The sequence below is a fragment of the Paenibacillus sp. Soil750 genome (assembly GCF_001428045.1).
Lineage (GTDB): Bacteria > Bacillota > Bacilli > Paenibacillales > NBRC-103111 > Paenibacillus_E > Paenibacillus_E allorhizoplanae.
In genome coordinates this window covers 1-57671 of sequence record NZ_LMSD01000023.1, presented here as the reverse complement: position 1 = coordinate 57671, position 57671 = coordinate 1, and the positions used below count along the sequence as shown (strand labels likewise).

The 57671-nt window shown below is 44.9% G+C and carries 38 protein-coding genes and 8 pseudogenes (1 of these 46 running past the window's edge); 12 read left to right on the top strand and 34 right to left on the bottom strand.

What is annotated here, in order from left to right; genetic code table 11:
* The 12 genes and pseudogenes from ASL11_RS20740 to ASL11_RS37555 form a co-directional block, all read right to left on the bottom strand.
* On the bottom strand, positions 1–1560 hold the 5' portion of the coding sequence (locus ASL11_RS20740) for an extracellular solute-binding protein (protein ID WP_056619048.1). Its footprint begins 36 nt before the window's first position; the window shows 1560 of its 1596 coding nt (coding positions 1–1560); the start codon lies at positions 1558–1560; its stop codon lies off the left edge, out of view.
* A gap of 89 nt (positions 1561–1649) precedes the next feature.
* Entirely contained in the window at positions 1650–2576 is a 927-nt protein-coding gene (locus tag ASL11_RS20735; protein ID WP_235550525.1) for a carbohydrate ABC transporter permease, read from the bottom strand.
* Positions 2570–3535, bottom strand: coding sequence for an ABC transporter permease (locus ASL11_RS20730; RefSeq protein ID WP_082595633.1), 966 nt, complete (start codon positions 3533–3535; stop codon positions 2570–2572). The genes ASL11_RS20735 and ASL11_RS20730 overlap by 7 nt, the downstream gene beginning before the upstream one ends.
* Positions 3536–3944: 409 nt before the next feature.
* The gene (locus tag ASL11_RS20725) at positions 3945–5654 is read right to left on the bottom strand and encodes an adenine deaminase C-terminal domain-containing protein (RefSeq protein WP_056619045.1); all 1710 of its coding nucleotides are present in this window, start codon (positions 5652–5654) and stop codon (positions 3945–3947) included.
* Between the two features lie 21 nt (positions 5655–5675).
* Positions 5676–6737 carry an ABC transporter ATP-binding protein gene (locus ASL11_RS20720; protein ID WP_056619042.1) on the bottom strand — a complete coding sequence of 354 codons (1062 nt, stop codon included), beginning with the start codon at positions 6735–6737 and terminating at the stop codon, positions 5676–5678.
* 15 nt (positions 6738–6752) lie between these two features.
* Positions 6753–7541 (bottom strand): ABC transporter permease, encoded by a 789-nt coding sequence (locus ASL11_RS20715; protein ID WP_056619038.1) that lies wholly within the window; start codon positions 7539–7541, stop codon positions 6753–6755.
* 4 nt (positions 7542–7545) lie between these two features.
* Entirely contained in the window at positions 7546–8367 is an 822-nt protein-coding gene (locus ASL11_RS20710) for an ABC transporter permease (RefSeq protein WP_056619035.1), read from the bottom strand.
* 27 nt (positions 8368–8394) lie between these two features.
* Entirely contained in the window at positions 8395–9327 is a 933-nt protein-coding gene (locus tag ASL11_RS20705) for a nucleoside hydrolase (protein ID WP_056619032.1), read from the bottom strand.
* A 68-nt stretch (positions 9328–9395) separates the two neighbouring features.
* Positions 9396–10505, bottom strand: a complete 1110-nt coding sequence (locus tag ASL11_RS20700) for an ABC transporter substrate-binding protein (protein WP_056619029.1) — start codon at positions 10503–10505, stop codon at positions 9396–9398.
* A 243-nt stretch (positions 10506–10748) separates the two neighbouring features.
* On the bottom strand, positions 10749–11096 hold the full coding sequence (locus ASL11_RS20695) for a hypothetical protein (RefSeq protein ID WP_056619026.1): 348 nt from the start codon (positions 11094–11096) through the stop codon (positions 10749–10751).
* Positions 11097–11382: 286 nt separating this feature from the next.
* Positions 11383–12651 (bottom strand): glycoside hydrolase family 38 C-terminal domain-containing protein, encoded by a 1269-nt coding sequence (locus tag ASL11_RS37560; protein ID WP_442953085.1) that lies wholly within the window; start codon positions 12649–12651, stop codon positions 11383–11385.
* A 171-nt stretch (positions 12652–12822) separates the two neighbouring features.
* Positions 12823–13859 (bottom strand): annotated as a pseudogene (locus ASL11_RS37555) (hypothetical protein); the annotation flags it as partial.
* Positions 13860–14029: 170 nt separating this feature from the next.
* Between ASL11_RS37555 and ASL11_RS20685 the strand changes: the two are divergent.
* The gene (locus ASL11_RS20685; protein WP_056619022.1) at positions 14030–14956 is read left to right on the top strand and encodes an AraC family transcriptional regulator; all 927 of its coding nucleotides are present in this window, start codon (positions 14030–14032) and stop codon (positions 14954–14956) included.
* 307 nt (positions 14957–15263) lie between these two features.
* Here ASL11_RS20685 and araA read toward each other — a convergent pair whose 3' ends face one another.
* From araA to ASL11_RS20670, 3 genes are read right to left on the bottom strand one after another with little or no spacing between them, the layout of a single operon-like run.
* Positions 15264–16688: an L-arabinose isomerase gene (gene araA, locus ASL11_RS20680; protein WP_056619019.1), complete on the bottom strand. Its 1425-nt coding sequence runs from the start codon at positions 16686–16688 to the stop codon at positions 15264–15266.
* 42 nt (positions 16689–16730) lie between these two features.
* Complete coding sequence (locus ASL11_RS20675) at positions 16731–17426, bottom strand: L-ribulose-5-phosphate 4-epimerase (protein WP_056619013.1); 696 nt, start codon at positions 17424–17426, stop codon at positions 16731–16733.
* A gap of 2 nt (positions 17427–17428) precedes the next feature.
* On the bottom strand, positions 17429–19045 hold the full coding sequence (locus ASL11_RS20670) for a xylulokinase (protein WP_056619010.1): 1617 nt from the start codon (positions 19043–19045) through the stop codon (positions 17429–17431).
* Between the two features lie 360 nt (positions 19046–19405).
* Here ASL11_RS20670 and ASL11_RS20665 point away from each other — a divergent pair, with 360 nt between their 5' ends.
* Entirely contained in the window at positions 19406–20497 is a 1092-nt protein-coding gene (locus tag ASL11_RS20665; RefSeq protein WP_056619008.1) for a GntR family transcriptional regulator, read from the top strand.
* Between the two features lie 296 nt (positions 20498–20793).
* On the opposite strand, the pseudogene ASL11_RS37550 reads toward ASL11_RS20665, so the two are convergent.
* From ASL11_RS37550 to sigK, 3 genes and pseudogenes are all read right to left on the bottom strand, one after another.
* Positions 20794–20958 (bottom strand): annotated as a pseudogene (locus ASL11_RS37550) (macrolide ABC transporter ATP-binding protein); the annotation flags it as partial.
* Positions 20895–21074, bottom strand: coding sequence for a hypothetical protein (locus tag ASL11_RS20660; RefSeq protein WP_056619004.1), 180 nt, complete (start codon positions 21072–21074; stop codon positions 20895–20897). The gene ASL11_RS20660 and the pseudogene ASL11_RS37550, both read right to left, overlap by 64 nt.
* Before the next feature lie 78 nt (positions 21075–21152).
* Positions 21153–21619, bottom strand: a pseudogene (sigK, locus tag ASL11_RS20655) (RNA polymerase sporulation sigma factor SigK); the annotation flags it as partial.
* Positions 21620–21840: 221 nt separating this feature from the next.
* Between sigK and ASL11_RS38175 the strand changes: the two are divergent.
* Both ASL11_RS38175 and ASL11_RS38170 read left to right on the top strand, forming a co-directional pair.
* A complete protein-coding gene (locus tag ASL11_RS38175) occupies positions 21841–21969 on the top strand; it encodes a hypothetical protein (RefSeq protein ID WP_442953084.1) in 129 nt (42 codons plus the stop codon).
* Positions 21966–22250: an EamA family transporter gene (locus tag ASL11_RS38170; protein WP_056619000.1), complete on the top strand. Its 285-nt coding sequence runs from the start codon at positions 21966–21968 to the stop codon at positions 22248–22250. The genes ASL11_RS38175 and ASL11_RS38170 overlap by 4 nt, the downstream gene beginning before the upstream one ends.
* 172 nt (positions 22251–22422) lie before the next feature.
* Here the strand turns inward: ASL11_RS38170 and ASL11_RS20645 are convergent, their stop codons facing one another.
* From ASL11_RS20645 to ASL11_RS20625, 5 genes are all read right to left on the bottom strand, one after another.
* Complete coding sequence (locus ASL11_RS20645) at positions 22423–23775, bottom strand: glycoside hydrolase family 30 protein (protein WP_056618996.1); 1353 nt, start codon at positions 23773–23775, stop codon at positions 22423–22425.
* 110 nt (positions 23776–23885) lie between these two features.
* Positions 23886–25466: an extracellular solute-binding protein gene (locus ASL11_RS20640; protein WP_056618992.1), complete on the bottom strand. Its 1581-nt coding sequence runs from the start codon at positions 25464–25466 to the stop codon at positions 23886–23888.
* Between the two features lie 68 nt (positions 25467–25534).
* Entirely contained in the window at positions 25535–26398 is an 864-nt protein-coding gene (locus ASL11_RS20635; RefSeq protein ID WP_442953083.1) for a carbohydrate ABC transporter permease, read from the bottom strand.
* 81 nt (positions 26399–26479) lie between these two features.
* Positions 26480–27403: an ABC transporter permease gene (locus ASL11_RS20630; protein ID WP_056618985.1), complete on the bottom strand. Its 924-nt coding sequence runs from the start codon at positions 27401–27403 to the stop codon at positions 26480–26482.
* Between the two features lie 171 nt (positions 27404–27574).
* On the bottom strand, positions 27575–29854 hold the full coding sequence (locus ASL11_RS20625; protein ID WP_056618982.1) for a helix-turn-helix transcriptional regulator: 2280 nt from the start codon (positions 29852–29854) through the stop codon (positions 27575–27577).
* Positions 29855–30032: 178 nt separating this feature from the next.
* Between ASL11_RS20625 and ASL11_RS20620 the strand changes: the two genes are divergently transcribed.
* Positions 30033–31064, top strand: coding sequence for a LacI family DNA-binding transcriptional regulator (locus tag ASL11_RS20620; protein ID WP_056618978.1), 1032 nt, complete (start codon positions 30033–30035; stop codon positions 31062–31064).
* An 86-nt stretch (positions 31065–31150) separates the two neighbouring features.
* Here the strand turns inward: ASL11_RS20620 and ASL11_RS35455 are convergent, their stop codons facing one another.
* The 4 genes from ASL11_RS35455 to ASL11_RS20600 form a co-directional block, all read right to left on the bottom strand.
* A complete protein-coding gene (locus ASL11_RS35455; protein ID WP_157256991.1) occupies positions 31151–37810 on the bottom strand; it encodes a glycoside hydrolase family 3 N-terminal domain-containing protein in 6660 nt (2219 codons plus the stop codon).
* A gap of 33 nt (positions 37811–37843) precedes the next feature.
* Entirely contained in the window at positions 37844–38674 is an 831-nt protein-coding gene (locus tag ASL11_RS20610) for a carbohydrate ABC transporter permease (protein ID WP_056618975.1), read from the bottom strand.
* Between the two features lies 1 nt (position 38675).
* Positions 38676–39560: a carbohydrate ABC transporter permease gene (locus ASL11_RS20605; protein ID WP_056620186.1), complete on the bottom strand. Its 885-nt coding sequence runs from the start codon at positions 39558–39560 to the stop codon at positions 38676–38678.
* Between the two features lie 73 nt (positions 39561–39633).
* On the bottom strand, positions 39634–41022 hold the full coding sequence (locus tag ASL11_RS20600; protein WP_056618972.1) for an ABC transporter substrate-binding protein: 1389 nt from the start codon (positions 41020–41022) through the stop codon (positions 39634–39636).
* Between the two features lie 298 nt (positions 41023–41320).
* On the opposite strand from ASL11_RS20600, the gene ASL11_RS20595 reads away from it, so the two are divergent.
* Both ASL11_RS20595 and ASL11_RS20590 read left to right on the top strand, forming a co-directional pair.
* Entirely contained in the window at positions 41321–43126 is a 1806-nt protein-coding gene (locus ASL11_RS20595) for a sensor histidine kinase (protein ID WP_056618969.1), read from the top strand.
* The gene (locus ASL11_RS20590) at positions 43123–44766 is read left to right on the top strand and encodes a helix-turn-helix domain-containing protein (RefSeq protein WP_157256990.1); all 1644 of its coding nucleotides are present in this window, start codon (positions 43123–43125) and stop codon (positions 44764–44766) included. The genes ASL11_RS20595 and ASL11_RS20590 overlap by 4 nt, the downstream gene beginning before the upstream one ends.
* Positions 44767–44858: 92 nt before the next feature.
* Here ASL11_RS20590 and ASL11_RS35910 read toward each other — a convergent pair.
* From ASL11_RS35910 to ASL11_RS37540, 3 pseudogenes are all read right to left on the bottom strand, one after another.
* Positions 44859–44987 (bottom strand): annotated as a pseudogene (locus ASL11_RS35910) (IS6 family transposase); the annotation flags it as partial.
* Between the two features lie 74 nt (positions 44988–45061).
* Positions 45062–46102 (bottom strand): annotated as a pseudogene (locus tag ASL11_RS37545) (aldose epimerase family protein); the annotation flags it as partial.
* A gap of 75 nt (positions 46103–46177) precedes the next feature.
* A pseudogene (locus ASL11_RS37540) lies at positions 46178–46900 on the bottom strand (ThuA domain-containing protein); the annotation flags it as partial.
* A gap of 132 nt (positions 46901–47032) precedes the next feature.
* Here ASL11_RS37540 and ASL11_RS20575 point away from each other — a divergent pair.
* Complete coding sequence (locus tag ASL11_RS20575; protein WP_056618963.1) at positions 47033–48688, top strand: GMC oxidoreductase; 1656 nt, start codon at positions 47033–47035, stop codon at positions 48686–48688.
* A gap of 53 nt (positions 48689–48741) precedes the next feature.
* Here ASL11_RS20575 and ASL11_RS38165 read toward each other — a convergent pair.
* Positions 48742–48840: pseudogene (locus ASL11_RS38165) on the bottom strand (SDR family NAD(P)-dependent oxidoreductase); the annotation flags it as partial.
* A 187-nt stretch (positions 48841–49027) separates the two neighbouring features.
* Here ASL11_RS38165 and ASL11_RS20570 point away from each other — a divergent pair.
* The 4 genes from ASL11_RS20570 to ASL11_RS20555 are packed head-to-tail and all read left to right on the top strand — an operon-like array spanning position 49028 to position 53209.
* Positions 49028–50608, top strand: coding sequence for a spore germination protein (locus ASL11_RS20570; RefSeq protein WP_082595630.1), 1581 nt, complete (start codon positions 49028–49030; stop codon positions 50606–50608).
* 49 nt (positions 50609–50657) lie between these two features.
* Entirely contained in the window at positions 50658–51827 is a 1170-nt protein-coding gene (locus tag ASL11_RS20565) for a Ger(x)C family spore germination protein (RefSeq protein ID WP_056618960.1), read from the top strand.
* A gap of 14 nt (positions 51828–51841) precedes the next feature.
* The gene (locus ASL11_RS20560; RefSeq protein ID WP_056618956.1) at positions 51842–52084 is read left to right on the top strand and encodes a hypothetical protein; all 243 of its coding nucleotides are present in this window, start codon (positions 51842–51844) and stop codon (positions 52082–52084) included.
* Positions 52085–52114: 30 nt separating this feature from the next.
* Entirely contained in the window at positions 52115–53209 is a 1095-nt protein-coding gene (locus tag ASL11_RS20555) for a GerAB/ArcD/ProY family transporter (protein WP_056618953.1), read from the top strand.
* On the opposite strand, the gene ASL11_RS20550 is transcribed toward ASL11_RS20555, so the two are convergent.
* The 3 genes and pseudogenes from ASL11_RS20550 to ASL11_RS20535 form a co-directional block, all read right to left on the bottom strand.
* On the bottom strand, positions 53206–53592 hold the full coding sequence (locus ASL11_RS20550) for a hypothetical protein (protein ID WP_056618950.1): 387 nt from the start codon (positions 53590–53592) through the stop codon (positions 53206–53208). The genes ASL11_RS20555 and ASL11_RS20550 overlap by 4 nt on opposite strands.
* Positions 53593–54114: 522 nt before the next feature.
* Positions 54115–55803: a GMC oxidoreductase gene (locus ASL11_RS20545; RefSeq protein ID WP_056618947.1), complete on the bottom strand. Its 1689-nt coding sequence runs from the start codon at positions 55801–55803 to the stop codon at positions 54115–54117.
* Between the two features lie 464 nt (positions 55804–56267).
* Positions 56268–57671: pseudogene (locus tag ASL11_RS20535) on the bottom strand (glycoside hydrolase family 32 protein); the annotation flags it as partial.

The window sequence follows — 57671 nt, the reverse complement described above, 5'->3', positions numbered from 1 at the left end:
TTGCGCGCCTTGATCTGTCTTGTCTCCGCCAGCGCTCTTGTACTCTTTACGCATCATATCAAGCGCCTGCTCTGGCGTAATGTCACCTTTGATGATTGCTCTCGTGCGGATCTCATCCAGCTTAGGCCCAATGCTCGCAAACACATTATTGATTTCCGGCAGACTCGGCACATAAGGCATATCACGTCGGAACGGCACGCTAAGCGCTGTAGTAATTGCTTGAACATTCAATTTCGCCCAACGCTGCGAAAGCGGATCCTGAGCGGCTTTTATAATCAAATCCTCCGGCTTGAACGTCTTGGCATCGTCTTTTACAATCGCATACTCGCTTGCGTAGGCGACTTCTTTCTTAAATTTGTCCGCGTCTATCACCTGTGGGACGCCGCTTACCAATTTGTAATGCGTGTTCTCCACACCGTTTTTCAGTGCGTACCAGCCTTTATCGAGCAACCAGTCGAGATATTGAATCGCTGCTTTCGGATTTTTCATATCCTTATTGAAAGCTACGAAAATGTTAGCATCAGTTTCCTGGTATACGCCAAATTTCCCGTACTTTGTTGAAAAAGCAGCCAGCGGGACCGGATTCGCATCGGGAACGTTCTTCATCAAATCCTTCATGTAGCTGTCAATACCGTTGCCAACAGTGCCGATCAAGATGCCCGACTTTCCTTGCGCCCAGTCCGTCATCATCTTCTGACTGTTCTTATCCGTCAAGTACTCCTTATCGATATACCCATTCTCATACAGCTTTCTTTCGAATGAAATAGCTCCAACGTTGCGATCCACGAATCTGGCATTGGTCATTTTGCCCCCTTCGAGATACCATTGCGTGCTATGCGTCGCATACAGGCCGGAGATCACATTAGGCCAAACATACATGGAAACGACAGGTGCGTTCGTATTCCCGGATAAACCTTTCTCCTTGAAGGCTTTCGTCACTGCAAAAAACTCTTCCTCTGTCGTTGGAGCCTTCATGCCAACCTTGTCCAGCCAATCCTGCCTAATCCACATGCCAGCGTTAGCCAAGTTGTTCAGCGGCCGTTTTGTCGTTATCCCGTATATTTTGCCATCGAACGTCATCAACGGCTTCAAATCAGGATTCTCGTTAATATACTTCTTCAGTACCGTGCTGTATTTCTCTATGTAATCATCAATAGGCTGAATGACGCCTTGTGTGACGAGCGTACCGATATAATTACGGTCAAAATCCCAGATCAGATCCGGTGCTTCGCCGGAAGCAATCAGCGTATTCAGCTTATCCTGCGCCTGGTTGCGGGGAACCGGCACATATTTGACCTGGACGCCCGATTGTTCCTGAATCCACTTGGTCCAGCGATTCTGTTCGTAGGAGCCCTCTTCTGCTGCTACGGCACCGCGGTCATACATCGTAACACTAACGGCCTTCGGTAACTTATCGTATTTGTCTTCCACCTTACCTGATGCTGACGGAGCTGGACTGCCGCTCGCTCCTTCCTCGGTTTTCGCACAGCCGGTTAAAGCCGCTCCCAGCGTCATTGCCAAAATCGTTGAACCTAACACCCATCTTTTTGTTCTCTTCATACGATGACCTCCCACATGGAATAATTATATCACAAGGCGCTAGCGCCATTATGAACGGAACCAATAACTGACGTTTGACGTTAAACAAGCTAGCCTTTAACAGAGCCCATTAAAACGCCTTTCACAAAATATTTTTGCAGAAACGGATAAATGATCAGAATCGGCAGCGAAGCCAGCATAGCGGCTCCCGCACGCACACCTTCCGGCGGCAGCGCATTGTTCCCGTCTGTCGAGTCCCCGATCAATAGTGCTGGATCGAGGTTGTCAATCATCTGATAGAGCTTCACCATCAGAGACATTTCCGTTGAGCTTTTAATAAAGATAAGTACGTTGTAATAAGCATTCCACCATCCCACCGCGTAGAAAAGAGTCAATGCTGCGATAACAGGAAGTGCCAGCGGAAGAACGATACGCACAAGCACGACCCAGTCCTTCGCCCCATCGATGGATGCCGACTCTTCAAGCTCACTCGGCAAACCTTCGAAGAAGGTTTTGAGGACGAAGAAATTGTACGTACTGAGAAGGCCAGGCAGCCAAAGCGACCAATACGTATTCATTAGTCCCAAGCTTTTGATGAGTAGAAACTGAGGGATTAGCCCTCCACTGAAAAGCATTGTAAAGATTATCATGCCAAGGACTGCTCCTCGTCCGCGCAAATCCATTTTGGACAACGGATAAGCTGCCATGATCGTAACCAGCATGTTCAGCGTGGTGCCGACAACGGTCATCACTACCGTGTTTTTCATCGCTACGAATAGCTGCCCGTCATCGATCAAATTGCGATAGGCATCCCATGTAAACTGTCGTGGCCATATCGAAACATTACCGGCACGTATGGCTTCGCCCGAGCTAAGGGAAACAGCCAGTACATTCAGAAACGGAAATAACGTCGAGAACGTGCATATTGCTAAGAAGAGATAGAGTATTAAGCGGGGCACGCGCTCTTTCCAAACGGCCATCCGCAGCCCCTCCTTTCGATAATTGAATTTGCCACTAGCCGCATCCTTTGCTACCATAACGCACGCTCTCCCATCGACCGAATGATGCGGTTCACAGATAGCACGAGTACCAAGCCGACGAGGGATTGAACCAATCCAATCGCGGTTGTGTAGCTATATTGCAGGTTGATGAGGCCGAGTCTGTAAATGTAAGTACTCATCACGTCGGAAACGCTGGTCACCATTGGATTAGTCAGCACCCAGACGTGCTCGAAGCCAACGTCGAACATACGGCCCATTTGCAGAACAAGCATGAGTGCAATTGTGCTTCGGATACCAGGAAGCGTCACATGCCATATTTGTCGCAACTTGCCGCCGCCGTCTATACGTGCTGCTTCATACAGATGCGGATCAATACTCGACATGGCCGCCAAATAAAGAATGGTACTGAAACCTGCATCCCGCCATATGCCGGAAAACACATAGACAAGGGGCCACCAAAAGGTGTTTCCCATGAAATAGATCGGCTCAATCCCGAACGCCTTCAGGATATAATTGATAAAACCACTGCCAGGGGAAAGTAATCCGATGACGATCGTACCAAGAATAATCCACGATAAAAAATGAGGTAAATACAGGAGATTCTGCACAACTCGCTTATACCACTCCACTCGCACCTCGTTAAGCATGATGGCGAGCACGATCGGCACTGGGAAGCCAATGCACAGTCCGTATAGATTTAATAGGAGCGTGTTGCGAACAATCTTGAACAAATCACTGCTGTGCAGCAACCGATTGAACTGCTCCAATCCCACCCATTTGCTGCCCCAAATGCCGTCAGCTAGCCGAAACTCCTTAAATGCAATGATTTCCCCGTATAAGGGGAAGTACTTAAATACAATGAAGTAAACGATAACGGGGACAAGCAGCAAATACAGAAACGGCCTGCGCTTCAGATCCTTCCATAACGATCTTCGTGAAGCTTTCCCTTCAGCGCTTCCACTGATTCCGGCTTTGACGATTGGTTGTGAAATCATGTATGGTCACCTTCCTTTCTGTTGTTAGCCTGTTGTGATTCGGCTTGAACCCACCATACCAACCGTAGTTTTATATAGAAAGTCTCACTTTTTGAGGTTCCCCGCTTCTCATGCTTTGAGGGCTACACAATTTTTGCGCTCCTATTCTTTTCATGATAAAAGCCCGGGCGCTGGGCGCACGGGCTGGGAAAAACGGCTTTGCGGGCATCGATTTCTCATGGATTACTGTGTTGTCGAATTTTTTGCAACTTAATGAAGATAAGAAAAATCCGTTGCAATCATCGACTAGAAGACATTACCACACGATATAAATTCAATACTAATTAAATAACCCCGTAGAAATTAAAAAAGTGAATGTTCACAAAAGTAAACATCCACTAACGATTTTTATTTTCCTTGATCATTTGCGTTATTGAATAATAAGTGGGACTACCTTGCCCTGATTGACATCGATTAAACCGAAGTCCGTAATTTTCAAAGCCGGACTTACCGGTAGGGAGTGCGTACTGATGGACATGATGGGATTATAATGCTTGTAGCCCAGCGATTCCATAGCTTTGCGGAGCTGTTCAACTTCCATGGCTACCTGCTCCAGCGGCTCTTCCGTTAAGATGCCGCCCACTGGCAGCCTGAGGTTCGCGATCACTTTGCCGTCTTCCACGACGCTGAAACCGCCTTGATTGTTAATCACTTCGTTAGCGGCAAGCTGCATATCGCCGGGATTGTGCCCGACAACGAGCAAGTTATGATTGTCGTGGGAGTACGTCGTCGCGATGGCTCCCCGCTTGATCGTATCGCCGCCAATCAATCCGTAGGCGCGATTGCCATTCTTCCCGTAGCGTTCGAACGTAGCAATGAGTGCGCTGCCGCTTTCCTGCCATAGCAGCTTCCCTTGCCGAACTTCAACCTGAGCATGCTGTTCTTCTGTGAATGTAGAACCATCCTTCACCATCATCTTGCGGCACGTATAAACAGCGTCAGCTTCTTCTATACTGACAACAAAATCCGCTTCCTTTAAAGGCGCCATCTGCACGCTCTGATAATAATGCGCAGGAAAAGCCGGAGGCTTGATGATTGGTATATAAGCCTTGTCCACATCGTAAACTTTACGCCCCGCCTTGAAAACCTGCTCAATCGTTAGCTGTTCTAGATTGGAAAGCAGCAGGAAATCGCCTATCTTGCCAGGGGCGATTACCCCGCGGTCATACATCCGCATCCGCTTGGCTGGAGAGAGTGTGCTAGCATAAATGGCCTGCTCGGGCTTCATACCCATGCCGATTGCTTTGCGCACAATATGATTCAAGTGCCCGCGGCGCTGGAAAGAGTCAGCCATCACATCATCGGTAACGAAACAATAATGCTCGGATACATCATGATGGATTAAATAAGCCATAACTTCATCCGTCATTGATTTCTCTTGAATTTCGATGAACATGCCCGCAGCGATCCGGGCTTCCATGCCCTCAATCGACTGATGCGTATGATCCGAATCGACCCCGCTGTAAATCATCCTGTGCAGGTCCAAATCCAACAGCTTAGGCACATGCCCTTCAATAATGAGATGCGGATAGTTGGCACGGACATGGTTGATGATTTGATTTGTTTTGCAATCGGGGTCTGTAATAACATCAACGAAATTCATGATTTCACCCAGACAGATGATCCGTTCCGTACGTAACAGCTCGTCCAAATCGGCGATATGAATCTCGCCGCCTGTCGTTTCCATGGATGTCGCTGGAACCGAGCTCGGGATCGCATAGAACATGTCCGCGACAGTATCCTGACTTGCTTTCATAAACTGCTTGACTCCATCCAGTCCGAAGACGTTGGCAATCTCGTGAGGTTCGGGCACAATGGTTGTGACCCCATTACGGATGAGTCCGTAGGAGAACGTCTCCGGTGTCACCATCGTGCTTTCAATATGCAAATGGATATCGATAAGACCTGGAATCATGTAACGGCCGTTTCCGTCCAAACGTTCCGAGGCTTCGAAACTTTCCGATCCTCTTTTCCCAATATATAAAAATTTACCGTCCAGTATGGCTGCATTGCCATGGATAAATGTTTTAAAATAACTGTTATAAATATGAACATTTTCAATCAGTACATCAATGCGCATCTGTCTTCACCTCCAAGTCCACTACTCAACGATTACTAATTTCTCACCTGGAAAATGAAGCCGAACCTCTTGCCCATTCGCGTAAGGAAGCTCCATCTCTTTATTCACGGTGAAGGAACCAAGTTCCGTTTCAATCACATACTGATAGCTTCGCCCGAGGAACGTGCTAACCTTGACGCGGCCGCTCACGCGATTGGCCCCTGCCTCCAGCTCATCTAGGGTGCCCATCACGACATCGTCCGGACGAATAGCTCCTTGCTTGCCTAGCTGTTCGCCTTTACTCGCATGCTTGGTTACAGCGAACATATAATCTTTCACCTTGAGGGCAATCTCTTCACTGCTATCAAATCGTGACTCGAAGGTGATAAAATTCGTAAACCCGATAAACCGCGCCACGAACTCCGTCTTCGGATATTTGAATATCGTCGCCGGGGCGCCTAACTGCTCGATAATCCCTTTATTCATGATCGCTACTTTATCGGAGATCGAGAAGCACTCTTCCTGATCATGCGATACATATACCGTCGTAATACCTAGCTCTTGCTGGATACGGCGGATCTCCACCCGCATGTTGACGCGCAGATTCGCATCCAAATTGCTCAGCGGCTCGTCGAAGAGCAGTAGTTCCGGCTCGATGACGAGCGCCCTCGCAATCGCGACGCGCTGTCTTTGACCGCCCGACAGCTCTTTAGGGTAACGCTTCTCGAAGCCGGATAAGCTGACGACATCGAGAATGTGACGCACGCGGCGATCCAGCTCCGCCCCACTCACTTTGCGCAAGCGCAGGCCGAAAGCCACATTATCGTAAATCGACAAATGAGGGAATAACGCATAGCTCTGGAAAACGAAGCCAAAATTGCGTTTATTCACAGGAACACGCGTATAATCTTTTCCATTCAAAGAGAAAGTGCCTGATTTCGCCTCGATGAATCCTGCTATAAGCCGCAAGGTTGTCGTTTTCCCGCATCCGCTAGGACCAAGCAGCGAGATCAAGCTTCCTTTTTCAACACTTAGGTTAAAATCCTGCAGAATATAGTGCTGGTCATAGGCAACCGAAATTTTTTCCAGTGATAGCAATGCCATGATTACAAGCCTCCGTTATCGTTTGGTGAAATAGGATAAACCCATCAACCGTTCAATGATGAACATAAGTACAGCTGTGAACAGCATCAGCAGTACAGAAATAGCAGCAATTGTCGGATCAAAATGATTCTCCACATAAGTCAGCATCTGAATAGGCAGTGTACTGACCCCAGGCCCCGTCATAAAGACTGAAATGTCCACATTATTAAAAGATTCCAAGAATGCAATCAAAATTGCCGCAATAATCCCAGATTTGATATTTGGCAGTACGACTTTAAAGAAAGTCTTCAAGTGGCTGCTGCCCAAGCTTAACGCGGCTTCTTCAATCGCAAAATCGAAATTCGATAAGCTTGAAGCAATTACTCGAATGATAAAAGGCAGCATGATGACTGTATGTCCAACCAGCAGCGCCGCATATATCGGTAGGTGGTACACTACGATCAGGTACTTGAGCATCGTAAAACCAAGCACAATACCAGGAATTAGCACAGGGGAAATGAAGATCGCATTGAGCGCTTCCTTCCCTTTGAACGTAAATCGGCTTAATGCGTAAGCGGCAGGAATCCCCAGCAACAGCGCAAATAAATTACCCAGCAGCGATACGATGATGGAAGTGCTGAACGTCGACATGAACATCTTGACGTCCAGGATGTTACGGTACCATTTTAAAGAGAAGCCTGTCGGTGGGAATTTCAAGATACTCCCTGGCTCAAAAGATGCAAATGCAATGATGACGAGCGGCCCGAGCAAAAATAGATAGACAAGAAGCGTAAATACGGCCAGCCCTCGGTTCTTCTCCCGCATATTTCTACCCCTTCGGATTTAATTTAACAGCCAGTTTGTTCATCAGCGCGATGACCACAAAAGTAATCACAATCATAATTACCGCAATAACGGAGGCGAGATACCAATCATTCAGCGTAATCGCGTTCTGATATAGGAATGTGGAGATAACCCGCTGCTTGCCTCCGAGCAAAGCCGGTGTCGTATAGGCCGTCAGACTGCCCACGAAGACTAGAATACTTCCTATGATTAATCCGGGTACGCTAAGCGGCACGATGACTTTGACGAAAGCTTTGAAGCGACCCGCTCCCAAGCTTTCCGCCGCTTTCAGCAGATCCGGATCTATATTCTCAAGAACACCGACCAAGGTAATTATAATGAGCGGCAGGAATAAATGGACCAGACCGATCATCATCGCAGCAGGCGTGTACAAGATATCGAGCGGCTCCTTGATCAAGCCAATAGCGATCAACGCATTATTCAGTAGCCCCTTTTTGCCCAAAATAATCATCCAACTGAACGACCTGACAACAGAGCTGGTGAGCAGCGGAAAAATCGCTAAGGCAAGCAGAATCGCCTTCTGCCTTGGGCTTTGCTTGGAGATGAAATAGGCAACCGGGAAGCCCACCACGATGCATAGCAAGGTTGTGACCACACTAACACGCAGGGTCGTCCATAAAATTTTCAGAAAATAGGGATCCTTGAAGAAGCTCCAGTAACCAGCTAATGTGAAGCTGCCTTTATTGAAAAAGGTTGAACCTATCGTAAGAAGGATCGGAACCACCATGAAAACCATCAGGAACAGTAATCCCGGCAGCAATAGTAAATATAAATACGTTTTTTTCATGTAGCTTTACTCCTGTTCCTGGGTTCGCTAGGCGCGCAGTGCGCGGATAAATTGGTCGAGAAAGGCGTCGGCGGAAACTTCCATACACACATGGACATTAGCAGGCTTGGCTAATCGGTTCTGGAAATCACAGACCGTTTGCCCGTCGCACAGCTCACTTCGGGTTTCTACATCTACGTAATAATGGCGAGTGGTAACCAGCTCTTTATTCAGCGCCACCCCGACTGCGAGCGGGTCGTGAAGGGCGCAAGCCCGCACACCGTTGCGCTCTTGATAACGTTGCATGTAATCTGCTGTGCTTTCCTTGACATATCGGCCAATCGGCGTATCTCCGAGCGAGCGGATATGTTCTTCTGTCAGCAGCGCCTTCCGGGTCACATCCAAGCCTACGAGCGTTATGGCCGGGAATCCCGCATGCAGCACGATCTTCGCTGCTTCTGGATCGACGTACATGTTATACTCCGCTGTCGGCGTCACATTCCCGAAACCTTGGACAACGCCGCCCATTACAACTACTTCGCTGACATGATGAACCAAGTCCGGATATTTCATAACAGCCATGGCCAGATTCGTCAGCGGCGCGGTCATAATAAGCGTGACTTCACCTGTGTGCTGCTTCACTTGCTCAATGATGAAATCGACTGCATGTCCCTCAGCCGCGTACATGTGAACCTGCATATCGCTTAAAGCTCCGCCAAGTCCGTCCTTGCCGTGAACGCGATGTTCAAAATAAGTCGTGCGCAGCAGAGGCTTATTCGCTCCTTTAATGACTGGAATCTGCTGCTCCATTCCCAGCAGCTGTAAGACTTTGCAGGTATTCAGGGTCGCTTGGTCAAGTGACACATTGCCGTTCACCGTAGTGATACCTAGCACTTCCATTTCCCCGCTGCCAACAGCCAGCAAAATGCCCAGCGCATCGTCTACGCCTGTATCAACATCAAGGATGACCTTCTTTGTCATGATAAACCCCCTTCCATTTCATACAGACAAGGGTATATTCACAATCATATACCCTTGTTCAATTTCAACTATTGAGTGACCTCTTTATTCCAGCGGTCAATCCAACCTTTTAGGTTTTGATTCACGAATTTCATGTCCAATTTGCGAAGCTTGCTTACGACTTCTGTTCCATAAGTAATACCTTGCGCTTCATCAGCCGAGAGCTGAAGTGTCGTATTCACAGGTGAATCGATTTTGGACTTTGCTGATTTTTCTTGGACTTCTTTGCTCAAATGCCAGTTGATAAAATCTTCAGCCAACTGCTTATTTTTACTTCCTTTGATCACGTTAACCGTATTCATGACAGCGTATGCCCCTTCAGTCGGGGAAACAAACTTGGTTTCCGGTACAGCCGTTTTCAAATCCTTTACATACATTTCCATGATTGGCCCAGCGGCAATTTCCCCTTGCGCGAACATGTTCACGAATTCGGAAGTTTGGCCGTAGTATTTGACGACGCCTTTATTTAGTTCTTTCACCTTGGCGAATGCTTGATCCGCATTGAACGTTGTGTTGCCTGCAACGACCGATGCCGCATCAAGGATCATTGGACCTGTTGTCGACGTGATGCTTGGCAATGTCAGTTTCTTCGCAAGCTCAGGACTCCATAAGTCGCTCCACGACTTGATTTCTTTACTTGTCGCCTTCGGATTATAGGCGATTCCCAACCGACCAATCGTATAGGCAGGACCATAGTCTTCACCAAGCGGAGCCTTTGCCAAATCGTAGATGTCTTTCAAATTCGGAATACGGTTGCGATCAATCTTTTCAAAGAGTCCAGCTTCAATACCTTGCTGTGCATAGTAATCGGATAAATAGATAAGATCCACTTTGGAACTGCTGCCTTGCTTCACTTTGTTCAGACGCTCCGAGTTGTTGCCAATCTCCAGAACGATCTTGACGTTATGCTCTTTCTCAAACGGCGCATATACTTCTTTCTTGAAGAAGTCATCCGAGAAGCCCCATGTAGAAATGACTAATTCGGTAGGCGCTCCTTTGGCTGTTGCCGTCGGTGCCGTTGAAGCTGGACTTGCACTTGCAGTCCCCTGATCTTTGGACGGAGCTGCGCCGCATCCTGTGAGAGCTAGTCCCACCACGGACAGCGAAATAAGGCTATGAAGCATTCTTTTTTTCATCATGAATAACCTCCCAAGTTTGTATATCTATATTTTGAAGCGTCAAACCCTTGTCAATTTTTACTAGTATGCTACCCTTGACTTCATATCTATGCGCAAAAGCAATAATAAACAGAAAAGTGCCCTTGATAGAAGAAATCTTCTAATCAAGAGCACTTTTCATCGTAAACAATGTAAAGAGACATCTACGGATATACATGCGGTTTCCACTTAAGATAGATCAAAAGTGAAACACCGTGGTCTAAGCTATTCAGTTTGTTTAAGAATGATGTTCGTAATTGCCCATTGCGTTGGCGGATCATAATCTCTTAATACCGCATCCATCGATAATCCCATCTCTTGTTCCAACTTCTCGCGGATTCTTTTCTTATAAATCGAAGACATATAGAAATCCACTTCGTGTTTCAAAGTCGGCGCCTCGCCTTCAAGCGCGGTAGAACGGGGGGAACGACGATGTTTTGCATGAAAAGTAATGATGTTCTGATCCAACGATACCTTCAGTAAAGTGGTTCCAAAGCCGAACAATTCTTTAGAAATCTCGTTATATAGGTGACACAGCTTCTTCTTGTACTCATTAGAATCTGATTGGGACATTGAAATCACCTTCAAGAACGATTATTGGCTTTTATGCTTTCAAATCTATCTTAATAATACATAGGATTACTGAATTAATCAAGCAAATCGTTCGCCTTTTTATCTATTTTGACTAATAATAAAGAGTACATCACTTAGAAATATGCCAATTTCCCGAAATATCTCTCATGCTTTGTAAGAATTAACGATCTGATTTTGTGATTTTCTTTATGAATCGGCAATCTTGCGCTCCACAATGTTGTTTTCCCCATAGAATCAACGGCTCTATACTGCCGCTACTCTAGGTTTATTCTTCCATTAACTCATATTCAATTATTGTTCTCATTCGCTTATCAAGCTTACATGTCTTCACTTCAAAACCATTAAACTCAAGGCGTATTTCCAAGTCCATACTCGGAATCCTAACCACAGTTGATCTCGCTAGCCCAGTTGGCTCGAATAATCGCAAGATATATGTATCTTCTCCTTGTTCGGCTCGCTTGAAAGCCGTCATTTGGATCACATCATCATCAAGTTGGACCGCTGTAGCAGGTATCTGCCCTTCCCCATGGGGGAAGAACGAAAGTGCATACGGTTTTTCATTCCATTGAAGCGCCTCGCGGTCAATGCATCTGAGTCTTTCCGATTTGGGGCCGGCATTCAACCAGAATCTGAACATTCGTTCACCTTGATCGATTCGTGGAGAAAAACGATCATTTGGCATCAAAGGTCGGTCAAGAATTGGATGAGCGGTGTAAGCCGCCCCTCGTAATAAGGAGGGTCTTATTACGCCATTTGAACAATCCGATCCATAGATCCCATCATTGATCAGAGTAATAGCGACGTTGTCAGTTTCGGACATGAGAGCTGTCCATTTTTGTGCAACAACTTCCGTTCCATCCGTTTCAAGAGACTGCACTCCAAAGATCGTCTGTCCTGCATATATGCCCTCATCAAGTACGGTTGGAATGGCGAGTTTCAGCATCGTGTCCTTCTCTTGCCAAAATACACGCTCATGGATCTCTATCTCCGTCCCATTTTTGGGTAGCTTATACGTGATAACGACCGCGGAATGACCATACATCAACAGCGATTCAATTACGGTACGTACTTCACCGTCTTCAATTACCCTAACAGAAGGCAGAGTTCCTTCTGTGATACCCGAGAATGCCGTTCCCTCTTCGGGTGACATCAGACGAAATGCCCCCTTCACGTTCTCAAACCCATCGGTGTCCATCCGCCAAGGATCGCCGTTATCAGTAATGGCCAAAGGTTGGAAAGCTCCCTCTTTGAGATAAGGGATACCCTTAACGATGTACTGATCCATCAACCCTGTTTGCGTATTAATAACTATGTTTAGTGACGGTGTTCGGAAATGAATATCACCGCCTTCGAGCACCACCTGCGGTGTAGGCTTCGAAGGCAGTAATTCAATCCGACAATCGAATCGGTTCATGGTGGAAGGCAATAATTGAGCTTCGAACACAACCCTTTTTCGCCAGTCCAAATTTAGATTGCTATGTTCCTTCTCCGCTTGTGATGGAATACGCATGCCATCTTGATATACGACAGGCATCGAGAATTGATCCTGCCAGTTCTGATCCGCAAGCATAAATTCACATTCAAACACTCCCCGAACGGGATAAGGATGCGGGTTGTAGACGAGTATCGGATACTCCCCTTCTCCTGCTGCCCGTTGCCCGCTCGATAAGGCGAAGAATGCTCGAGCTTTCAGCCTTGATGCAATTTCCAAACCATGATCCATCAGACGAAGGGAAGCTTCTTCTGCAGGTTGAATTGAGGTTCCAGGCAAAATGTCATGGAATTCAGCCACCATCAGATCATGGAACGCCTCATTAAGCTCTTCTTTGGGATAGCGAAGATATCCTTGCAAAGCAGCAGATGATAACATTTTTTCCGTTTGGTACAGCTCATTCTCCAGATGACGATGCTTTTGTTTAATTCGGATCATAGAGGTGTAGCAACCAACAAAGCGTGGATTCAAATCTCGTTCATGGCGGGGCAGAGCATCCCCTTTCTTAGAGAGATCTGCAAAGTAAGCCTCTGGTGTTGAATGTAAGACCTCTACATTACCTTTCGTTGACTCAATTAAGGCGCCTATTCGGTTTAGATCTAGGCGTGAAGGTCCACCACCGTGATTGCCGACGCCCCAAAGCACAAGCTCAAATTCCTGAGTTGTTTGCTTATTAATTCTCTCTTCCACCTTAATATGTGCTTGACCAAGCAGCGTGTTATAACCGTCTTGAATTTGATGGGCAAGTACTTCAGAGCCATCGAACCCGACCCAGACGAACTCTTGTGCTGGGCCCGCAACACGATCCTCAGGGCGCATGAATAAATAGGAATCGAATCCTGCTTTTCGAATGAGCTGTACAAGACCTCTCGAGTGCCCGAAGGAATCAAAATTGATAGCTGTGGTTGAACTCGCACCAAATTTGTCTTTGAAAAAAGTCCGCCCAAGCAAAATCTGCCTCACTATCGACTCTCCGGAAGGCATGTTACAATCAGGTTGTAAATACCACCCATGATGTGCCACTTACCTGCTTGTACCAACCCCTGTATTTTACGGAATAAAGAAGGCTCGTACTCCTCAATCCATTTATATAGCAACGCTTCATTATGGTTGAATACGTACCCCTCATATTCTTCACAAAAAGCGGCAGCAGCCCGAAAAGTTGATACCGCAGCTGCAGCCCCTTCTTCCCACTCCCATTGCCATACGGGGTCCAAATGCGCATTGCTTAATAAATGAAGCTTTCGCATGTTTATCTCTCCTCTTTGATCATGAATCGATGTCATCTCCTACCATTTTCTCAAAATCTACCCCCAACGTATATTCACTGGAATCACACGTTTTTGAACAAAAATAACATGCAAAGAAGGCTGTGCTATACTAAGAACATGCATCCTAACTTTTCGTAAAGGTGATCTTAATGAGTCTATTGAACCCACGTCATCCGCATGAAATACTTTTTCTCGGCGTCCAACCTTATCAAACTATGCTTAGTGGAAACCTAAGGCTCAATGATGCTGCCGTTGAAATCATTGATCTTTTACTAGAAGTACCTGCGGGATTCGCTCAGTGCCCACCGCACCTCCACACGTGGTATGAGCTCAATTATGTGTTTGAGGGACATATGCAAACAAGCTTCGGCGCATCGATGTTGGATATTCACGCAGGTGAGTTTTTCCTCATTCCTCCGGGTATGGAACATGCTCATACCTATGAACCCAATGATCCACATAAGGGCGTATGTTTAAGGTGGAAGGTGGATAGTAGCACGGAGGATAAACTAGCGAATACGGTCTCAACATACGAACAACTCAACGTCCTATCAAGTTGGAAACCTGGCGTTTACACTGATGAGTTTGGACTAGGTCAGCTTCTTATGAAGTGCTTTGAAAATGCTAAGTTGAACGGCTCATCCATTGCTGTTTTGCTGCAAATTGTGCAAGTCATTTTTTCTATAACAGAGTTGTCGCCGGAAAGAAAGCGGTGGATTGAAACCGACACCAATTCTGATCACGCTTTGCTCCGTAAGGTTGAAATTTATTTAAACGATGATCAAACCTACGAAGTAGATGTTCATCGACTAGCTGCATCCCTTCATATGAGCTACGGTCATTTGGCCCGAAAATACAAAAAATTAAGCGGTCATACCATCATGGATCGTATGAGTCAGATTCGTTTGGAACGCTCGCTAGAATTGCTACGATGCACGGACCAGCCAATACAAGAAATTGCGTATATAACAGGGCTATCAAGTTTATCGTATTATAGTCGTTTATTTAAAAAGAATTACGGGATGAGCCCGAAAGAATATAGAGATATAGGAAAAGAAAAAGGCCAAACTCGTTAGGCTTTTTTTATGAATATGAATATGGTTATTTCACTGTCCGCTTATCCGCATTAAGGGCCCGGACTTTCAAGTCAGCAATTATAACCTTTAGGGAATATCGCGGCTATCTTATAAAATGTCTCAAATCAAATTTTTAGAGGTTGTGTACAAGAAGCAACGTAAATCCTGAACCCACTCACTTATCTCGAATGAAAATGAAGTATAGCCACCTATTAGACTAAGCCAAATTTACAACAAAACAGCAGCATTGGACGAAACATAAAGTCCAAGACTGCTGTTATATTGAACAAACATTCTGCTTAATTGTTTACTTAATAACGACGTATTCCAAGTTAACCAGCTTGGCGTAGGTTACGATTTGATCTGTCGTTAAGTTCAAGGAAGCAACGGTATGGTGGCCGCCGCCATTCTCTATCCAGGCTCTCACCCCATCCTGGAAGTTCGGCTTCACGCTCCAAAGCACACGAGCTACGGGAAGCTTAGGAGCCGGTTCCTTCGGCTCGAAAGCGGAAACTTCGTTGATTAGCAATTTATAATGAGTGCCGAAGTCCACCATGGATACGACGACGCCTTCTCCGGCTTTGCCATCGAACACCAGACGCGCCGGATCTTCTTTACCGCCGATTCCAAGTGGGGAAACAATGATTTTAGGCTTGTTGCTAGCAAAGGTAGGATCTACTTCGAGCATATGGGATTGCAGGATCGCTTCCTGACCAGCTGCCATCTCGTAAGTGTAGTCCTCCATGAAGCCTGTATTTTGATTGTGGCTCATCACTTTCAGCAAGCGAGCAAGCGCCGCCGTCTTCCAGTCGCCCTCGCCGGCAAAACCGTAGCCCTGCGCCATCAGACGTTGAACAGCAAGACCAGGAAGCTGTTTCATTCCATGCAAATCTTCGAAGTTCGTAGTGAAAGCATTATAATCTTTCTCATCCAAGAAACGCTTGATAGCAATTTCATAGCTCGCTTGAATTCTGACGCTCGCTTCCCACGCTTCTTTACTGTTCGTGCCGAAATCGAATTCGTAAAGTTCCGCATACTGGCCCAGAAGATCATCAATTTCTTGCTCTGTAACGGCATTCACATATTGTACCAGGTCTCCGATGCCGTAGTAGTCCACGGTCCATCCGAATTGAATTTGGGCTTCGACTTTGTCCCCTTCCGTTACACCAACATTACGCATGTTGTCGCCAAAACGAGCAACTTTGATATTGAAGCTTTCATTATAAGCAACCGCAACGTCCATCCAATCCGCAATCTGCTGCTTCACTTCCGGACGTCCCCAGTAGCCTACAACTATTTTATTTTGTTTCTTCAGGCGGGCATTAATGAAGCCGTATTCGCGATCACCGTGAGCGGCTTGATTCAGGTTCATGAAGTCCATGTCAATCGTAGCCCAAGGAATGCTTTCATTGAACTGTGTTGCCAAGTGAAGCAGAGGCTTTTGCAGCATTTTTGTACCGCGAATCCACATTTTTGCAGGCGAGAAGGTATGCATCCATGTGATGACACCAGCCACTTCATCGCGATAATTGACCTCTTTCATGAGGCTTGTAATTTTATCAGCGGTTACTGCCAGCTCCTGCAAGACAAGCGGGTATGGGAGCACACCGCTATTATTCAAGGCATCAGTCATTGTCTGTGCGTGAGCTTTTACTTCTGCCAACGCTTCTTCCCCATACAGATGCTGCGAACCTACCACGAACCAAAACTGTTTAGCTGCTGTTGTTGACATCTAAATCATCCTCTTTTCTATAATTAATCATGAGTCAGGCTATTACTTCTGCCCGTAGTAGGCATCTTTCCCGTGTTTCCGAAGATAGTGTTTATCCAGAATGCCTTGAGGTAGTTCTTTTGCAAAATGATTTAATTGCCGTGCGTATAAATTCATCTTGCAAACTTCCTCCAGCACGACGCTGTTCACGACTGCCGATTTCACGTCTTTCCCCCAAGTGAATGGCGCGTGTCCCTGAAGCAGGACGCCAGGTATTGCCATGACATCCAGTCCTCGCTCCTCGAACGTTTCGATGATGACACGGCCTGTCTCCGCTTCGTACCCTCGGTCAATCTCCGCTTGATTCAAGAAACGTGCGCATGGCACGGCGCCATAGAAGGTATCCGCATGCGTCGTTCCCATAACGGGTACATCCAGTCCCGCTTGCGCCCAAATGGTTGCCCAGGTTGAATGGGTATGTACGATACCGCCGATTTGCCGATAGTGTTTGTACAACACGGCGTGAGTCGCGGTATCGGAGGAGGGTCTCATCTCGCCCTCGACCACATTACCGTCGAGATCCACAACAACCATGTCGCTCGGTTTCATCTTTTCATAGCTGACTCCGCTCGGTTTGATTACGAATAGGCCGCTTGCTCGATCGATGGCGCTCGCATTGCCCCAAGTAAATTTTACGAGTCCATGCTTCGGCAAATCCAGATTCGCTTGATATACTTCTTCCTTCAGTTGATCTAACAATGTTACTCCCTCCCATTCTCTATCAGGTGGTCTACTGCGGCCTGTTCGATGGCCAACCCTGCTTGATATCGTTTGATGAATGCTTGGAACCCTTTTACATCCGTTGCATCCGGAGCAATCTCCTGTCCTTCGACGTCTTTAAAGACCTTCTGCTCGAGGAAACCATCCAAGCTCTCTTCTTGATCCTTGTTGATCATATATGAAGCAAGAAGCGCCATGCCCCATGCTCCGCCTTCGCCTGCCGTGGACATAACCGAGATCGGTACGTTCAGTGCACCCGCTAAAATTTTTTGCCCGACGATAGGAGTCTTAAATAGGCCGCCATGAGCCAAAATGCTATCAATAGCAACTTGTTCACTTTCGGTCAAAATGTCCATTCCAAGCTTCAATGCTCCGAAAGCAGTGAATAAGTGCGTTCGCATGAAATTAGCCAGATTAAAGTTGCTTTCAGGTGATCGAACGAACAACGGCCGACCTTTGTCGATTCCCGTAATATTCTCGCCCGAGAGATAACCGTAGCTAAGCAAACCTCCGCCGTCTGGGTCGGCTTGCAATGCCTTATTCAACAGCACGCTAAATAATTTGTCTGCATCTGCGCCGTATCCCATGGCTTCAGAGAATTCTCGGAACAATCCCATCCAGGCATTGAGATCGCTGGAACAGTTGTTGGCATGTACCATGCCGACCGGACTCCCGTTCGGCGTCGTGACCATATCGATCTCCGGATAAACCTTGGATAATTCTTTCTCCAGTACAATCATCGCAAAAACGGAAGTGCCGACGGAAATGTTACCCGTACGCTTCCTGATGCTATTCGTCGCAACCATACCCGTGCCGGCATCACCCTCTGGAGGACATAGTAGAATCCCTGGCTGTAGATCCCCGTCCGGGTCTAGAATGCCGGCTCCCAACTCCGTTAGTTCACCCGCTTGGTCACCGGAGAGATATACCTTAGGAAGAATATCCTCAAGCTTCCATGTATAGCCGTTGGTTGCGATAAGCTCATTGAATTGCTTAACCATCGATGGATGGTAATTACGGCTTGCTTCATCAATAGGAAAGATGCCAGAAGCATCTCCAATCCCTATCGCTTTATTGCCTGTCAGTAGCCAGTGTATGTATCCAGCAAGCGTCGTTACGTAATCAATGCTAGGCACATGTGCCTCTTGATTTAACATTGCTTGGTATAAATGAGCGATACTCCATCGCTCAGGTATATTAAATTGGAAAAAGTCCGTTAATTTTCTAGCTGCTGCGCTAGTTGTTGCGTTGCGCCAAGTCCGGAACGGCACTAGCAGCTCACCCTCGCTGTCAAATGCCATATAACCGTGCATCATTGCGGAAAACCCGATCGAAGCCACGGTCTTGAGGGTTGCCCCGTAATTCCTTTCCACTTCCTGTTTCATTTCACGATAAGCGACTTGGAGCCCTTTAAGAATATCTTCCTGGTTGTATGTCCAATATCCGTCTTTCAACTGATTTTCCCACTCATAGCTTCCCGATGCGATGGTCTCGAAACGTCGATCGATTAACACCGCTTTAATCCGCGTAGATCCGAATTCAATACCTAGCGAGGTTTCACCCTTGGTAATAGCTTCTTTCAAGTCTAACTGCTTCATTAGCACAAATGTCCCCTTTCTGTTAAACCCAAACGATATTGGTTCCTATAATTGCAAATTCCGATCGAACGGGATACTCGATGAAACAAACGGAAGATGTCGATTGTAAGAAGGCGCTTACTTAAATTGATAATCTCAGTATATTTTCTGTACGTACATTTGTCAATAAAATCTATTAGTTATACTGACATAATCTACAATTCCACTCCCTTCAACCTCTCCACTGCTTATTCCTAATTCTTAGTATAGAAGTTGTACCAATAAGGTTATAAATAATAATGACTTCATTTGCATTCCAAGCAATTTATGTTAGAATGTGTACGTACATCTTAATGAAAAATGATGAAAGAAGTGGATTTCATGAAGCCAAAGTACCAAATCATCTTAGATGATCTCAAAAGCTATATCCTGTCGGGAACGTACAAAGCAGGAGAGAAAATCCCTTCGGAATTCGCTTTGCAGGAGGAGTATAATGTTAGCCGACAGACGATTAGGAAGGCTATTCTGGATTTATCGAACGAGGGTTTCCTAAGAAGCGAGAAAGGATCCGGCACTTACGTCAGCACCCAATACCGGTCCAGAACGAGTGGCAAAACCATGAATAGAACAATTGGCGTTATCACGACCTATATCTCGGATTACATTTTCCCCTCCATTATTCGCGGTATTGAAAGCCGATTAAATGAAGATAACTATTCCTTGCTGTTAGCCAGTACAAATAACGATATCTCGCAGGAAAAAAAGGCGTTAGAAATGATGCTTTCCTATGGCGTGGATGGACTGATTATAGAACCTACCAGAAGCAATGTTTACAACCCCAATATCGCTTACTACCTGTCTTTTAAGGAGCAGGATGTTCCTTTCACGATGATTAATGCCTATTATGAAGAATTGGAAGTTCCCTTCTTCTGTCTGGATGACGTACAGTCCAGTTATCTAGCAACTCGAGAGCTGATTTCCAAAGGGCATACTCATATCGGCATCATCGCGAAAATGGATGATTTGCAAGGCAAGTTCAGACTGAAAGGATTTATTAAGGCCCTTGGGGAAGCTAAATTACGGTTCCAGCAAGAGCATGTGCTTTCTTTCGATACGGCGACGAAGTCTAACTTGTCCGCTAACTTAGAAATTTATTTGAACGATAACCGAGATGACTTGACTGCACTTGTCTGTTATAACGACGAGGTAGGGTTAGAAGTCGTAAATGTTTGCAGAATACTGGGTATCTCCATTCCAGATGAGCTATCCATCATTGGCCAGGACAATTCCTATATCGCCAAAAACGCGAATATCAAACTAACTACACTAACCCACCCTCAAGAACAAATGGGACGTGACGCAGCAGACTGGGTCATAAAGAATTTACAAGGCAAAAAAGACTTGCCTACCAACACCTACTACCAGCCCGTATTAATTGAGGGTGAAACTGTAAAAGTGATCGAAGTGGAATAGTCATGGATTGTGTAATTACTTGTGAAAAGGTTCTCCACACTGTCTATAACGGCAATTTATATAGGCCATCCTTTTCAGGATGGCTTATATAAATTTCCATTATCTCACCTGCTTTATTTATTATTTTTAATTATAGTAGTAGTCGTCACTAACTCCTTGATCACTTAGTATCCAGTCACTAATACCGTTTCTCTCTCAATCCGTTAGTGAACATCAACTTCATATTTCTAATTAACTACTAATGTAAACTCATAAAACCCTACGATTTCTCGTAGGGTAACTAACCTTTATTATTTTTAATGAACCAACCGCCCATCTCGAAACCTCACAACCCGCTTCGCCTGCTCTGCAACCTGCCGATCATGCTTAATTAATATTATCGTCCTACCCTGCTCATTCAACCGCCTGAATATATCCATGATCTCCGCACCCGTCTTCGAATCCAGCGCCCCTGTTGGCTCATAGCAACAAATTCGCCCTGTGAGATATCTAGCGAAATATCATCCAGCGCCCGAATCGTTTCGCCGCCCATATAGTAAAACTTACTAACATTCTCAATTTGAATTAAGGCTGTCATTGTTTTCGCCCCCCATCCCCCATTATTTGATGCCAAATAAATGAAGAATACGATTCAATTCAACTGAATTCAATTCTTTTACCGCTTCGCCTTATAAAATTCATGAACAGCTTCATCAGCGCCCGCTTCTCAATTCGCGACACATACGAACGCGAAATCCCCAGTTCCTTTGCAATCTCTCGCTGCGTCCGCTCTTCACCGCCAAGCTCCAAACCAAACCGACCGACAACAACTTCCTTCTCGCGGTCGTCCAAAATCTCTAAGTTCTTATATATCTTCGACTTCTCGATTTTCAGCTGTACCGCATCCACCACATCGTCCGCCTCGCTGCCGAGGATGTCGATGAGCGTAATCTCATTCCCCTCTTTATCCGTTCCGATCGGGTCATGCAAAGATACATCTTTGCGCGTCTTCTTCAGTGAACGCAGATGCATCAAGATTTCCTTCTCGATACAGCGCGCCGCGAACGTCGCAAGCTTCGTCACCTTATTCGGCGAGAAGGATTCGATCGCCTTGATCAGACCAATCGTTCCAATACTTTGCAGCGGTAGCTACCTCCAATGCGGCAACTGCAACATTTATTAGCTATACAAGTCCCACTTTTATTATACTACTTACCTTATTAATATCGAGAAAGCTGCCAGTTCTATCTGAAATTCTGTCGGTGATACTTGTATTCTCTGGAATCTTTATTGTGGCGACTCATGGCAATATCCATACGTTACACCTTTCAACAGTATCCTTATTTTGGGCATTATTATCTGCTATGGCCTTTGCTGTTTACAGCATCCTTTCACAACGACTAATGAAAAAGTTCAATTCCCTACTCATTACAGCATGGGGAATGCTTTTGGGTGGAGGGCTTTTATTGATCCTCTTTAACCTTGGGAATTGAAAAGTATAAGTAATTTCAGCGGATATGCTGCTTTAGGTGTTATTGTCCTATTTGGAACCATCCTATCTTATATCTTTTTCTTGGAGGGTATTAAACGAATCGGAGCTACGAAAGGTAGCCTCATGGCCTCAATAGAGCCCGTAGTGGCTACTGTACTAACTGTGTTATGGTTGAGCGATACGTTTCAGATTATTGACTTAATCGGCTTTGCTCTGATTCCTTCAACGGTTATTTTCATGACAAAAGATAGAAAAAATAAATCAGAAGGACACACGGATTAACCGCTGAGAGGGTAAAGTTCGAAAATATTAGCACTCTACAAAGCTCAGGTTTACCGAATTAATTAAGCTAGCCTGCGCCGTTCCAAAAACAACCTTCATCAGTCCAAACATCGCTATGATTGCAATTAGACTAATAAGGATGATCAAGGAAAAGCGTATATTCCCATCCTTATTACTCATCCTCTCGCCACAACAAAGTAACAGCCGCTCCCCCAGCAATCGTATATGTGAAACTATTTCCGCTGTCCACAACAGCCAACATTTTCGTATCCGTAGTCCGGTTCGACACGATCAACACCTTGGAGCCATCTTCGTTTCGAAAGGCTACCGTTTCCACGTCATCTTCATAGGTGGGTGAAGCAATTCGATAAGCTCCTGGCTGCACTAACTTACTAATATGACCAAGCGTGTAATAATCAAGATTATAAGTAAGCTCCCCCGTCTGTTGATCGATTTTCACAATTCCGCGGCACGTGCTTCGTGTGAGGACAGTTGGTCCATTCTTCTCATCTAAGGCGATATTCCACCAAATTACAGACTTTGACCAGTTCCTTGTTGTACGGATGACATGCTTCATCTGATCCATAAAAGCATCATGAAACGGAGGAATCCACTGCCCGCCGGATGCCTCCGTAAACCACACTTCCTTGTCAGGGTATTTCTCCTTAATTTGCGACATGGCTTCATGTCGACCACCATAAACATGCCACGCTGTCCCAGCAACATACTGGCTAGCTTCGGCGTCTTCGTAGATAGCTTCGGGATGCATCGGTACATCCCAGTTATGATCGTAGCACATAATTTTGGTAGGTTGCTGTCGATGCGCTAGACGAGGACCCAGATAACGCTTAATAAACAAAGCTTCTTCCTCAGGGGTCACGATCATCCCCGGATACTCTTTGGGCTCATAGCCTGGCTCATTTTGCATCGTAACCGCATAGATCGGAATCCCCTCAGTTAGATAGGCATCTAGAAATTTCACGAAATAGTCGGCATACACAACATAACAATCCGGTTTCAGCCTCCCGCCGATCATGTTGTCAGACGTCTTCATCCAGCCAGGCGGGCTCCAAGGCGAAGCCATCACTTTCAGCTTAGGGTTCAGCTTCAGAGCTTGATGTAGAAGGGGCAGAATATACGACCGATCATGATCGATGTTAAACCGTGTAAGTTCATAGTCGGTTTCGCCAGGCAACACATCGTTATAGCTGTAGATTTTCCATGCAAAATCACTAGCTCCCATCGGCTGACGCAGGAATGATATTCCAATTCCGTCCTCTCGGTCGAATAGTTTACGCATGAGTTCTTCCCTACGCTCATCTGTTAACAAGTTCGCAACTAGCCATGCCGATGCATCGGTGAACGAAGCGCCGAACCCGTCCATTTGCTGGTAAGTCACCGTTTCATCTACTGTGATTATATATTCTGTGTTGAACTCCATGCCCTCACGAAATCGAATCGATTCCATTTTAGTCAATTTCCTAGTCTCATCGATCGTTGATTCCCATACTTGTACATTGCGCATGCCCATGACACCTCCATTGGTTTCATAAAAACGAGAGGCCAACAGCCAGCTCCGACGTTCCCGTCGTGTGCCGCTTTTGGCCTTCAAGTGTTCCTAACATCAATTAGTACTTATTTTATGCCTTTTTCATCGTAATAAGCCGCAGCTTCTTTTTTCACATAGTCAAGTACTTTATCAATACCAGCTGATTTCAGCTTCTCTTGGTACGTCTTGATCGCTTGATCCACATTTGGAACTAATCCCATCATCAGTGGCTTACCATACTGCTCCATCACTTGATTAACAGCAGCGTATTCGGTTTTCACTGGGTCGTAGTCCATTGTTATTGGTGAGAAAATATCCGGCTTGCTCATTTTTGCAAATTCATCATTCAACTTATCTAAACCATCCCAACCACCAACTCCAGCCTTCATAAGTGGTTTGTTTCTCCAGCCCCAATCAGCAATACCATAAGCGGTTACCTTTGTTGCATCTTGACTCTTCGACGGTGTAACAATATTTTTACCATCGTTAATCAAATCATAGTTATATCCTTCAAGCCCGTATGTGATCAAGTTATAGTACTTCGCATCGGTTCTGATTTTTTCCAGCACCATAAGTGAACGTTCTGGATTGGCTGCGCTCTTCGGAATAGCCATACCGTTGGCAATCGCCATCGTAGGCATGGCAAATCCTTGCATACGAGTGAACGGGAAGTAGCCGATTTCCATCTTCGGATCTTTCTTCTGTACATCCGTAATGAAGCCCGCAGCGCCCGGCGGATTCCGCCAATACATAGCACCTGTGCCTGCTTTGATCAAATCTCCAGCTTCTTGTTTAGATGACAGTGTGTTCTTGGACCAGTAGCCTTTGTCTGCCCACTCCTTCATTTTCTTAACCCAGTCCGCATATTCAGGTGTAAAAGGATACGCAACAATATCTCTTGGCGTGTTATAGTTTTTGGCTACAATAACTTTACTCTCGCCGCCAATCGTCTGATACCCGTTCACGGCAGAGAACAATGTACTCACTTCGTTCCATGCGCTTCCGTTGATTGGAATCACACCAGGCTTATTCTTCTTAACGCCATCGAGGTACGCCTCAATGGACGCAAGATCTTTGATTTCTGGCAGGTTTAACTCTTTTCTCCAGTCTTCACGGTAAACAATCCCATTCGGCGTATATTCTGGGTTCGTGTTAGGAACCGCATAGATTTTGCCCCCAATGGTAACATCGCCCCAATCTTGCGCAGGTACTTGCTTCTGAACTTGTGGTGCATATTTCGGAAGCAACGCAGTCAGATCCAAGAAAGCACCTTGCTTCGCATATTTGAAGTACCCTGCCCATGAGGAAGAAAAGATCATATCGATCTTCTCGCCAGCTGTCAGCAACAGATTATATTTCGTCTGCCAATCATTCCACGTCGTAAAGTTTAATTTAACTGTCGCATTCAAGTCTTTTTTCAGCATTTTATTGAATTCTTCCATAACCTTCGGTGTATCTTGATGGACATCACCTACCAAATACCACACAAGTTCCACGGATTTAGATGTATCCGGTCCTGACGGTGTTGGCACTGTTGTCTGATTTCCTTCTGCTTTTACAGGTGCAGATGATGCACTAGGCGTTGTTCCGCTATTACTGCTGCATGCCGTCAAAGCCGTTGCTGCCAACATCACACCGGCTAAAAGGGTGCCGATCTTTCTTTTCATTTTGACTCCTCCTTATAATGGGACAAAAGATATCTATGTTAGCCGATTTACCGGTTCTAACCGTGGTTCTAACCTTTGACTGCACCGATGGTCAGTCCTTTAACGAAATACTTCTGAACGAATGGATACAGCAGGACGATAGGTCCTGTAACAACGACGGCGACGGCCATCTTCAATGTTTCCGCAGGTGCTTTGAAATTAACCGCCGCCAAATTAGCAGCTATGTCCGTACGCAATACGGCGGCATTTGCAAGTATTTTGTATAAGAAGAACTGCAACGGGAACTTGCTTGCTGTCGTAATGAAGATATTGGCGGTGAACCAATCATTCCAATAATGCAGAGCAAGAAACAAGCCTATAGTTGCGAGTCCTGGTGTAGATAAGGGGAGAATGAGACGACTGTAAATCGTGAAATCATTCGCGCCATCAATACGTGCGGACTCAACAATGGAGTCTGGAATCGATTTCATAAAATTCTTCATTAAAATAATGTTCCAAGCACTGATCATCGCCGGTATCAGCATAGCTAGGTAACTATCCTTCCATTCCAAGTATTTCACCATCAGAATGTACCAAGGGATTAGACCCCCGCTAAATAGTGTTGTGAAATACATGAAGAACGCGACCGAATTGCGGTACTTGAAATCTTTGCGAGCAATGACGTAACCAGCCATGGATGTTAGGAACAATCCGAAGATCGTGCCTATAAGTGTGATGTAAATGGTCACCCCATATGCACGGAATATTTGATCAGGATTCGAGAAGACCGCTTTGTAAGCATCGATGGATAAAGCGTTCGGCCACAGCTTAAACCCTTCTCCGATAATCTCATTTTCCGAAGTAAATGAACCGGATATAATTAACCAAAATGGCAGCAGACAAAGCACCGATAGAAGCGCTACCGTCCCGTACGCAATGGCTATAAAAATCATTGTCTGCGGATCTCTCTTGCGTCTCACTTAAGTCCCTCCTATAAGTTTTGCGATAGCAAAACTGGCTTCGTATGCAATTACTTAAAACAAGGCGTAATCCTCACGGACTTTTTTCACGATATAATTCACTGTCAGAACTAGTACGAAACCGAAGAAGGATTGGTACAACCCTGCCGCTGAACCCATACCAATATCGAAATTAACCGCGAGCGCTCGATACACATAGGTATCAATAATATCTGTTGCGTCATACAACAACCCGTTGCTGCCAATGATTTGATAGAACAAATCGAACTGCCCTTTGAGAATCCCACCTAAACTGAAAATGATGAGTAAGATAAAAGTCGGTGTCAACAGTGGAATTGTAATGTGCCTTATTTGCTGGAAAATATGGGCCCCATCGATTTCGGCTGCTTCGTAATATTCATCACTAATGCTCATGATCGCCGCCAAATAGATAACGGTGCCATATCCAAGTCCTTTCCAAACATTGAAGAACACAATGATGTACTTCCAAGGTGTTGTATTTAAATAGAAATCATACGGCTGCGCACCTAATTGCTTCAAAATCGTGTTTATTACACCTGTGTCAGAGTTGAACAAGTTGAAAACGAAGGCTCCAACGAGAACCCATGAGATGAAGAAAGGCAAGAACATAATCGACTGGGTTATTTTCTTGAAATATTTGTTCATAATCTGACTCAAGAAAATAGCGCAAATTAGCTGAAGGAAATTACCGATGAAAATAAAGGCCAAGTTAAACAGGACCGTATTTTTCGTCAGATTCCATAGCGTACCGGACTGGTACAGAAATTTGAAATTTTCCATGCCGATGAATGGACTGCCGAAGATTCCCCCATCGAAGCTGAATTTCGTGAAGGCCAAGTAAATACCGACCATGGGGGTATAGCTGAATACGATAAAAAAAAGAATCGCAGGAGCTACCATTAGAAACATAATTTTGTTCCTGGACAATTCCGTCCAGAACCCTTTTAAAGCTGTCATCCTCTGCTCCCCTCCAACCTTTGTGGATTGTGAATTTTCTTGGTTGCAAGCCCAATACTAGAGCTTTTTCCATGTTTGGAGCAACTAACCATATCCGACTATTATCATTTTTTACTGCCTGAAGGCATTATTTTCCACGTCCGCACTCACTTTTTACGATTTTCAGGTTATTCACCCAATATCTTGCATGTTTTCATCGAGTATTCTTCCGTTTCTACGGAAGTCGGCAGGCGTGACACCATTTATTTTCTTGAACGCTTTATAAAAATATGGACTGTTTGAGAACCCCGTTCTTTCTGCGGTATCCCCAATAGGAAGTTCTGTAGTGAGTAGAAGTTCCCTTGCTTTGGCCATGCGTACCTCGATGATATAATTCAGAATCGTATTTAAGGTTATCTTTTTAAATAAACGACCAATATACGTTGCAGATAAGCCCATTTCCTCAGCAATACTATCCAGTGAAAGCTCATGTTGCATGTAATTCTGCTGCACAATGGCCATAATTTTAGCTACGACTTCGTCATGCCTCGTGCTTTTCTTATCATCCAAGCTATTCGAAACCTGCTCGAATACATCGAAGAACGGTTGGTACATGTGCTCAACCAGTTCTGCCCCGTTTAAACCGGAGAGCAGCGCATTGACACTTAAATTCAAAGAAATATCATTGTTCTTCTGAATGGTGGAAGCTGCGTTGTTCACTGCGAAGGCCAAATGTGAAACAGCCAAATGATAAGACATGTAAGAATATCCTGCGGTTTCCTCAATAATCTCACGGAAAATGCGCTGCACCTCATTAATCCGCCCCAGCATCAGTTCCTCAATTAATAGCTTCTCCTTCGAAATCGGATACACATAGGCTTTGTTCTTCAGCGCTTCAATGTGATCCGCATAAATCAAACAACTGTAACCAAAGAAAAGCCGATGAAATAGAGCTTCCGTGGACTGCGCATATAATCGACTTACGCTTCGCGTATCCTCCCCTGTCATACTCACAGCAATTGAAACGGAAACTTTGATGAAATCCGCTATGGAAGATTGAATTTGTCGCCAAAGGCTTTCAGGCATAGCAGACTGGCTATTCGTCTCATTTTCCTCTAAGTTAAATAAGACTGCTATCCGTTCGTCCCCCATATCTACGGCAAACGAATGGCACGAAGGTCCGAGTAGCTCCTGTGTAATGTTCATGATGCCGATTTTGAGCAAACTCCGATCTCCTACGCTATATTTGGCCACTAGCTCTTGGTATCCGTCAATCTTCAGCACACTTACTGCGAACTGTTTCCTTGCATCTAAGCCAATTTCAAAGGATTTGAACTTGTCCTCCAATACGTCTGGATTGCTGCTTCCCGATCCCAAGAGCAGATTACGGACCAAGTCTTGTCGCAGAGCGAAGAAATGATTTCTTCGTTCTAACTCCAGTGTAGATAATTTCACGAGCTTGCGGTTCACATGCGTGGACCATTTACGTGTGATGAAATATGAGCTTAATAATCCGAGTATTAAAATAGCAACGGCAATCGCAACGGTGTAAAACCGCATAGCATTAATGCGACTCGTAATGTCGGTATAAGGTACAATCCGTATGTATCGCCAGCCAAGCACATCGGGTGCTGTATAGGTGACTAATGATTTAACGCCATCTGCGTCAGAGACAAAATAACCTTCCGATTCGCTGTCACCAAGCACTTTTTGTATGTAAGGTTTGTCTGACAAGTCCGTCAACATGCCATCCTTCCAACTATTCGTAATGAGTATGCCTCGGTTGTCGAGAATAAAGGTGTTTTTATCCGAATTGGAGATCGTCCCATCGATGTTTTTGTGCATTTGCGTTTCGGAAATGTTCACGATTATGACGTTATTATCATTAGGCGAGAGTGTGTCATAAAGCAGGAAGCTGTAACACCCTCGTTCCTTTTCCCGCATGTTTAATTTCAGATTCTCAAATGGAATTTTCCGAGGAATCGGCATTAAGGTTTGATAATCAGAGGCATGCCTTACTAGATCCACAGCCGTTGTATCGTAGAACTCCTCTGACTTCCACACCGAATTTGTACTAATATCCGCACTTGTATAGAACGTATCCTTCTGATAGTTATAAATGTAAATAGAGTCAATGAATAGCGATGTCGCCCGGTACGAATTCAATTGGGCCATGGCAATGCTTGTATCCAGCGGATCTCCCGAAGAAAAATAAAGCAGCTTGGATACGTTCATATCGTTATAAATTTGCTTAGCCAATGTTCTGGCATTTAGTGCCATAATCGAAGCCTCTTGACTAGTCTGGGCAAGACTCGTTAACGTTTGACCGTATGTCTGCTTTAACGAGATATCTTCAAAATAAACATGAAGAATGCCTGAAAGCACCACAATTGTTACAACGATGGTTACCGTAAAGGACCTGAAAATGGAAGCCGAGAATTTCATGTTGGAATCCGTCGCTTTTATTTTCAATATCGTCACCTCTTTTTCGTGGAATCGATTTCATATTCTCTATTATAAATTACCTTGTAACCGCATTCAATTCATTTTAATAACCGATGAGCAATGCTTGAAATCGATTTCAAAGTATCCTATACTTGATACAGATGAACACACAGTTTTGTGTAATTTGGATAAAAGGTTGATACTCATGGATACTACGATCAAAATCGTCGATGTCGCTCACCGAGCAGGCGTTGCCCCCGCTACCGTTTCACGTGTTCTGAATAATAGCAGTCAAGTAACACCGAAGACAAGAGCGAAAGTGATGAAAATCATTAACGAACTTGGCTACCAACCTAATTCCGCTGCGAAAAATCTTCGTTCGCAAAAAACAATGACCATTGGCGTCATCGTTCCTGATATAAGTAATTCCTACTTTTCTGAAATCATTAAGGGTATTGAGAACATCGCTTATTCTAAAAAGTATAAAGTCGTCATTTGCGATACGGCTAATAATGAAGAAAAAGAACTCGAATTTCTGAATCTATTAACAACACGTACAATTGATGGGGTCATTCTTGTTGCTCCGATGATATCTGATGAAGAAATTCTGAAAATTGCTGATCATGGCCACACGATTGGCATTGTTGGTAAGCAAATTGATCATGAGCGAATTCCCTGCATCCTTACGGATAACGTGAAATTTTCCATACAAGTTGTTAGCCATTTGGTTGTGCAAGGGCATCGAAATATTGCCTTCATTAATGGCTCAGCTCACGCAGTTGATAGTTATGATCGTTTAGAAGGTTATCTGAAAGCATTGAGGGAGCATCACATCCCCTTTCATCCTGAATTAATCGAAAATGGGGACTTTAATGAAACCGGTGGATATGAAGCGATTCTACGACTTTTTGATAAAAAGCTCCCCTTTACGGCTGTTTTTGCAGCAAATGACGAAATGGCTCTTGGTGTCTATCGGGCTTGCTCTGAGCGTAATATTCAAATCCCAATGCAGCTTGCCGTATTCGGCGTCGATAATAATCGCATCAGTCGATATTTAACGCCTCCATTAAGCACTGTAAATCAGCCGAAATACGCCATGGGTGCGTTGCTGGTTGAGAAATTAATTGACATGATGCATGAAAATGAATTTTCGGAGAATCGCGTGTTTAAAATAGATTCCGAACTGCTCATCCGCGGCTCATCCGTCAACCGTACTCAACAAAAAGACCAGGATTAGAATCCTGGTCTTTTTGTTGTAGCAATTTTAGCCTCCTCCAAGAAGATTTATCTACCTGGAGGAGGCTTTGTTTGTTAAGTTGACGCTTAAGCTTGAAGGAAAAGTCTAAAGATCACTGTTGCAGCTTGCGCTCTGGATGCATGCTCTTTTGGAGCAAAACGTCCGTCCTCCAACCCGTTAATAATACTTGCTTCTTTAATTGCTTCCACTGCGGACTTCGCATAGGCCGCAATCAGATCCTGATCTTTGAAGGATGCGGAATGATTCCCCGAAGCAAGCGTCAAGTTCATTTGCTTGCTAATCCGATAAACCATTACGGCCATTTCCTCGCGAGTAATCTTGTCATTCACGCCAAAATTGCCGTCTTCCTTGCCGTTTACAATTCCTAGCTTCTGTGCAATTGCTACTGCGTTCGTGTACCATTGGCCATCATGCACATCTGAGAACGTAGTCTTTGCATTCACATCAGAGAGATCAAAGGAATCGATCAATATCTTTATGAATTCTGCACGTGTAACATCTCCTGTCGGATTGAACTGGCCATTGCCTGTTCCATTTATTGCGCCCCTTGCAGCTAACGCATTAATGCTCTCCTCAGCCCAAGCTGTTACAGATGTGTCGCTAAAGGATGAATTGACATAGGCAGCTGCATACTTGCTAAAGTGTTTAGCTAAAAACTCAACATGACCTGTTGCTGGATTGTACTTGCCATTCTTCACAACTTCTAGCTTACCTGTATCAGCAAGGTAATAAATAATGATGTTAGCTGGTTTTTCACCTGCTTTTATCTTGTATGGAATGCTAACATGCACATCGCTACCGTTAAAGCTGCTGATTTTGTTACCGTCAACACTTAAATTGAAGTCATAAACGACATTTCCGTTCAACTGTCCCTGAATATTCTCCGGTAGATCGCCAGCATCTACTGCTTTTACGCTAAGCTGGATAGTTGATGCAGCAGTGCCACCATTTTTGCTAATCAGATCAGGATGGATGGTAACGTTCGCTAGACCTGTTTGTAGCTCAATCGCTTTTAGGCTTTCATCTGCCAAAATATCTTGTACTGGAATATCTACATTGATTTCTTTCGTACCAGTAGCCGTATTCACGGCAATTGAAATCTTGTGATCTGTCGCAGCTTTTAAGGCCGCTTTAATATCCACTGCCTTCATCAATACCTCAGCCACACCATTAGCATCCGTCGTCGGTTGTACGATAATTTTGCCAGATTCAATTGTTGTGATTGGCGCAACCGGTGTAACTACTGAGTTTGATGTGCCTGAAGAACCTGGTGTTGGTTCATCAGCTTTTGTTACCGTAATAACTGCGGTTGCCTTTTTGCCTCCATCAGCTGTGGTGACAGTGATTGTCGCTGTGCCCACTGCGATTGCCGTTACCTTACCCATACCATCAACCTTTGCAATCCCTGTGTCACTTGAGGACCACGTCACTTCATCATTGCTAACGAATTCGGGTTCGAACACAGGTGTTAAAGTGCTTACAGCGCCCACTTGCAAGGAAACCTCAGTTTGTTTCAACGATATGCCCGTAACTGCTTTGTAAGCATTTGATGTTAAAACAAAAGTGACAAAGCTATCCATCATGCCATCCTTCGTTGTAATTGCGCGAATCACATCAGATGATGTAGATGAAATAAGGAATGGCGTAGTATACGTCAAGCTGTCTTTGGTTGGTAATGAGCCGTCCAATGTGTAATGAATCGTTGCCCCTTCGATATCGGTTGATAAAGCAACAGACTTTGCCGTCGCCGTTATCATTGGCGCCTTCGCCTTCAGAACGACAACTTCAGGAGTGCCTGGTTCTAGCGACAAAGAATCTAAATTAAAGCCGTTCCCATTGTCTACGATACGTAGTGTTTGAACGCCTGCTTCCATACTTACAACAACAGAAGCTTCCTGATAAGTCCCCCATGCCCCTGTAGACGGCGTAGATACAGTGCCTTTCAATGAGCCGTTTGACATTACGGATGCGGATACCCCGCCTTGCGTTGTTGCATATTGAAGCCTTACTTTGTAATAGCCTGCCTGTGGCACTTGGATAGTGTAATCAAAAGATGAGCCTGCAACTGTGTACCCAAGATTATTAAAAGTGCTACCATATTGGATGACTTGTTGACCAGCAGCTACGAATTTCTCCGCTTCGACTTTGATCACGCCATCACTTCCTGGTGCTTGCGCAACTACTGTCTCAAACGTAATATTCTGCAAATCAAAGGAACCACTGTTTCCTTGAATTCGAAGCATTTGTTCGCCAGCCGGCAGCTGAACCGAAAGCCGCGCACCGACGAAAGCGGTAGAACCACTTAAATTCGGTATACTGAAGGACCCTAGTGTATCCCCAATATCATTCTGCAGCAGGAATCCGCCGCCATTCGGAGATGCCACATTCAACGTAACCGCATATTTTCCTGCGACTGGCACGTTAATTTTAAATTTAGCCCAATCGCCTATTGCGATACCCGTTAATTTCGCGTTTACAGTGTCGGCCCCACTGATGGCTACACCTGATAATTGATAATAGTCATTCGCTGTTACAGGGCCAGGCAAAATATCAGTTGCGATTGTCTTATGCCCAGTTCCGTTCAAGAAGATACTACTGCTCACTGATTGGCTAGGCCCCGCACTCGTATAAGTCGCTGCCGTTACAGTCAATGGTGTATTCACATAGTAAGGCTTGGTGTTATCCCACTTCAATTGCACACTACGAGCGGAAGAACTTACATAGGTTACTTGACCTACTGTAATTCCCATGGCAGAAGCTTCTGAACCAAGGGTAATGTTCCCTATATTCGTTCCATAGGTCAACCCCGTTACACTCAAGTTGATTTGCTGGTTATTTATATTGTATGGCAAAGAATTCGGTGTGACGCTCATCACAACTGGCACCTTATTCTCAAGTACAATCCGGTCCCATTTATACGTAACGACAGACTTAGCTGGTATTTGCGCTGCCACTTGCGTACCATCGCTTAGAAGCTTAAATGTTTGTGCAACGTCAGTCTGATTGACAACGACGGAAACAATCGTTTTCTTATCTGGACTCATGAAGGATACGTTCGTTACATGGTCCTTCGATCCATAACTGCTATCTATCCGTACATAATCGGGCTGTACGAATTTCGAATAGTTACCTAGCATGTAATACTCAGGTGTCAGCCAATAGTTATCTGGATGACTCGAATCCTGAATAATCATCGTAGGATCTGGCGTGCCGACCCACTGATGGGTGGCAAGATCACTATCGAGCATGACAACCCAGGAATTATAACTTTTCGCCCAGTTGCGGAAATATTGTGCCATACGATCTGCTCCCGTAGTCCCCCAAATGGCTCTCTCCGTCAAATAAATGTTCTCATTTGGATATAGGTCATGCAGCGTCGACATCATGGAAGGATCACCGCCATAGTCGTGGAACGCCGTACCGTCAATAGCGTCGCGATTAGCTGCATCAGCCAGCAGTGGCGCTGGATAATTCATCGTGTCACTAAAGTTGTGATCGAAAATCCATAGCTTCACATCGAGACCAGCAGCTACTAATTTCTGATAGAGCAGCTTGCTGAGCTCAGCTTCTTGTTGCCATGGCATTTTGGTGCTTGGATATTCGATCTCAAGCAGCGGTTCATTTTGCAGGGTCATGGCTGAAATGTTAATGCCTTGCGCTTTGTACGCTTGAATGTATTTTACGTAGTAATCAGCTAAGAGAGGTAAATACTCATCTTTTACTGAGCCCTTTATCATGCTGTCCGTTGTTTTCATCCAACCTGGCGGACTCCAAGGTGAAGCGAAAAATTTCATATCTGGATTGATGGCAATCATCTTCTTAAGAACAGGAATAATGCCGTAATCAATATCCTTTTGAATTGAGAAATGCGCGAGACTTGGATCTGTTTCCCCTGCAGGCATGTCATCGTAAGAATAGAATTTACGTGAAGTAAAATCCGCTGTTCCGATAGTAAGACGTGTCATACTCATGCCGATGCCGTCCGTTTTGCTTGCTAATTTGGTCAAAAGCTCATTTTGCTTCGCGTCTGACATCTTCGTTATATTGAATACTGTCGTTTCCTCCATCGAGGAACCTATTCCTGTCATGGATTGATACTGTTTGTTCGGATCAATACTGATCGTCGTCGCATTCGCGTCGTTGCCTACAGCCGTGAGATTAAGATTCGTCTGAGGTGTCAGTTGTTTAACCTCATCGCCAGGCTGCCATTGCGGGGCATAATACCATTGCTGGCTTTGGCTGTTACGTTCACTTGATAGCCAGTTTTGTACGGCACCTTGACCACCTGAAACAGGAAGCTGCGAGGCAATCGCACCACCATTAGTCCCACTTGCAACAGCCACGGGAGTAAATCCAGTGGAACCAAACCAGTTAAAGTTAATACCGCCATCTGTCAGCTGCAGCTTGATTTTTTGTACACCGGCTGTCAGCGTAATGTTTTTAACCGTTGCCGTTTTCCAGGTTTGCCAGCCCCCCGTATAGCCTACTCCCGTTAATTGCCCTAAGGTTTGGCCGTTCGCATCTAGAATGAGCATTCCGGAGTTCGTGATGGTGGAGGAGCCGCCCGCATAGCGGAAATCGATATCATAGGCTCCTGCGACGGGAACATTAATCATGTATTCAAGCCATGCACCCGTTGCCGTATAACCGATATCCTGGCCTCCACCTACGTCAGTCGTAGTCTCGCTTTTTAAACCATCTGATTTCGCCGTATATTTCTCCGCTTCAACCTTTACATAAGGATCCTTGGGACCAGGTTGTTCCGGCATGATTGGTAATACAGGCGTTTCCTGCGCTTTCGATAACCCGTAATCATAATTAAACAACACATATTTCGGATCCAAGTTGGGTTGGCCTGCTACTGGATTCGTATACGCTTCCGTATAGAACGGCCAACGAATTGGCAATTTACCTGTGAAGTCCTTGTTACCGAACAAGACGTCAGCAACACCCGCGCCTTCCGTACCAGGCAGCCAAGCTTCTATCAGTCCAGCCCAATCCTTCAAGCGGTCACCGATCATAAGCGGGCGCCCAGAAACGAGAACTACGATTGTAGGAACGCCAGATGCTTTGATATTATCAAGAGTCGCCAAGTCCTCTGAATCGAGCTTCAGTTTGTTTAAGCCATCCCCGTTGCTTTCCGCATAAGGCGCTTCGCCAACAAAGACGATCGCAACATCATTGCCTTCCGCGCCGCGGCCATGCTTGTTGTACGTGACCTTTTTCGTGCTGCCAACCACCTGCTGAATGCCTTCCAGGATTGTTGTTCCCGTTGTTATATTGCCCTTAGCACCTTGCCAAGTAATGGACCAACCACCCGATTGCAGACCGATATCTGTTGCGCTTTTACCTGCTACTAAGATTTTACTCATACCAGACAGCTGAGACAGAATCGGCGTTCCGTTCACCTTGTCGTTCTTTAACAACACGAGTGATTCACTGACCGCTTTACGAGCCAACTCACGATGATCGACGGAGCCGAACGTTCCCGCGAGACTGTTATCCGTCATTGGGTGTTCGAATACGCCGGATTCGAATTTGACGCGCAGAATACGTGTAACCGCATCGTCAATACGTTCCTGAGTAATACCCCCACTGGTAACAAGCGCTTTCAGATTGGTGATCGTCGCTTTCCATTCGGTAGGCATCATCATCATATCTACGCCTGCGTTAACGGCAACTTTTATTTGGTTTTGCAAGCCGCTAACGGCGTTGCCATCCCAGTCCTTCGTAATCTGTTGTACAGCATTATAGTCCGAAATTACAAAACCAGTGAAACCTAGTTGACCTTCACCCTTTCCCTTGAGGAAGTTCGTCAACAGACGTTTATTCGCATGCATTTTCAGCCCCTGAATACTGTTATAGGAAGCCATAACCGTTCGCGCGCCAGCGTCAATTGCAGCTTTGTAAATCGGCATATCGAGCGCGATAACCTGCTCTTCTGTCATTCCTGTTACATTCCCTTGGTTCACACCGCCCTCCGTTACACCTTCACCAAAAAAGTGCTTCGCCGTCGCGACAACGCGGTCAGGATGGTTGAGCTCATTCCTTGTTTCACCTTGTAAGCCTTTAATGTAGGCTGCTCCCATCTCACTTACCAGCGTCTGATTATCACTGAAGCCTTCATAGGTGCGACCCCATGAAATATTTTGCGGATCCGCAAGTGTTGGGGAGAACGCCCAATTCGTTCCAGCGGCTTTGATTTCTTGTGCCGCAGCTGTGCCGATTTGTTGAACGAGTGCGGTGTCGCGTGTTGCACCTAAACCGATATTATGCGGGAAAAGTGTTGCACCGAGTAGATTGCTATTGCCATGAATGGCATCCACCCCGTATAAAATTGGAATACCTAACCGCGTGGATAGTGCACCAGATTGGTAGGAATCTACGAGCGACGCCCATTTCTCCCTTGTGCTGTCCGATTGTTTACCGTTCGGGAATGAACCGCCTCCACTAAGGACTGAGCCCAAATAAAAATTCTGAACATCTTCCGGTGTTACGGCTGCCCGCTCAGCCTGCACCATTTGGCCGACCTTCTCGTCCAGTGTCATTTTGGTGAGCAGATCGCTTACTCGCTCATCCACCGTTTTCGAGCTATTGAGGTATGCAGCGAGCTCCGTTGGAGCGATCGTGCTAATTTCATCAGCTACCGCCACCATGCCTGATAGCGATGAGCTGATCATAATACCTGCCGATAGTAAGGATAACTTTCGTTTCCACATTCTCATGAGCTTCCTCCTAAAATTTAATACAGCTATGGACTAGCCTTTAACAGCGCCAGCCGTGATGCCCCTCGTGATTTGATCAGTAAATACCAGATAAATCAGAATAGAGGGTATTGCGATGATCGCTAAAACCGCGAATTGTGCCCCATAATTGGATGAATACTGCCCCATAAAATAAACAACAGCGAAAGGAAGCGTTCTCAAGGAATCTTTATCAATATACGTAACAGCCATAATAAACTCGTTCCAACAGCTGAGGAAGGCTAACACTGCAACCGTGGCTATAGCAGGCTTTAGAAGGGGCACAATAATTTTGTAAATCATGCCTGGCACGCCAAGACCGTCCATAATAGCTGCTTCTTCCAATGCTCGTGGAATCGATTCCAAGAAACCTGTAATAATGAACATACTGACCGGGATTGCAAACGCCGCATATGGCAGAATGAGTGATAAGTACGAATTTAAAATGCCAGCTTGCTTGAATAAAATAAAGTTAGGCAGTAAAGTGGCATAAATCGGAATGATCATGCCAACCATGATGAGCCCAAAAAAGGTATTTCGCATCTTCCAGCGCATTCTCGTAAAGGCGTATCCCATCGTGATCGATAGCGCGACGATGATGGCTATGGCGAATATGGAAACGAGCAGACTATTCAAGAACAGCACCATAATATGCGCACCCTTGAAAGCGTCTACGTAGTTTTTCCACATCGGCGGGTTAGGCCATTTCAATATACGCGATCCAAAAAAATCCCCACTTTTCAAAAGAGAAAAGTCAAATAGCCACACGAGCGGAAACAGCTCAGCCAAGACGAGAAGCGTCATACTTACAGCAAATAGATGACCTGCAAAGCCACGTATTTTCATTTTAAAACTCACCTACGTCTTTCTTCAGCGCACGATTTAACAGGAGGGTAACTAACAAACAAATGATTACGAACACGATCGATATAGCATTCCCGTAACCATACAAGCCCTCGCGAAATGCTTTGGAGTATAGGTAGGTCGATAAAAATTGCGTGCTGTTGGCCGGCCCTCCTCCTGTCATTAAATACACCGTCTCCATCTGCTTGAAAGCTGCCACAACTGCCAAAATAATATTGACTCTAAGGACAGGTGCAAGCAAGGGGAAAATGATTTTCCAATTGAGCTGCATTTGCGACGCCCCATCCAGCATGGCCGCTTCATGAAGATCCTTGGGAACGCCCTTGATCCCTGCATAATAGAGCAAGAATGCGTAGCCGAAGCCTTGCCACATGCACACGAATATAATGCAGCAAATGGCCAGCTTTGAATCTCCCAACCAGTCCTGCTTCCACGACTCTAAACCGATGACCTCCAGCATCCGATTAAGCAGCCCGAATTGCGTATTAAATACGCTGACCCACAGCTGCGTCGTAACAAACGTTGAGATGATGGAAGGAATGAAGATGCAAACACGCAGCAATTTCTCAAATCGTCCACAGTATTGCACCAGCATGGCAATCAGTACGGCAAACGGATGCTGAACGAGTACTAGCGCTAGACCAAGTAGAACAGAGTTAAGTAAAGACTTCCAAAACACTTCGTCGTTGGTCAAGATTTCAACGAAATTGTTCAGGCCAATGAAGTGGTATTCCGCTACACCGTCCCAATTCGTCAAGCTGTAATAAAAGCTTACTAGAATGGGAATGAAAATCATGGCTGTAAACAAAATGAATCCCGGAGCTACAAGCCAGAAAATCGTTCTTTTGTCACTTATGATGGTATTCATGCTCATCACCCTATCGGAAACATGGGGGCCACCTACTATCCTCAGCCGATAGCCCCTCTTTTATTTATGCTAGCTATTTTGTTGCCTTTGCCGACTTGTCTGCTGCTTCATCAATGCCATTCGCAAACTCTTCAGGCGTCATTTTACTTCCCTCGAGCTTCTGAATCGAATCATAGAACGTCTTTTGCGTATCGGATGAGAATTTGTCTTGGGCTACAGTTCCGCTATACGTTTTGGAATTATTGAAAATTTTCGTCAAATCCTTCTGGACTTCCGTTTCCTTGCCTGTCAAATATTGATCATATTTTTGTGCAGGGAACGTAATCCCATTTTGCCAAACACCTTTGGCCCAGCCATCCGGACGAAACATCCATTCCAAGAACGCTATGGCTTCCTTCTTGTGCTTCGAGTTATTAGAAACCGCGTATCCTCCGCCAAACCATGCGGTTAAATCATCCGCACTTCCTTTGCCACCCTCTATGCTCGGAATTGGAAATGCTCCAATATTGTTACGCACGTCTTCAGGGAAATTCGTATCCGCAGCCATTCCCATCTCCCACTCGCCCATCATGAACATCGCCGCTTTACCTTGCCCGAACATATTGCGGGCTGCGCCGTAGTCCTGATTTAAGAACCCATCTCCGAAAGCTCCCGCTTTCACCCAGCGCTGCATAGCCTTCGCTGCTTCCATCGTAGCTGGATCTTTATAGGAACCGCTTCGATCCATCGCCTTCTTCGACGTATCCCAAGTACCAGAAGCTCGTTGCAGCAAGGTATCGAACCACAAGCCTGACGTCCAAGCTTCTCTACCATCCATTGCAATCGGAACTATTTTCTTCGCCTTCAATTTATCAAATACACTGATTAGTTCAGCTTCCGTCTTCGGTACTTGCAAACCGTTGTCCGCAAAAACTTTCTTGTTGTAATACAGCACCCAGAAATCTGAATTACGTGGAATCCCGTACAACTTACCGTCAAATGAGAAGCCATCGAGTGAGGATGGGATAAAACCCATATTCTTCAAATCATCCTTATTAATTTCAGCTAGTGCATTATTGTTGACTAACGGTTTAAGGAAGTTCGTATTTCCCCAAGCGCTAATAATATCTGGCAGTTGATTGGAAGCATTATAGACCTTAATCTTGTCTTGATATTGTGGATCGGGAGAAAGTGTCTCGACCTTGATAGTAATATTCGGATTATTCTTCATATACGCGTCGATCAACTCTTGTTCAAGCTTGCCTTGCCCTACCGAGCGATCCGAATTGTTCGTAAAAAAGGAGAGTGTAATTTTCTCAGCCTTAGTTGTTTCTGCTGCTGGAGCTGCTGAAGCCACGGTAGTTGCAGCTGATGCTGCTGGACTCGGTGATGGGGAAGATTCACTTCCACAGCCTGTGAGTCCGATTGCAGTTGTAATTACAGCGAGGCTAATTCCTGCCTGTTTGAATCGTAATGTTCTCATAGTACCCACCTTCATTGTTCTAATTTGGTATTCCTTGTACCCATGAACACATTGTAGAGGAGCCTAGGTTCAATTGTTAGACACGATTTTTCAGGTGTTGTTGTACAAATTTCAGGTTGTGCTACCACTTTCTAGCGCCTAATCCATAGAGAGGACTCTACCCTCAATTAAATTTGTCCGTTATTATGATTTTATTGTATATTTTTCACATTGCGCTCGGATTTGGTTATTTTTATGTTGCTTCCCCTGCGCTTCTTTCTTATGATGAAGTTATCCTGCTAGCAGAGAAGGTACAACAATGAGCTTAAATCTGTCCCCCCAGTGGTATTTGGATTTACCGCTTCAAAGAAAGCTGTTACTCTGGTTTGCTCCGTTGCTGCTAGTTACAATTACCATCACAGGTGTATATTCGTACAATGTAGCCTCAAATGAAATCGTTTCCAAGCTAACCCTTGAGCAAGCAGGCTCAGCCAGACAAGCGATTGATCATCTCGATTACATCGCGCAAGACGCATTGGATATCTCCGATTATTTGTATTTAACCCCTGAGCTGCAAGTCATGCTCAAGTCGGACTCAACAAGCGATAGTTACATCAACAATGACTCCATTCTCATGATTAACCGACTAATGGTAACGCGACCTTACTTTCAATTCTTAACCATTTACTCATCTCACTTTAGTCCAATTCAATTCAATAATAAAGGATTATCATCTGCAATCTCATTTGAAGAATATAAGGAGAAATTCGATTACGAAGGCTTCCTTACAAGAAAAAAAATAGATGACTGGAGCATTGAAGTACCTAATCACAGCAAAAGTATTTTTTACGGAGATACGAAGAACAAGCTGCTGCTGACCAAAATTTTGAAAAACGACGTTACTCTAAAAGCAGAAGGCATACTGATTCTGGGTATTGATGAAAAGGATATCCGGCGCTCCTACTCAACGCCCGGAGATAAAACAACAATTATTGTCATCAACTCAGATGGCCATATTATTTCTGATACTAACGGTGCTTGGATCGGAAAGCCGGTAGGCGAGCTCCCTTATTTCACTAGAACTATCGACCTTCCGGATCAAATTGATTCAACCATTGAGCGGTCTGACTGGGTGTTCTCTCATGCACAATCCGCTCTGACTGGATGGCATGTACTGGTGCTGCAGCCTCGAGCGGATTTACTATCGCAGCTGAATCGGATTAAATGGATTACAATTGTCATTCTATGCCTAACCTTTGTCATGAGTCTGCTTGTGTCTTGGTCCGTTGCCAGTGTTATTACTCAACCAATCAAGCTCATTTTATCATCGATGAAAAAATTTCAGAAAGGCGATTTTTCCCAACAAGTTGGCATCCAAGGGAAAGATGAGCTCGGACAACTCGGCTCTGGCTACAATATCATGGTTCGTAGAATCAGCCAATTAATTGACGATGTCTATGCTTTCGATATTAAACAGCGACAAGCCGAGCTCAAAGTGCTTCAATCGCAAATTAACCCGCATTTTCTATATAACACCTTAAATACAATTGCTTGGACTGCGCAAAAAAACGGTGAGCACACCGTAGCGGAGATGATTTATTCCTTATCGGGTATTTTCCAAATTAGCCTCAGTCAAGGCAGGGATTTTATTGAGATGCAGGAAGAAATGAAGCTGGCAGAGCATTACTTATTTTTGCAAAAAATGCGTTACAGAGAAAAGCTTTCCTATGAGATGGAGCTTCATCCTGACTTAGTAAGTTTTAAAATTCCTAAGCTGCTGATTCAGCCGCTCATTGAGAATGCGATTGTACATGGGTTAGAACCGTTGACCAATGATATCGGCTTTATTCATGTCTCCGTTGCTCCATTCGAAGGTCATCCCGACATGATTCAGATCGAAATAACGGATAATGGGGTCGGTATACCAGATAGTAGACTGAGGATGATTCAAGAGCAGCTTTATACCGAACAGCCACATCAAACCTCACGTAACGAAGGCTTTGCACTTCAGAACATCATGAACCGGATCCGGCTTTTTTACGGAACTGAAGCGACGATGGAGATTAGTAGCATGGAAAATTTCGGAACAAGACTTCAATTACTTCTACCCAATTCGAAGAGGTGAGAATTCTGCTAAATCTGCTAATTGTTGAAGATGAAATAACGACACGTGAAGGCTTGCTGACCATGATCGACTGGGGAGCGCTCGACATACAAGTATGCGGTCAAGCCAGTAATGGTTTGGAAGCCCTGGAGATCATCAAATCAGGTGGCGTGGACCTTCTACTCTCCGATATTCGTATGCCAATTATGGATGGCTTGCAGCTATTAACCGAAATACACAACAAGCATTTCGATATCCCCTCCGTGCTGCTCTCCGGCTATAGCGATTTCGAGTACGCACAGCGTGCCTTACGCCTTGGCGCATTTGACTTTATCATCAAACCCTGTCCGCCAAGAGAAATTGCAGCTGTGTTTGAACAAGTCGTTATGAAAACAAGGGATAAAAGAAAACAAGAACATGAGTTAAACGGTCTTCACTATCAATTGAAGGAAAACATACCTATTGTAAAATCACAGACGCTACTTGAGTGGCTTCATCAACCTAAGCGCACGAATGAAAATCGGAGCGAGCAAATTCGTAAGCTGGGCATATCTATTCCCGACAAGCATACAATTGTCATCGTTATTCAGCCAGATGGTAAGCCTCTGGAAGAGCTCAACTACAACCGCACAGACCTGCAATTAATTCAGTTTGCTACAACAAATATCGTCCAGGAAACACTTGAGCAAAACATCCGACAGCCTGTTGAGGTTATTAAGGATCAAGATGGAATTGTGGCTATATGCAGCGGAACTATCGAGCTACTTACGGATAAATTAACGACAGGTTTAACCCAGCTTCAACGTAATCTGGAGAAGTATTTAAAGATCACGGTCAGCATCGGAATTAGCCGTTCAAAGGCGAGCATCGATAATCTAGCGGAAGCCTATCATGAGGCGACCTCTGCACTCCAGCTGCGATTTTACCGTGGTTTAGGCGGGATCTATTACTACAATCAATCAGAAGCCGCACAACTGGAACAACATCCCTTGCAAGGTGACCCTGACCGAATTCGACTTGAGCCCCTGCTCGTCGACCATCTTCGATCCGGTCTTTACGCAGAAGCACTTAATCTTACCGAACAGTGGCTCGAGTATTTCCACGCGGAACACGCGCTCTCTCGGACAGAAATTAACCTTCAGACGCTCTCTTTACTAGCTCGGCTTATGCAGCTCGGCAATGAACAGGAGTCAGCCGAATCTGGTTGGTCGGATAGCCTAGTTGCTATGGCAGATCAGGTTCATCGCGTAGAGACGCTTGAAGAACTGTCTGGCCTCGTTTATAAAGCGATTCAGCAATGGGTTGAGCTTCGCAATCCACAAAAAACACCTCGTCGTAAAGTTCAACAGGCCGTGGAGAGAATCGCTCAAAACTATAACTCTGCCGCATTGTCTCTGGCTAGTGTAGCGAAAGAATTATTCGTATCCAGCACGTATTTATCCACACTGTTCAAACAAGAACTAGGCATTAATTTTCTTGATTATATCCATCAATATAGGATTGAAAAAGCAAAAGCTTTGCTTCAAACGGGTGCCCACAAAATTCAGACGATCGCCAGAGAAGTCGGCTACTTCGACGAGGCTCATTTTACAAGAACATTTAAGAAATGGACCGGTCTCTCCCCTTCTCAATACAAGAAAGAAGCACACGATCCGAAATAATGAATCTTCTCTTACAAAAAGACCCACAGCAATAGGCTGAGGGTCTGATTTAACATTAAATTGTAATTAACTATGCCACAATACCAAATATTTTGACCTTTGACTTTGATGTAGGTTTCGTCCGTACGCCACGAATCGTTTGAGGGTTTCAAATAGCTGCGGATTCGTTTATCTATTTCGGGTCCAAGCTCATGGACCCATCTCATGATCGTTGTATGGGATTGCTTCCATTTTAAATAAATCCAATTTGGTTTCCGTTATCATGAATTAGAGTTTTGCACCACAAGCATAGCTTCTACTTGCTTGCTCTTGCTGAAAACTTATAGACGGACGTTTGTTCGTAAATCTGACCTGGGAGCAATTCCGTGCTAGGGAAATTGGGATGATTCGGGGAGTCAGGATAATGCTGGGTCTCAAGACAAAACCCGTCATACCGGTTATACGCTATGCCTCCCTTTCCGATTTCACTTCCATCTAGACCGTTCCCTGAATAAAACTGTAAAGCTGGCTGTGTCGTATAGACCTCCATCATCCGGCCCGAATTCGGTTCATAGACACTTGCTGCCTTATCCATAGCCGCACCGCTTGGATTCAGGACATAATTAAAATCATAACCGCCTCTTGCATACCTCATCTGTGGATCTTGGGCGTGGATCCTTGCACCAATTGTTGTCGGGATCCGGAAATCAAGCGGTGTACCGGCAACACTTTGAATGTGCCCAGTCGGAATAAGATCTGGCACAATCGGCGTAAATCGGTCAGCGTGAATCGTAAGCACATGATCAAGAATATTCCCATTCCCCGCGCCTGCCAAGTTGTAATAGTTATGTTGGGACAAATTTACAACGGTCTTCTTATCTGTCATAGCTGAATAATTAATGATTAGCTCATTGTTGTCTGTCAGCGTGTAGGTAAGTTTTACTCCAAGATTACCTGGGAAACCCTCTTCACCATCTTTACTCGTATAGTATAACGCGACTCCAACTGCGTCTTCGTGATAGACTTCCTCTGATGCCCATACCCTTTTATTAAATCCCCTTTTTCCGCCATGAAGCGTATTGGGTGGTTCATTTACGGATAGCCGATAGGTCACGCCATCAAGACTGAATTGGCCATTTGCAATGCGATTTGCATAACGTCCAATAGCCGACCCAAAGTATGGCTTATTCCCGGTTCGCAAGAAATCTTCCAACGTCCCATAACCAAGAAGAACATCTTCTAATACTCCGTGGCGATCAGGTACTTTAAGAGTCAGCATAATACCGCCGTAAGTCATTATTGAGGCTTGCATGCCATGTTTATTAGTTAATGTATAGAGATATATCGGTTCATCATCAGCGGTTTTCCCGAAATATTGCTTGGATATGGTGCCGAAAGCTGCGTTCGCCTGAATGGGTAAAGGAGGCCCGACTTTATTTATTTTCTCAAGCGGTCGCATGAATCCGTATACAGGTTCTGCTCCATGAGGTGACGCGGCCCAGTTTACTGCATTTGCAATAACCCGCAAAACATATTTGTTGTGATAGGTAGGGTACTCTTCGTGTCCTGGTCGGAAGTAAAAGATTTTCCCGAGTCCACGCCTATAGGTACAGCCGCTGCGAAATACCTCTCCGCCCTGAAACCAACTGACAAATACAAGCTCCTCAGGGGCTGGGATATCAAAAAACTCTCCATACATCTCTTCCGTTTGCAATTCGATAAATTCGCCAATTCCTGCTGTAATCGGGTGTGAAGGATCGACTACCCATAACCTTTCCCGCTCCGCCATTGTTCTCCACTTCAAATCACATGAAGTCCCCATTAATCTCCGGAAAATTTTCGAACGATGGCCAGAATGAAGTACGATGAGTCCCATGCCTTGCAATACCCTTGCTTGAATTCTATCGACAATCTCATCTGATACCCTATCATGAGCCAGATGCCCCCACCAGATCAATACATCCGTACGGTTAAGCATCTCCGTCGTTAATCCGTGCTCGGGCTGCTCCAAGGTTGCCGTTTGAGTTCGAAATCCGTACGGTTCAATACCAGCAGAAATCGCTTGATGTATGCCTTTTGGATAGATGCGAGCTACCCCAGGGTCTGTTCTCTCATGAATAAATTCATTCCATATGGTCACGCGGATCGGTTTCATTTCAAACATCTGCCCACTGCCAATCCTTACCTTCATTGAATAATCCCTCCATATATCATCCGCCAAGTCATTAACATAGGTACCCAGAGCATATACGTTATTTAAAAGGAAGTGATTACATTGAGGATCTATATGGCTGATCACAATGATACCCTGGTTACAATTTCTCAAAAACTTCAGATAGGATTACTGCAAATGATGTCGGTTAATCCACATATCGCAAGTCCCGATACCATTATCACAGGTGAGCGGGTTAACCTTCCTGCCACGAACATGCCTGAATCCGATAACCGCATCTTTGGCGAATTTTGCCCGCCTGTACCCGAGTCGGAATTTCTTCGCGAGTGGATTCCAATCACTTCCGCAGAACAAATGGCTCAAACCGAATACGATGTACTTATTGTGGGAACAGGTGCCGGAGGAGGCGCTGCCCTTTGGCGGTTAGCCGAACAGTGGGGAAACAACGGAAAGAAGATTGGCGTCGTTGAAAGAGGGGACATTTCCCTGCCTACCCATTGCATGAACATCGCGACTATAAACGGTGATAACTTTCGAATATTAAGACCCTATAATATAACTTATCCAATTGGCAAGCGGCTCCCGCAGCTTCCCGGCGCAAAGCTTTTTTATACGTTAGGCGGACGAACTTTGCTCTGGGGGGCGATCACCCCGCGCATGCCTGATCACGTGTTAGCCCGATGGCCGGTTTCCATTCAGGAAATGAATATTTATTACAATATCGCCGAAGAATTGATGAGCGTCACTCGCGCTTATACAAAGGATTCGTCGATTACCCAAAACCTGCTGAATCGTCTTCGGGAAAACGGCTTTGAGAATGCAGATAACATCCCAGTCGCTGCCGATCTGGATCAAACCAGATTCGGTAAAATTCATTCAAATGTTTTTTACAGTACCATCGTTTCTTTGGCGAGAGCATTAGCGCATCGTCCATTTGATTTAGCCGTTAATACCTATGTTACAGAAGTGGTTACGGATCTTGGTAAAGCAGTGGGAGTTCGGGTGATGACCCCGGATAAGAAATCCCATTTCATTAAGGCAAAAACAATCGTATTATCGGCAAGCGCATTACAAACTCCGCGAATATTGCTTAACTCCAAGATTCCGGGAAGGGCAATCGGCCGTTATCTCATTAACCATTCGTACTTGATTGCCACGGCAAGTGTAAATACCCGAGGATTTTCTGAGCCGCTAGGCGTATTGGGAATTATCATTCCGCAGCATATAGGGCGTCCCTATCAGCTTCAACTCCAAGGACCGGAACAATATTTTAACTATCAATATGAACAAAAGCCGATCAAGGATCTGTGGAAAATCAGTTTTTACGGCGCTTCCGGCGAGGTGGAATCACGTTACGAAAACAGAGTTTATGTGGATCCGTTAAGTCGAGACTCATACGGGGTACCGGAAATACAAGTCAATTTCAGCTACAGTGAGAAGGATGAAGCGGTTATCCGGCAGATGTCGATCGCCTTACAACAAGCTTCCAGAGCTATGCAGTTGGAGCTGGCAACGACCCAGAACGGTACTCCAGAGATTTGTTTAATGCCGATCGGAACCGATAACCACGAGTCTGGAACATGCCGAATGGGGGATGACCCTCAGACCTCCGCCACGAACAGGTACGGACAAATTCATGGTATATCCGGTCTTTACATAGCAGACGGCAGCGTGCTGCCCTCCATAGGCGCAACGAATACTACATTGTCCATCGTGGCATTGGCGATTCGTACGGCGGATTACATCATCAAGTCACTACAAGAGTCATGATCAAAGTCCTTTATACTCAGAGATGCTGGAATAAGAGGAGTCCACGTCCTACAATACGATCCCGCGTTAATATGGATTCCTCTTTTGATAAGCGATAACGCAATTGCACGTCCAATACCGCTGTCTCCCCCCGTAATAATCGCCACTTTATTTAGTCATTTCCCGGATCCAATATGATTGTGATTTTGAATGCCTCCACTGGCATTAGTTCCCTACAGATTATTCTTCATTGCACGACTAGGTGATAGCCTAAAAATATTTAACAGCGATGACTTTCCAGCGAATTACTTTCCAGCATTATGGGAAAAATAATACAATCCTTAGGGAAGGATTGGACTTATGAACCTATTCAAAAAGCTTACTCAAATTCGTCATCGCAACAATACGCCTTTGCCTAACTTTATTAATGAACCACTTTCTACAACTAACACTGTGAATCCGTCTTTACTTTCAGATGCAAACCCCGCTGCCATATCTGACCATTTGATGGACAATCTGTTGAAAGTGAAGACGATATTCAATCGCTGCAGCGACATTGTCATTCTGGAGTGGCACTACGGTCCAGAAATGAAGTATGCCGCATTCTCCATCTATTCGGATTCACTGATTCAAAAAAAAGAGCATAATTTCTTTAAAGAATCGCTCCAGGACTTGGTTACACAAGAAGTTGGCCCAGGAACGATGGTTACTCCGGATGATATTAACTTCTTTTTCAGCCATCATGTCGCCTCGGCACAAAGCGCCTCATTAATTGAAGATTTAAATGAGGCAATTAACGAAGTACTACTCGGCAAGCTGATCATCTTCGTTGACCATTGGAATAAAGCCCTATGCTATAATGCGATAGGTCTTGAAACCAGACAAGTCACCGAATCGGTCACCGAACCGGTCGTACAAGGACCTCGCGAAAGCACAGTTGAAAATTTATCTAAAAATTTAGGCATGCTGCGCATTCGGTTAAAGACCCCGAATTTTAAAGTTGAAATGCCGCCAGTCACGGGTCAAACGAAAACAAGAGTTGCTTATGGTTATTTGGAGGGAACCGTTGATCCTGATATGTTAGCCGAATTCCAAAGGAGACTGACCCGTCTTCAGGGCAAGGAGATCTTAGAAACCTCGTATATTGAAGAAGCTATTGAGGATTCGTCATACTCTCCATTTCCTCAATTTCGTTACACTGAAAGACCGGATGTAGCAGTTGCATCCTTACTGGAAGGGAAAATTGTTGTGTTGGTTGAAGGGACGGGTTCCATGCTGATCTGTCCCGGTTTGTTAGTTGAACTGCTGCAATCAAGCGAAGATTATTACCAAAGAACCATCGTTGCAAGTCTTATTCGTTTATTGAGACTTGCAGCCTTATTTATTGCCGTGGGTTTGCCCAGCGTATATATTGCTTTATCCACTTTTCATCCAGAATTAATTCCGACCGTTCTCCTGCTTGCCATAATCAATTCTCGTGAAGGAATTCCATTCCCAGCTGTCTTCGAAGCATTCATTATGGAATTTTTCTTTGAACTGCTGCGGGAGGCTGGAATTCGGCTGCCGCGTCCGGTCGGTTCAGCCGTGAGTATTGTAGGAGCGCTTGTAATTGGAGAAGGGGCCATCAATGCCGGCATCGCATCACCGATTATGGTGATCACCGTTGCCTTAAGCGGAATTGCGTCCTTTGCCGTACCCCAATATAATTTGGCCATAGCACTGCGTATTTTACGGTTTCCTATCATGATATTCGCAGCTACGATGGGCATATTCGGCATATTAATGGCCTTCATGATTATTTGGCTTCACTTGGCGAATTTACGTTCATTAGGCCAGCCTTATCTAAGCTCACTCGCTCCTTTTATACCGAAACATATGAAAGATATATTCATTCGTGCGCCACTCCGTATATTAATGCGCTCACCGCGAAACCCTCATTAAGGCAGCTTTGGAAACAATCCAGCTCGCGAATCGGGAGAGAACAACCATCATGAAAAGGCAGATATGGATATTGTGCATAAGCTTATCGGCACTTTTCGTCTTGACAGGTTGCTGGGATCGAGCCGAGCTTCCTGAGAAAGGGTTTGTTATGGGGATTGCCGTGGATAAAACCGAGAATGGAAAAATTTTATTGACTACACAGATTTTCAGGCCAACCCAAGGCATTAGTATGGTTGGCGGTAAATCAACCGAATCAGCATATACCAATGTGACCACAGTCGATGCAACGCTTCCAAGAGCCATTCGGGATATCCCTATTAATCTCGGCCGCAAAACACAGTGGAGTCATACCCGTCTGATTATTATCGGAGAAGAACTGGCTCGTGAACAGGAAATATTTAGTTTACTCGAATTTTTTTATCGGGATCATGAGCCCCGACTGACGGTTTCCATCATGATCGCACAAGGAAGAGCGGACAAATATTTGAACATGAAACCCCTCATTGAAAATACGATTAGCCAACAATTAGTTCAAAGTGAAAAATCATCTGCATCCTCTAGTAGCAAAACAGTAAAAACCAATTTGCTGAAATTGGGTCTGCAAATGAAAAGCGAGGTCGGCAACGCAATGGTTCCCTATCTGTATCTATCCCAAAATGGAAAGACAGTCACGAACATTGCCGGAGCTGCCATGCTTAGAAAGGGGAAATTCACAGGTAAAATAGAGCCTTCTGACGTAGAAATGTTGCAAATGTTTCTGAACAAATATGAAAGTGGAATGATCGATATCCCCTGCCAGAATCCGTCTAAGCCCCAACAGAATTTAGAAAATATTGAAGTCCTCTCCCTCAAAAGTAAATGGCAGCCTACTGTGATGAACGAGGATTCGCTGAAAGTTCACGTAAAGGTTAACGCAGAGATCGCGATCATGGAATTGAACTGCTCCAAGGTCGAAAAGGTTGATGAAGAAAAGGAGTTTGCAAGAAGAGTGGAGGAGACGATCAAACAACGATTAGAGGGAACCATTGAGTGGTTAAAAAAAAATAAATTCGATGCCATCGGCTTGGGTGATAAAATTTACCAAAAAAATCCTCATTTATGGAAGGAATGGAAACCAACATGGGATGACCGCTTTGCAAACACGGAGTTCGACATCGCGGTTGACGTTAAGATCCTAAACAGCGGAACATCCATTGGCAAGCCAGTTTTCAAAAAATAGAAGGGACAAGTAAAATGTCGGTAAAGATATTACTGCTGCTTGTGATTTACGTTGCCATTTGGATAGGGGATAGACAGAAACTTAAAAACCTGGCCAGGCGAGAGTTCTTTGCTTATTCAGCTATGCTGCTGCTTTCACTTTATCTCGGCATTAGTTATGCATTCAGCCTAAAATGGATGTTTCTGGAAGAGGCTGCAGAAGCACTCATTGGCACTCCTGCCCGCCGCATTATTGAATTGCTAACGGTTCCCTCTTAACTAATGAAATCTGCTGTGGGGGTGCAAGTGTTGAAAGCCAAGGAACAAATTAGTTCATTACAAATGAGTGTCTTGTTTTTTTCATTCATGACAGGTTCCTCCATTGTAAATATCCCGGGACCACTCATCGGCTACGCCAAAAACGGAGCATGGATTTCCCTGTTGCTCTCTATAGCATGCGGCGCATTCTTCCTATCCTGTATACTTTATTTGTACCATAAGTTCCCAGAACTTACATTCATCGAAGCCAGCAGGTCTTTAGTCGGTAAATGGATTACGATTCTTCTAGCAATTCCCTTCATTACGTTTCAATTCCACATGACTTCCGGAATTGTCCTGGATATTGGGTTATTTATGAACAGTTCCATGATGCGCCAAACCCCGTTGTATCTATTTGTATTAATCATATTTGTTATTGTCAGTCTGACCGTACGTTCAGGGATAGAATCGATCGCACGAATGCTCTTTGTTCCTATGGCGATGGTTCTCAGTTTCATCATTCTCATTATAATATTGTCAAGCAGCAATTACGAGATCGATCATCTGCTCCCCATCCTACCAGAGGGTATCAAGCCAGTCATACTCGGTGCATATTTCTCATACGGCTTCCCCTATGTCGAACTTGTGCTTATGGCCATGCTTCTTCCTTATGTACGTACGGAAGATCGGCCAAATGTAAAGAAAGGCATGTATATTGCCTTGTTTATAAATGGTTTTCTATTAATCGCCGTAACACTCAGCACCATACTCGTGTTCGGTCCAATGGCAGGAGAACGAAAATATTCGATGTTTGAGGTTGCTCGCATCATAGACCTGCTTGATGTCATACAGAGAATTGAGTCCGTTATCGGCATCTCCTTAATCCTGACTTCTTTTATAAAAGCAACCATTACGCTCTTCATACTGAATTTGACGCTTTCAAAATTATTTAAGCTTCGGGACGATCGTATCTTGGTCTTTCCTATTACGTTTGTCTGCTATCTCTATTCTCTGCATCAAATTGATAATGGATCAGCCCATTGGATTTATGCGGTCTCAGTCATACATGCATTTTGGGCCACTTTCGCATATTTGCTCCCTTTGATAGTCGTTACCGCAGCAGCACTACTAAGGAAAAAAGGTTAAATCACCATTAGTCTGTTACCGTACAAAATGCCTGCCTTCATCACGGATACGGAGAAGGCTCCGGCCGATGCATCATTATCGGCCTTCTCTACGGCCGTACCACTCAGCATCGATTCTGCGTTCACAAACTCAAAGCGCTCAGCATCATAACGAACGGCAATCTCTTGTGCGGATACTTTCTGTACTCCCGCCAAGCTATAGGTGAAACTAATCATATCAACTTGACCTACCAAGCCCGGCCCGGTCAAACTTGCCGTACCCGTAGTGACCACAGACTCAACATAAGAGGTAAGGCTAACTTGCCCAGAAATGCCGTTATCATTGATCTTCGAGGGATAGAATGACGGCCGAAGTGTAAAAAGCGCATTACTTAGTTTCGTCACAGTTTCTATTGTGATTTTGTTAGTCCCGGGGGTATAAAGCGATTTTTTCCTTGAACATTATGTGAATATTTTCACATTTTGATCCACGGCTTGTAAATGAAAAATATCACACTCCCATAACGAAAAACACCTATTCTTCCCCTCAGAATACAGAATAGGAAGAACAGGTGTTGTCAACAATGTATCATTGCAGACAGCCTCAACTTACGAGTAGCACTAACCATGGATTCGAGCTAACCATACGGCGATCCGCGGGTCCGAAGCGACAATGTACCTGACACCTGGTCATTCATATTGTTTCATATGAAATGTTTATAGAGTCCCACATCCAGATCTGCATGATCGGAGCTCCTTGGCGGCGACGGCTCCACCGCCGCCTGACCCGATTACAATCACATCGGCATCAAGCATATGACGCCCCCCCCCTGGTCGTTCAATCGTCAACAAAAAACTGCGAAATGCGCAATATCCCTTAGATACGCCAGGAAAGCCCACCTGCTTCCAACAATGTTCAGCGGCTCTTCATTTCGTTTTCGGCTGTTTGCCCCCTTGTTTGATAATATGATCAGCCGCACGAATGGCGAACGCAACTGTGGTCAGCGTTAGATTTTCGGCCCCAATGTAAGGCAGAACACTGTTGTCGGCCACATAGAGGCCGGAGATTCCGTGGATCTGTCCATATTGATTAGCGACGGAAGTATTGGGATCGTCTCCGATTCGGCATGTGCCTGAATCATGATGCAAATCGCCGAGCGGGGTCAAGCAAATAGGCGGATTGCCGTTCTTACTAATCAGACGTACGCCCGTATCCTTGGCAATGCGCTTTATCCCTTCCGTCATTTGGTCAACGACGTTCTTATCCATCTCACTCAAGGAGAAATGAACCTTTATTTCAGGGACGCCGTATTCGTCTATTTTATCCGGATTCAGAGTTACACGATTTTCGTATCTCGGTTCGACTTTACCATAACCAAAGAAGTTGACCGTAGTTTCGCCTGTTAATGGTCTTTCAACGCTAACTGGATACCAGTAGAAAGCTTCAGGCCCGGTCATTAGTACAGAGTATGGCTTTTCCGGTCTTTGCGGTATCATAATATTCAAAGGACCCCAAGGGACAGGGAAATCAGTCGTAGATATCACTCCCGTTGCTTGCACAAAAGTTTGATTCGTCAGGTAATGCCCCAACGCTCGGTTCTGAAATCCCGAATTCAGCAGCAAACGAGGTGTCTCAAACGTACTCGCACTCACAACAACTGTTTTGGCTTTTAGGGTATACGCTGTTTTATCTGGGGAAATGACCGTAACTCCTGTGACTTTTCCATTATCATGAAGTATTTTCGTGGCACGTGCGTTGATCGCCAAATCGAAAGGCCTCTGATTCAGAGCTCTGGCAAGCAGGGAAATAGAACTCGTAAACATGTCCGTATGAGTCTGACCGAAAGATTGGGGTACGATATCAGCCGCAACCGGTAGAGGTGACGCTTTAGAATAACCGCGGAGCCACAACCGCTCCAATAATATTTCGGTGAAGGACGCCCCTTCTGCAAAGGCTCCCGTGACATTCATAACCTGTTCGGCAATACCGTAGTAGCTCTCCATCTCCTGGACAGGTATAGGCCATTTTGCCAGATCCCATTCATGCAACCGTGGTGTAAACGCATACCAGAATAGCGTTCTGCCTCCCAGCGCAAAAAGCTGTCTGGCTCCCGGATATTCGGGTAAAGAACCTGGGAGCGGCTTGGATAAGTAACTAAAATAGGCTACGAGGCGCTCTTGGTTCAACGTCGACAGATTTCTTGCATGCGTCGGGATCACTTGATCTCCCCGTTCAATGATACCAATCCGTTTCTTCTCCTTCTTCCATTGTTCGCACAATCGCCATAGGACAGATCCACCGCCGGCTCCGGTACCGATGATCAGAACATCATATTCCTGTTCTGCCATCTGAGAGAGAGGCGTGAGGGGAATCCAGTTATTCAGCATTTCTGGCGGTGCGACCGCGCAAGTCGGAATGGAGCCTTTCGAATCGGCTCTTGAATGAATTTCATTGCTCATCTCAGTTTCGGAAGGCAGATAGACGGATTTGCCGGTGATGTCCAGATCCGGGTGCACAATGTGCGGATTGAGCAAAACTAGCTCTTCAACGGGTAACCGGTTTTTAATCGCGATAGCACTAAGTGTTTCACGGTTGTTAGAAACCCATATTCTCAACGGCTTTCACTCTCCATCCGACCTGTTACTGTACTTCATGTGTTAAAGTGATAAGTACCCTACTTATACTATAATGTGAGATTGGAGCCTTTATGTATGCTAATTACTATGGTTGTGGTACAAGAATTAAAAAAGATAGCAAGTACCTAATAAATTGTAATTCACTATGCCACAATACCAAATATTTTATTGAGCCATTCAACATCAGAGAGGACAGACGAATTATTTTCGGCCTGCCCTTTCCTTATCATATGTAAAGCCTCAATTCCCTTTAACTAAATAAATCCAATTTGGTTTCTAAAGTAAGTTGCTCCATCCCATGACTTCATTATCGATTACGTTATCATGAATTAGAGCTTTGCACCACAACCTCCAAGAGTTATACCTTCATCGAACCGCCATAAACATACAAAGATACCCGTAACCGCGATTTACGCAGCCCTTAATGAGATAATCTTCTTGGGCTAGTTGAAGTGCTTGATTACGACATTATGAAAGATCGCGGTGCCTCCTTCCGAAAATAGGGTAATCCCTTGATCGTTTAATTCCGGGAAAATTTCATTGGAAAATACGATGGTTCCATCATCTATAAAGACTTCAATGCTTGTTTTATCGACGAGAATCTTTAAGTGAACGTGCTTCTTACTCACATCAAAGGGGGCCCTGCTTTCAACATATTTAGCTTTAGCTGCCATTGTAAAAGGTTATACGGCCGTACGATGGTTCCATCATCTATAAAGACTTCAATGCTTGTTTTATCGACGAGAATCTTTAAGTGAACGTGCTTCTTACTCACATCAAAGGGGGCCCTGCTTTCAACATATTTACCACTCAGGTCAGGCTGACCTGTTAATGCTCTGTTGACATAAGAGTGCCTTCCCTCTGCAAAAACACCTACATCTACATGGCGGTTTTTGTCTGTTGATTCTCGAAGTCTCAATCCTACATTTTTGATCTCTGACCACGATATATCTGTCTCAAGCTGGTATGCATCGCCTGTTACATGAAGAGTTTTAGAGCCATTAACCTCTATTGGTTTCAACGAATCCGTTGTAGTTGTCAATTGATTCAATGCTTCAATGGGTTGTGAAACCAAACGATACGTATCGCCATCATGTTTTAAGTTAATTTGACGAACAATCGAATCCGTTCCGTTAAACCCTTCTTGTAGGGTTGGCGTATTATGGGGATAATCCCAATTATTCATCCAAGCCAAAGCATACCGATGATTGAATTTATCGGCGTCTTTCCCTTCTTCAAACGTGACAGCACCATACCAATCAAAGCCGTTATCTAACCACTGAGGGTCACTTTGGTCAGGGAAAAATTCCTTTCCATTAAAGTGTCCAGTCCAATAGGCGTAAGTGTTTGGTTGACCTGCTGACTTACCATTTGCGCTGACACCAAGAATCCATTTATAGATCCCGTCATTCGCACGCATCAAATAAAGATCAGGACACTCCAAAATTCCGATATTTCCTGTCATAAAACCACTCGTATATTGCCAATCTTTTAAATTCGGAGACTCATAAAAACCAATTTTCGTCCCTTCCGCCATTGTCATCACCCATTTATTAATCTGATGATCCCAGATGATTTTCGGGTCTCTAAAATCTTTTGTACCCGGATTCGGAATAATGGGATCGTCACGATAAGAAGTAAATGTTTTTCCTTTGTCCGTGCTGTACCACAGATATTGTTCCTGCTTCCCGCCTTCTGCAGACGGCTGTGTCACGATCGCTACAAGCGCTTCTTTTCCAAAGCCTGCCGTATTATTCTCGTCCACAACGACTGATCCGCTCCATGGATCGCCATTACTGGTTGTATATTTAGGAATGGCCACCCCTTCATCTGGCCACCCCTTCATC

Bases quoted from the DNA above. Each gene is read 5' to 3' on its own strand.
- ASL11_RS20735 (WP_235550525.1), bottom strand. From the start codon at position 2,576: ATGGTAGCAAAGGATGCGGCTAGTGGCAAATTCAATTATCGAAAGGAG.
- ASL11_RS20730 (WP_082595633.1), bottom strand. From the start codon at position 3,535: ATGATTTCACAACCAATCGTCAAAGCCGGAATCAGTGGAAGCGCTGAA.
- ASL11_RS20725 (WP_056619045.1), bottom strand. From the start codon at position 5,654: ATGCGCATTGATGTACTGATTGAAAATGTTCATATTTATAACAGTTAT.
- ASL11_RS20720 (WP_056619042.1), bottom strand. From the start codon at position 6,737: ATGGCATTGCTATCACTGGAAAAAATTTCGGTTGCCTATGACCAGCAC.
- ASL11_RS20715 (WP_056619038.1), bottom strand. From the start codon at position 7,541: ATGCGGGAGAAGAACCGAGGGCTGGCCGTATTTACGCTTCTTGTCTAT.
- ASL11_RS20710 (WP_056619035.1), bottom strand. From the start codon at position 8,367: ATGAAAAAAACGTATTTATATTTACTATTGCTGCCGGGATTACTGTTC.
- ASL11_RS20705 (WP_056619032.1), bottom strand. From the start codon at position 9,327: ATGACAAAGAAGGTCATCCTTGATGTTGATACAGGCGTAGACGATGCG.
- ASL11_RS20700 (WP_056619029.1), bottom strand. From the start codon at position 10,505: ATGATGAAAAAAAGAATGCTTCATAGCCTTATTTCGCTGTCCGTGGTG.
- ASL11_RS20695 (WP_056619026.1), bottom strand. From the start codon at position 11,096: ATGTCCCAATCAGATTCTAATGAGTACAAGAAGAAGCTGTGTCACCTA.
- ASL11_RS37560 (WP_442953085.1), bottom strand. From the start codon at position 12,651: ATGCCTGTCGTATATCAAGATGGCATGCGTATTCCATCACAAGCGGAG.
- ASL11_RS20685 (WP_056619022.1), top strand. From the start codon at position 14,030: ATGAGTCTATTGAACCCACGTCATCCGCATGAAATACTTTTTCTCGGC.
- araA (WP_056619019.1), bottom strand. From the start codon at position 16,688: ATGTCAACAACAGCAGCTAAACAGTTTTGGTTCGTGGTAGGTTCGCAG.
- ASL11_RS20670 (WP_056619010.1), bottom strand. From the start codon at position 19,045: ATGAAGCAGTTAGACTTGAAAGAAGCTATTACCAAGGGTGAAACCTCG.
- ASL11_RS20665 (WP_056619008.1), top strand. From the start codon at position 19,406: ATGAAGCCAAAGTACCAAATCATCTTAGATGATCTCAAAAGCTATATC.
- ASL11_RS20660 (WP_056619004.1), bottom strand. From the start codon at position 21,074: ATGACAGCCTTAATTCAAATTGAGAATGTTAGTAAGTTTTACTATATG.
- ASL11_RS38175 (WP_442953084.1), top strand. From the start codon at position 21,841: ATGGCCTTTGCTGTTTACAGCATCCTTTCACAACGACTAATGAAAAAG.
- ASL11_RS20645 (WP_056618996.1), bottom strand. From the start codon at position 23,775: ATGCGCAATGTACAAGTATGGGAATCAACGATCGATGAGACTAGGAAA.
- ASL11_RS20640 (WP_056618992.1), bottom strand. From the start codon at position 25,466: ATGAAAAGAAAGATCGGCACCCTTTTAGCCGGTGTGATGTTGGCAGCA.
- ASL11_RS20635 (WP_442953083.1), bottom strand. From the start codon at position 26,398: ATGATTTTTATAGCCATTGCGTACGGGACGGTAGCGCTTCTATCGGTG.
- ASL11_RS20630 (WP_056618985.1), bottom strand. From the start codon at position 27,403: ATGACAGCTTTAAAAGGGTTCTGGACGGAATTGTCCAGGAACAAAATT.
- ASL11_RS20620 (WP_056618978.1), top strand. From the start codon at position 30,033: ATGGATACTACGATCAAAATCGTCGATGTCGCTCACCGAGCAGGCGTT.
- ASL11_RS35455 (WP_157256991.1), bottom strand. From the start codon at position 37,810: ATGAGAATGTGGAAACGAAAGTTATCCTTACTATCGGCAGGTATTATG.
- ASL11_RS20610 (WP_056618975.1), bottom strand. From the start codon at position 38,674: ATGAAAATACGTGGCTTTGCAGGTCATCTATTTGCTGTAAGTATGACG.
- ASL11_RS20605 (WP_056620186.1), bottom strand. From the start codon at position 39,560: ATGAATACCATCATAAGTGACAAAAGAACGATTTTCTGGCTTGTAGCT.
- ASL11_RS20600 (WP_056618972.1), bottom strand. From the start codon at position 41,022: ATGAGAACATTACGATTCAAACAGGCAGGAATTAGCCTCGCTGTAATT.
- ASL11_RS20595 (WP_056618969.1), top strand. From the start codon at position 41,321: ATGAGCTTAAATCTGTCCCCCCAGTGGTATTTGGATTTACCGCTTCAA.
- ASL11_RS20575 (WP_056618963.1), top strand. From the start codon at position 47,033: ATGGCTGATCACAATGATACCCTGGTTACAATTTCTCAAAAACTTCAG.
- ASL11_RS20570 (WP_082595630.1), top strand. From the start codon at position 49,028: ATGAACCTATTCAAAAAGCTTACTCAAATTCGTCATCGCAACAATACG.
- ASL11_RS20565 (WP_056618960.1), top strand. From the start codon at position 50,658: ATGAAAAGGCAGATATGGATATTGTGCATAAGCTTATCGGCACTTTTC.
- ASL11_RS20560 (WP_056618956.1), top strand. From the start codon at position 51,842: ATGTCGGTAAAGATATTACTGCTGCTTGTGATTTACGTTGCCATTTGG.